The organism is Paenibacillus cellulositrophicus (assembly GCF_009363095.1).
Lineage (GTDB): Bacteria > Bacillota > Bacilli > Paenibacillales > Paenibacillaceae > Paenibacillus_AQ > Paenibacillus_AQ favisporus.
Genome location: NZ_CP045295.1, coordinates 749,729 through 807,399 on the forward strand (window position 1 = coordinate 749,729; position 57,671 = coordinate 807,399).

A 57,671-nucleotide genomic window follows, 5' to 3' on the forward strand; every position below is an offset into this window, starting at 1 on the left:
ATCGTTAATGTACCGCCGTCCGGCATCGCTTCAACCGCATTTTTGCACAAATTAATGACAGCTTGCCGTAACTTGGATTTGTCTCCATAAATGGTACCGGAGGAATGAAATTCGGTGACCATCTTCACATTTTGTAAATTAGCATAGGAGCTCAGCACATGGGAGGTTTCCAAAAACTCTTCGTTCAGTGAAATCGATTCCAGTTTCTGGGTTTGAGGTTTGGCTAATGACAAGTAATCGGAAATGATCGATCCCGCCCGATCCAATTCCACTAGGGTAATGAGGGAAAATTCCTTACGCTTCTGATCCGTCAAGGACGGCTCACCCAATAGTTGAACAAATCCCCGCACAGTGGTGAGCGGATTTCGCACTTCGTGAGCAACCGATGCGGCGATTTCGCTGACGACCTTCAGCTTCTCGGCTTCGATCATCCCTTCTTGAATCTTGACGTCACGACGGACCGTTTCTAATATGTACACCAAAATGAGAGACATCACACACTGCATCAGAACGATTGGTAAGGAAGGCACAAATGAATCCAGGAAGTACGATGGGCTGCCATTAAGCAAATAATAAATATTTAAGACGGTAATGCGTAAAAACAAGCAAAGACCAAACACGATCAGCATCCGCTTCAATAAGCTCGCACGGTTAAATACTGGAATCGCCAGGCAAACCAGCACCAGTGTCGGCGCTAGAGACAGCGCATAATAAACAATATGAATATCACCCAACACTTGCCGATATATAATTGCACTGGCGAATAACAGTAATGCACTATACAACCCGCCGTATAAAGATCCCGCCACAAGCGGTATTCCCCGCAAATCCAAAACCGTGTTAAACACTTTGACAGGGAACGACATCGTGATGATCAAAGGTACAAGAAACAGCAGGAAATAGAGCACGGTTTTTTTCGATTTACACACAAAACGATAGAACATGATAGGCAGTAATATGATGAAAACATTGAGTATTAGGTTGGATTCGATATGCATCCCCTGTAGCCCCTTCGTTTGTAGTAAATAAGCATTCTCGGGGCCCAGGATAAATTCCTTCTCATTAAATTGTAAATTTTTCCGCATCCGCGTTCATCATTATGCATGATCTATAAAAAACAGCACGTGACCATAGTGCTTCATGAACCTTTTATAATCCGCCGATTCCTTTAAGACAATGATCGTGGAATAAGCATTTACTTTGCGCCGTTTTAGTCTGGAGAACAGTCCTTTCTGTTCGATACAGTTAAATTTGCCCCTTTCATATTCAATAAGAAGAGGCGGAAGATCCGCAGCGTGATCATCCGCTTCAGCCAAATTATCTGCCTCTAGCTTTATTCCATCCATCTGGATCAGCCGTAATGGAAACTTGACGACGCCAAAATAATGATTCTTCTCTCCTGAATAATCATGCTGAGCCGAAGCCACCTGCTTCGTCAGCATCAGGTAGCACTGAATCCATTCTTCCAGCAGCCCGTTATTCGCATATTGTACAGCCGAGCGTACCGTCGGAGCATAAGTGATATGCCTGTCATGTTTCTTCGAATAAATGATTTTCTTTATGGAATCCAGGGATAAGAAGTACTCGTCCGCAAGCTCCGAAACCGTCATCCCATTGGCATATTTGTTGCGGATCATCACATTTCGCCTCTGCAGGCGATCCCGGTAGCCGGACGTTTCTCCCCATCCTTTTTTCTCCTTACCCTTCGGAATATACAGCAGTTTCCCGGCGGCGTATTTCTGGATTTCTTTCAGCAGCTCCTCAGGTAGGACCTCGCCGGCATTTTCATATTTCATACGATCATCCTTTATAAAGCGTAAATTCGATCCTTCAGTTCGCTGATGGATTTCATGATGGACATGCACGATTCCTCGTCATCGATCGACGCATGCCACCGCAAAACATCGATTCCCTTATAATACGCCATACATAAAAATCTTTCTTTAAAATCCGGGATGACGATGTTTCGTTTTCCGCAATATTCGAATAACAATTCAGGAATGTTCAAATAGGGCTTATTTAAGTCCATAATGGCAAAATCCAGAAGGAAGTCGCATATGCCGGACCGGCTCCAGTCAGGAAAACCAACCTGCGTTTTTCCATCGGTGATCATAATTTCAAAAAACGTATTGTTGTTCACTAAATAACGTCTGCCTTCACAATACTCGATTCTGGCTTCCATCTCCACCAAGTATTTCTCGACAAATTCACGATCCAGAAGCGTTGTATCATAGAGCTCCTTCCAATGATACCAATATCCTTCTTTATCATCCGCGAATGTGTCTACGAGAAACTCCCTGCAGGTGCTGTACTCCGTTTTACAATTCTCATTGAACTCACCGTAGCCTTCGACGCCCGTTATATCTGATGCGCTGATTTTTAAGATGCTGTCAAAAAACAATTCGTAAACTTTGGCAAATTTCTGCGGATTTAACGCATCGGCGAGAAATCCGTTTGGTGTCATGCTCACCTGTTCGGAAAGCATGGACTTAATGATATGATCTTTACTCATGTGCAGATCCCCTTTACATACACAAATGATTGATGGTCAGTATCAGCTGCGCGCCCCTGAACTGTCGTCATCATACCACTTGATCATGTAACGGATATAGGCAATGAATAGGTTAAGTCAACTTTACCCTCGAATGAGGCTAGTACAGCAGCGTCGCTTGTCTTTTATAGTGATCTTCGATTACCATACAGGCCATTGCTTCAATCACGGGTACAACCCGCGGACAGATGCACGGATCATGCCTTCCGATCGTTGTGATTTCCCTTTCGTTTCCTTCCGTATCCACCGTTCGTTGAGGTTTGGAGATTGACGAAGTCGGTTTGACGACAACCCGGAAAATGATGTCGGCCCCGGTGCTGATTCCACCGATAACGCCTCCGGCATGGTTCGTAATAAACCCGTTCTCGTCCATTTGATCGTTGTGTTCGCTTCCCAGCATGGATGCCGCCCGGAAACCGGTCCCGAACTCGATTCCTTTGATCGCGCCGATCGAAAGCATGGCCTTGGCCAGCTCAGCATCCAGCTTATCAAACACGGGCTCCCCAAGCCCTGCCGCAGCGCCGCTGATCCGGCATTCAACGATGCCGCCGCAGCTGTCGCCCTCTGCCGCGAGTTGTTCGATCCGCTCAATCATCTTAGCTGCCGCTTCAGGATCACAGGCGCGAACAGGATTTTGCTCGATGGCATCGGGATGGAAGGTTTCGCAGCGGATACCGGCGACCTCGGTCGTATAGGCCATGACGGAGACACCCCGCCGTTCCAGCAGTTTCCGCGCAACCGCTCCGGCCGCGACCCGTGCCGCAGTTTCCCTTCCGGAAGCCCTCCCGCTGCCCCGATAGTCCCGAATGCCATATTTCTGATCGTAAGAAAAGTCCGCGTGCCCCGGGCGATACATATGTTTGATGTCATCGTATGCGGACGGACGCATGTCCGTATTATTCAGCATCACGCTGAGCGGAGTCCCTGTTGTTCGGCCTTCAAATACACCGGATAAAATCCGGACCTTATCATATTCTTTACGCGGCGTTGTAACTGAAGACTGTCCCGGCTTTCTGCGATCCATCTGAACCTGAATATCGTCCTCGTTTAGTTCAACGCCTGGAGTGACGCCTTCGATAATGACGCCTATAGCTTCTCCATGTGATTCACCAAACGTCGTCATTTTAAACCGTTCACCAAAAGTACTTCCCGGCATAAAAATTCCCCCTCAATATAGATTGATCTATAGTTTTGCATCGAACTTCCAACCATCTCTTTAGTTCATTCTATCTAACATCTTGTATTGTCCTTATGTACTAGTTTAGAGGTATACTTGTAATAAATGAAATTGCAATATTCGACTCTTGCCATAGAATGGATTGATGCCAAATGATGATTAACACGGAATGGTACCGGATTTTTCTTCATGCTTCGGAAACCTTGAATATGACGAAAGCCGCCCAGCGATTAAATATGACACAGCCCTCCGTCAGTTATGCGATCAAGCAGCTGGAAGACGCGCTTGGAGTTAAGCTGTTCGACCGCTTATCCAAAGGAATCGTTTTAACAGAAGAAGGGCATGCCTTGTACGATCAAGTCAGACAAGTATTCGATAAACTGGATTACGCCGAACGATACATGAAGCAGTTGGGACAGCTGAACGAAGGGCGGTTGCGGATCGGTGCCAACGGAGCGATCATCCGCGACTATATCGTTCCTCTACTCGATATTTTCCGTTCCCAATACCCCAACATCCGGGTCCAAGTCTCACAGCAAAAGACCGGTCAGATTTTGGAACAGTTACAGCAGGGTTTACTTGATCTGGGCTACGTTTATCTTCCGGTGAAGGATGCGGAGATTCAAGTCGTGGATACTTTTGTCTCGCCGTATGGTGTGGTGGCGGGGAAACCCTTTGCCGCTCTGGCAGAAGCCCCCTTGTCCGCAGCACAATTGGCCGAGCTCCCCCTGTTAATGCTGTCCCAGGGAAGTGCGACCCGCTCCTATATCGAAGCCTGGTTTCAATCCCAAGGCGTGGAAGCGGCGGCCGATTTCGAGCTGAACAGCTTGGATATGCTGGCGGAGTTTGCTGAGCGGGGGTATGGCGCAGCTATTTTGCCGAGAGCGTTTGTAGCTTCTAAAATCGATGAGGGTGCTTTATTGGAGCTTTCTATGGAAGTTCCGCTGCCGGACCGACACGTAGGCGTAGCTGTCAGAAAGCATTCGTCTCTGTCGCTCGCCGCAGAGTCCTTTTTGAACATACAAAGCAGCCGGTCTCTTTGACCGGCTGTCCTCACCGCGTTCCGATTATGAACGCGCATCCATTTTACATTTTCTGTAAGCAAGTGGTGTCATATTCATTGCCTTTCTGAATTTTTCTATAAAGTAGCTGGTGCTGTTAAATCCAACTTGGTAGGCCACCTCGGTAATGCTGGAATCGGCTTGCTGCAGAAGGACTGCGCTTTTCTGAAGTCTGTAATCAGTCACATAATTCAGCGGAGTCGTATGGAGCATTCGCTTAAAATAGCGGCAGCATTCCGAGCGGCTCAATTGACCAGCTCTGGCAATATCATTTAACGCGATTTTTTCGGCGTAATGGATATCGATCCAGCTTAACATCTGCTTCATCCGCTCGTTTTTTACCGCTTCCACCTGGTCATATTGCAGTTGAAAACCGTTCAGGATCAGGTTTTTCCAAATGAAAGCCAGCTGCATCGTCATATCCAGTTCAAAGTATGGCGGTTGATGCGGAATCCATTGATGAATGTTCACCAAGGCATCTAAAATATTGGCGCCCCAAGCCTGATTAGGGTCGATGTATAAATAAGGCAGATTCGTCGCTTGAATATACGGAGCCACATAGGCTGCATATAGCTCCCGTGATACGACAAAGTCAGGGGAGACATTCAGGCAAATATACACGCAGCCCGATGCGTTCCGATCTACCGCCATGTGCAGACAGCCGCTGTTGATGAAGACCCCTTCCCCTTGCCGAACAACGAGCTTCTCTTCGTTAATTTGGAACTCGGCTTCCCCTTGGACAACCCGAACGAATTGCAATTCATCATGCCAATGAAGCGGTATATGTCCGTGTATGTTTTGGTTAATCGTCGTTTCGTAGCAGGCAACCGGAAGCACGACCGTCCGGTGCTCGGTTAATTCCTTCAAATTGCCGCCAATCCTGAAATCTTTAATTTGCAAATAACCCCCACCTCAATATTGTTATATTTTTATATCCAATTTCGGTATTCCGAACGAGATTTTTTATTTATTATAGCACTATTATTATATTTAAAACGGAGAATCGATCTATGAATCCAACAGCTAGAAGAAAAGGGTTATTTCTGGTCATTACAGGAGCGATATTCTGGGGAATGAGCGGCACCGTCACTAAAAAGCTCTTTGAGCAAACCGCAATCGATGTTAACGGACTGGTCACGGTACGCCTGCTCATCGCCGGTATTTTACTGTTAACCATTCAATTTTGGGTTAAAGACCGCTCGCAAATCGTTGGGGTTTGGAGAAACAGTCGGATCGCTTTGCGGCTCCTTGTTTTCGGATTGGTCGGCATGCTATCGGTTCAATATACGTATATGGCATCGATTCAGCATGGAAATGCCGCTGTGGCAACACTGCTGCAGTATTTGGCACCTGTCATGATCATCCTCTATTTAATGCTGCGGAAGCAAATGGTTTTCACGCGAAAAGACTTGCTCACCGTGATCCTGGCTTTAGCGGGCTGCTTCTTCTTATTAACCAACGGCTCGATTTCGGAGCTTTCCGTGCCATTTCCAGCCGTAGTTTGGGGTATTTTATCAGGCGCGGCCTTGGCATTCTACACCTTGTATGCCGTCCCGCTGCTGAAGCAATACGATTCCCTCGTCATTGTCGGCTGGGCGATGATCATCGGCGGTTTGGGCTTAAGTGTGATCCATCCACCATGGCACACCGACTTTACAGGCTTGACGATCGACGCTTATCTGTACTTAGCTTTCGTGGTCCTTTTCGGCACGATGATCGCATTTTGGTTTTACATCGAAAGCTTACAAAGCCTTACGCCTAAAGAAACAAGCTTTCTAGGCAGTTTGGAACCGCTGGCCGCTGTGATCACAACCGTATTTTGGCTAAAAGAGCCTTTTGGTTTTTTTCAGTGGCTGGGTACAGCGTGTATCATCGGACTGATTTTGCTTCTGGCTTGGAATAAGAAGTCGTCGTCCAGCTAATATGAATTTTACATATATCGAATTTCTCATATGCTGATCAAAAGAAAAACCGGCAAATTTGCCGGTACTCGCGGGTCGTATGCAGCTATTTCCGAAACGAATCTACCCTTTCACCGCACCGGCCGTCATGCCGTCGATGAAGTACTTTTGGAAGGCCACAAACAGGATAAAGATCGGCAGAATCGAAAAGAACGAGCCGACGATGAGCAGGTCATAGTTGTTGCCGTACGGCGTCAGCAGCGTCTTCAAACCGATCGGCAGCGTATACTTGTGCGAATCGCTCAGCACCATAAACGGCCACAAAAAGTTGTTCCAGCTGTTCATGCCGTTCAGAATGGCCATCGCGGCGAAGGAAGGCTTCATGACAGGAAGGATCAGCCTGGCGTAAATGCCGTACTCGCTCGCACCGTCCACCCGGCCGGAGGCGATAATCTCTTTCGGAATGCCGGACAGGTACTGTCTGAAGAAAAAGATCGTCGCCGCATTGGCAATGCCCGGCAAAATAATCGCCGAGTACGAGTTCATCATACCAAGGTTAAAAGTAAGCGTGTATAAAGGAAGCAGCAGTATTTCAAAGGGAACCATCATGATCAGCAGCACGCAGATAAAAAGGATATTTTTGCCTTTAAAATCATAAGCGGCAAAGCCGTAAGCTACCGTTGCGCTGACCAGCAGCGTCAGAACGACCTGCACCACGGTCAGCAGCAGCGAGTTGAAGAACCAGGTGAAATATGCGTGATCCCCCGTGAACAAAAAGACAAAGTTGTCCAGACTCATGACCGAGAAGTCAAGCTTCAGGTTCAATCCGTACCGGATCAGCTCTTCGCCGGGCTTGAAGGAAGCGAGCGTTATAGCGTAGAACGGCAGCAGGATCAGGAAGCAGATGACGGCGAAAATGACGACGAGGACGATGTTGAGCGCGGTGTTCTTTTTCATCCCTAATCCTCCTTCTTAAACATGCCGGAGAACGCCAGCTGCGTCAGATTAATGATCATCGTCACAGCGAGCAGCACAATGCCGACCGCGGCGGCGTAGCCGAGGTTGTTCTTCTCGATCCCTTGGCGGTACAAGTAGCCGACGATCGTAAGGCCGATGTTTTTCGGCGAGTTGTTGCCGTTCCACAGCATGAGGCTTTCGATAAACATGGCCAGTCCCGCATAAATGCTGATCGTAAGCACATAAATCGTGGTCGGTTTCAGCAGCGGCATGGTGATTCTGGTGAATTTTTGGAATGCGGAGGCGCCGTCGATCGAGGCGGCTTCGTAGTATTCCTCCGGAATATTTTTGAGACCCGAAAGGAAGTAAAGGATGTTAACTCCCGTCCACCGCCAGGTCGCCAGGGCGAGCAGCGCGACAAAACCGGTCAGATGCCCTTTCAGAAATTTCACCGGCTCGATGCCGAAAACACCAAGGACGCTGTTGATCAGCGACCCTTCCATCTCCCCGAACATCAGGCGGAAGATCGTCCCCGCCACCACCACGGATGTCAGTGCTGGAAAGAAGAAAGCCGATTTAAAAAATTCGCGGCCCCACATCCATTTGTTGTTGATCAGCACCGCCAGCAGCATCGGAAACGGAATCAGAATGACCAGCGTCAGCACCATATACAGCGCGCTGTTGCCGATCGACTTCAGGAACACGCCGTCCCCCATCAGCTTCTGATAGTTGTCCATCCCTGTCCACTCGGCCTCCTGCCCCAGGGTGACATGCTGGAAACTCATGCCGAACGAGCTGAGCAGCGGGTAAACCCAGAACACCAGAAAAATGGCGACAAACGGGAACACGAACACGTACGGGGCGACCTTTTGCGAATATATAAAACGCTTGATCATGTCTTTACTCCTTTCTGTTTGAAAAAGAGCCGCTCCCCGAAAAGACAAGAGCAGCTCTGATTCCGGGCATGCCGGCGGGCTATTTCAGTTCCTGCTCGATCTGTGCCTGCGCATCGTCCAGCGCTTCCTTAATGTCACGTCCGTCCTCGAAAATTTCGTTGAGCGTCGTCGTGTACAGCACGTTGTTGATCGTCGGCGAAGCCGGCGTCGATTTGATCAGACGGATTTCATCCTTGATATCGTTCAGCACGTCAAACGGGTTGTTGACGAAATATTTCACGAATTGGTTTTCGGGATTATGCGTCACGTCTTTCATATTCCATACGTCCATATTGATCGGGTCAAAACCAAGTGTGTTCCAGATTTCGATGTTCGCGTCGAGGGACAGCTTGGCGTAAGCAATGAAGTCTTTGGCCAACTGAACGTCTTTGGCTGTTTTCGTGACGACGGTACCGGTCCCGCCTCCGCCGTAAGAGCGCGGCATTCCTTTTTCCATGACCGGAATCGGCGCAAGTGCGATTTTACCGGACAGGTCAGGCATATAGTTCGTGTAGCGCGACATCATCCACAGCGGCATGAAAGCCGTCGCATACTTTCCTTCGTTAAACTCGCCGTACGCTTCCTCCGTGTCCGGCTGCCCGCCGGCAATTGTGGCGATGACGTTGTTATCCTGCAGGTCTTTCAGCACCTTCAGTCCTTTGACCATGGCGTCCGAATTGACGATCGGCTTGCCCGCATCATCGGTAAAATCGCTTTTCTGCTGCGCCAGCATCATCGATGCCTCCCAACCGGCGCTCGTATCCGCCGTGCCCATGTATTTGCCGGTCTTCTCGTACACCTGCATGCCTGCCTTCTTGAAATCGTCCCAAGTGACGATCGATTTGTAGTCCACGCCGGCTTCCTTTAGAATTTCGGTGTTATAGAACGCAACCGACGCACCGACGTGGGTCGAGAGTCCGTAAACCTTTCCTTCCTTGCTGTACATATCGATCTGGGACTGGACGATGGTATCTTTGTAAGGCTCGACCACGTCGTTCAGAGGCTCCAACTGAGGGGTACCTTTCAGAAAATCGGGAAACTTGCCGATCTCAATGTCTGCAATATCCGGTGCCCCAACGCCTGTCTGTACCGCGATCGAGAGCTTGTTATGCATGTCGTCATACGGCATGACCGTGACGTTCAGCTTGATCTGGCGGTCCGGGTTTGCCGCGTTCCACTTCTCCAGCATCTTCTTGAAATGCTGCCCGTGCAGCTCCACAAATGTCCAATAGGACAGCTCGGTTGCCGTGTCGCCGGCCCCTCCGTCCAGGACGGACGTTTTGCCTTCCGCACTATTGGAAGACTTGCCGCATCCCCACAACATCGTCGTCATCGTGACGACCAGCAGCAGCATCAGCCATTTTTTCTTCATATCCAGGATCCTCCCCTAAGCTTCAATGATTTTTCTTGCCGCCAAGCACTTGCAGGACAAAACAAATCTGACTGACCAAGAACGGGTGACCTAAAAACATGAATAAAGCGCTTTCATTTGTGTCTGATTTCAACTCCCCTGCCGGGCTCCGGCGGCTCCTCATCTCAGGAACCATTCTTCCGGGCGCCGCTTCCGCAAGCTGAACCGGGGCAGCTTCGATAGGTTGCCGCGAAGATGACCTCCTCGGTTTTAAAGTTTTCTAAAATAATTCAAAACATATTGAATGAATCCGTTTGCAAGTATAAAATAACATACAGGAAATACGGTTGTAAATATAAAATCTAAAACATTTTATATTTTTTTAAAACATAACGGAATGAGGCTTTTAACCTTCGATCTGACCTTTTCTTCATTCAGCTGCCCATACCAAGTTCTTTCCCCTATTTAGTTAGCCGGTCGTTATTCTCATGGTCTGCCATCTACTCCCGCCAATCGACTTTTTTCTGCATGATTCTTCTAATATCCCGATTACTTTATGCTTTTTTAAAATAAAAAACGGAGCCCAAGCTCCCGCTTTATTCCCGAGCCTATGTAAGTAATTTTGTCAAATCCACGGCATCGACAGAATGTTATGAACAAAAAGTGAACGCTCACAAAAACAGATTGTAAACTAATATTACATCCATTTATAATAAGAGGTATACATCAACCGATAATGTCATTTTATATAACATTTCTTTTTTTGGAGGGATGTTTGATGACCCGCAGACGGAAACCGGTATTAAGAAGAACCCTAATGACGACGATTGCCGCTACTGCCCTGCTGACCAGCTTGCTTCCGGCAGCGTCCGATGCAGCGCAGGAAAAAGGCTTATCTGCAATCGCATCAGCCCTGACTCCCATCCTCCAGCAGGCGGAGAAGGACGGGATTCGCATGTCGGTCGGCATCCGCGACCTCAGCGGCTATTACGGGCATGAAACGCTGCTGCTTGGGTCGCATGAGCCGTACATGCCGGCCAGTACGATCAAGCTTGCCGTCGTATCCGCATTGATGCAGCAGGTTGACCGTGGCGAGCTGTCCCTGGCCGATCAGGTCAGGGTAACGCCCGAAGACGTCGTAGGCGGCAGCGGATCGCTGCAGACCGAAAGCTTCCCGCAGAACCTTACGCTGGAACGCCTTGCCCGTCTGATGATCACCCAATCGGACAACACGGCGACCAACGTGCTCATCGACAAGGTCGGCATGGACAGGGTCCAGCAGCTGATGGACCAATTGGACCTTCGGACGATGCACCTTGGACGCAAAATGTTTGCGGCTGCCCCCTCCCCCGCCCAGGACAATTACATCGACGCCGCGGATTTGACGGAGCTGCTCGGCCAAATCTATCAGGGTTCCTTCCTCAGCGTCTCCTCCAGAAACCAGATCATCGCCTGGATGGCCCGGCAGGAGGTCAGCACCAAGTTTGGAGCTGCGCTGCCCGATGCGCCAATCGCCCATAAAACTGGGGAAAACGCCAACGTCACCCACGATGCCGGATATTTCCTTGTACCGGGGCACGAGCTCGCCGTCTCCGTGCTGCTGCAGGTAACGACAACCCAGGATTTCGACGAAGCGCAGCGGATCGGCAATCCCATCGTGCAAAAGGCCGCCAGAGCCATCTACAGCGAGCAGGTCAAGGATCAGGAAGCATCTGCCGACAGTCCGCTCACCCGCGCCGAGTTCACTTCCCTGGTCGCCCGGGAACTTGGCCTGGCATCCGCTGCGGATCAATCCAGCCAGTTTTACGATATCAGTGACGACAGTCCGTTTGCAGGCGAAATCGCCGCAGCCCGTCAAGCTGGCCTTGTGCGCGGAACCGGCGAGGGCCGGTTTGACGGAACAGCTGTAATCACGCGCGCCGAAATGGCTGCGATTGCGGTTCGCGCCTATGTGTTCATTCACCGCGAAGCCTCGGCGTCAGGGGAAGCTCCCAAAGCCAACGAAGGCACCATTCCCTCCTGGGCCGCAGGTTATGTCAGCCAAGCTCTCCAATTAGGAATGATGGAGCCTGCTGCAGCGCGTAGGACGGACCTACCTGCAAACCGGCAGGACGGGTCACGATTCATCACCGGCATGTGGAACTTTACTCGCTGATCCGGTCCGGCTTCATCTAAGCTGCCGCTTTATTCAACACATAAAGGGATGCCCTGCCGTCAATCGGCGTAAGGCATCCCTTTTGTTTTTATTCCTTGCTTTTTCGTCGGGTTCAGCACGCGAGGACGATACCGGCTCAGCGGATGTTCCCTGATCCATTTTGCCAGCGTTCCCCTCATTCCTTCACGGAGCCCAGCGTAATCCCCGTAATAAAGAACCGCTGCAGAAACGGATAGATGACCAGCACCGGAATCATCGCAATGAAGATTTTAGCCGCATTCAGCGTCCGGTTCGACAGTTCGCTCATCCGCTGGATCTGTTCGGCCGTCATCGTGTTGGCATCGATCACCACCACCATCTGCTGGATATACGTCTGAAGCGGATAATGGTCCGCCGCTGACATCAGCACCAGTCCGTAAAAAATTCGTTCCAATGGTACACGATGCTGAACAGCGTAACTGTAGCAATGACCGGCCCCGCGAGCGGGACAAAGATCTGGATCATCATCCGCCAGGGGCCCGCACCGTCGACAAGCGCTGCCTCCTCCAGCTCTTTAGGCAGATTGCGGAAAAAGTTAATGACAAGGATGACGCTGAATACGGGCACGCTGTTGCCGAGAACGAGCGCCCAAATGTTGTTGATGAGTCCCAGCGACTTTACCGTCATGTACCAAGGAATCAATCCGCCGTTAAACAGCATCGTAAACACGAGGATCCACATGAGCACATTGCGATACGGCAGCTCCTTGGCATTTTTGGATAACGGATACGCCATCAGCAGAATGACCACAAAGTTCAGCCCCGCCCCGAGGATGACCCGCTGCACGGATATCCAGAACGAGTTAAAAAATTTGCGGTCTCCCATCAGCTCCTGGTAAGAACCGAGGTTGAAACCGACGGGCCACAGCCCGACCCGGCCCGAGCTTGCCGCTGCATTGTTGCTGAGGGATACGGCAAGGGTGTACCAGATGGGCAGGATGCATAAGATTGCGATGCCTACCAGGATCACGATCAGCGCAATATCAAACAGCCGGGAGCCTGCCGTGTTGTCTTTTACCATTGAACATGCACTCCTTTTGTCATCAAAAGATACGGTAGTTGGCAAACCGGTAAGCGAGATAATAGGAGATCGTGATCATGAGGAAGCTGACCACCGATTTGAGCAGGCCCATGGCGGTCGCCAGGCTGAATTGCAGATTGACCAGCCCTGTCCGGTAGACCCAGGTGTCGATAATGTCGCCGCTGGAATAGACCAGCGGGTTGTACAGATTGAAGATCTGCTCAAAGCCCGCGTTCAGCACATTACCAAGGCTGAGCACCGAGAGCAGCACGATCGCCGAGACGATGCCGGGAAGCGTCACGTGCAGCATCCGCTTGAACCGGGTCGCCCCGTCGATCGCAGCCGCCTCGTACAGAGCCGGGTTGATGCCGGTCAGCGCGGCCAAATAAATGATCGTGTTAAACCCGAATTCCTTCCACACGTCGCTTCCCACGATGAGGGCCGGAAACAGGTCCGCCCGCCCGAAGAACAGGATCGGCTTGATATGAAACACCGACAAGATTTGGTTCACCGGACCGGTGTAGCCGAAGATATCGAGCAGAATCCCCGAAAGGATAACCCAGGACAAAAAATGCGGCAGGTATACGATCGTCTGAATCCAGCGCTTCAAATACCGCAGCCGCAGCTCATTCAGCAGCAGGGCAAAGACGAGCGGGATGACCAGATTACCTACAATTTTGAACACGGCGATCACCAGGGTGTTGACCAGAATCGTGACGCTGTCGTTCAAGGAAAACATGTATTTGAAGTTTTCGAGACCGACCCATTCCGAATGCAGAATTCCGAGGCCCGGGTTGTAATCCTGAAAAGCCATGACGATGCCGAACATCGGAACGATGCTGAACAGGGTCAGCCAGATCATTCCGGGGAGAAGCATCAAGTAATAGTGCTTGGCGAATCCCTTGTTAATCATCTTGCAGCTCCTTCCTTTTCCGGGTCATATGCTTAAATAGGGGAGGCGCCGGAACGGTTCCCGGCACCTGCCTTTCGTTGGAGCGGTAAAAGCCTACTGCTGCGCGATTTCCGCGACTTCTTTGAGAATGTCGTCTCCGCCCTGCTTCCGCCAGTCCTTTACGAACTGATCAAAGGTATCCAGCGGGGCTGCTCCCATAATGATTTTCAGAAACGTTTCCTTCTCCATCTTGTCGAGCGTCGCCCACTTGCTCTCCATCGTTTTCGTTTGGGAATAGGTCAGGCTGTACGTCTTTTTGTAAGGCTCCATCAGCGGTGCAATGCCGACCAAGGTGGAGTAGAGCCGCTTCCAGGCGCCCAAATCCGCATTCGGGTCCCAATACTGGATGTCCATTTTATCGTACGGTTCGAGCTTCACCTTCTTAATGTTCTCGGCATCGGCCTTCAGCAGCTTATAGCCCGGCAGATCGAGCTCCTCCGGCTTTTTGGTGCCGGCCAGCACTTCTTTCATCGCGTTGTAGGTCACGTACATTTCGTCCATTGGCGCAAACACAATGCGCAGCGGGTAATTCCCAATGCCGACGCTGACGTCGAATTTGGATTCGTCCCGGAGCAAAAGGTTTTCCATTTTAATTGCCGCTTCCGGATGCTTGTAGCCTTTGCGGACGACGAGATATTGGTTGGACGGCGTTCCCATATGAGGTGTGAACTCCCCGTTCTTGTCGAGCAGGGTGTAGGCCTGCCAGTTCGCCTTCGGATTGTTTTTGATGGCGTCCGCCAGCGGGCCGTACCCGCCTGCCCACCACAGGCCGAAGTAGATCCCGGATGTGCCGTTTTTGATCAGCTCCTGCGCATCCTTGCGGATGCTCATTTCCGGATCGATCAGCCCTTTGGCATACAGGTCCCGGAGCTTGGCGAGCGCCTCCTTCGTTTCGGGTTCGATGGATCCGTAGGTCGGCTTCCCGTCTGTGCCCTTCAGCCAAAAGCCCGGATATGCGTGATAGGCGCCGAAGATCGGATCAAATCCGTAGTTGTTGTTGTTCGGATTGATGAAATCCGCATTGAGCAGTCCGCCGGATTGCGGGCCGCTGATGCCGATGGTGTCGTTTTTCCCATTACCGTCCGGATCCTGTTCCACAAAGGCTTTGGCGACCTTCTCCAGCTCATCGACGTTACGCGGGACCTCGAGACCAAGCTTGTCGAGCCAGTCCTTGCGAATCCACATAATATGCTGCATGTCCGATTCCGCCGTCACGTTTGGCAGCGCATACATTTTTCCGTCGAAGGTGACGGATTTCATCGCAAGCCCATCCGTCGAATCGATGATCTTTTTCAGCACAGGGGAGGCATACTGCTCGTATACTTCCGACAGGTCGGCCAGCTGGTTACTCTTGACCATCTGCCGCAGCTGCGTGTCCGTCACGACGAGCGCATCCGGAAGGTCGTTGCTGGCGATGGCCAGATTTACCTTTTGCTGATAATCCTTGCCGACGCCGGCCTGCCAAATAATCTTCGTATCGATATTGAGGTTGTCCTTGAAGTACCGGGTATACACGTTGTTTTCCGGTGAGTCTCCTGGCGGAAGGCTCTTATCTGCCGAGTCCACCTCTTTGCCGATGTTGATCGTAACGGTTTCGCTGTACTTGCCGAACGGGTCCGCCGGATCTTTGGATACGTCGGCTTCCTTCTCCGATGCGCCGCCGCTGCCGCAGGCCGACAGAACCAGCATCAGGCCCGCTATCGCCAGGCTCATCATGGATTTTGCTCTCATCTTCTTCGCCCCTTCTTTTGCTCTTGGTTTGCTTGCACCTTTAAGGTAACACAGGAATCCGCTTTTCCCGGTTAGACGGAAGTTTTAGGTTGGGATAGACAATTGACTTCAATCGGGAGGATGTCAGCGGTTTCACTGAAGCGTTTTCGACGATTTTCCTACTTGCCGGAGGACATTTCTCTACCCTTCTCTATCCTGATCCGATTGATTCCGATATTCGCTCGGCAGCAGCCCGGTATACTCCCGGAAAGACCGGCTGAAATACTTTTCGTCCTCATAGCCGACGTGCTGCGCAATCCAGAGGACGGTTTTGGTCGTATTCCGCAAATAATGCTTGGCTTGATCCAGACGGATGCGGCGCAGGTAGGCGTTGAAGTTGGTCCCGACAATTTCCTTGAAGCACTGGCTGAAATAGCTGCGGCTCATGCTGACCCTGCGGGCGATGTCCGCCGCCGTCACCGGCTGGTCCAGCTCCTCGTGCAGCATGGAAACAGCTGTCATCACGCTCTGAACGACCTCGGGTGAATACGGCGCCTTGCCCCATTCTTCGCGAAGCTGCTTGCGGACGGCGTCAAACCACGCTTCGACCTCGAACCAGGAATTCAGCGGGGCGGGCAGGCGAATGCGAGTCTTTCCTGTTTTACCGGCCAGCTGGTCCAACCGGTCGGCCAGCACGTACAGCCGCCCCGAGAGCTCCGCCTGCGGCAGCCGGAGTTCTTTCAACTCCTGCAGATTTGCCTGAAACAAACCTTCCCGGTAGATCCAGCCCGGCGAGAGCCACTGGGCCATTACGGTGAGTGTAAGATCTTCATTTACGGGATTCACGCTCTGCACGAGCGCTGACAAGGATCGATCCATGACCTTTACGGCCGGGTCATATTCGTAAAAAAACTCCCCTTCGCAGTACCTCCGCACCTGGTCATACACTTCGGAAGGCATTCGGCCCTGGATACCCTTTAACAGGATCAGCGTCCACACGGCGTCCGCTGAAGCCAATCGTACCAGTTCATCCAGCCCCTCCTCCCCTCCCCCGAGGGTAAAGAACAAGACTTGGCGCCCCAATTCAGCAAATCGCTCCGCATGCCGGACCGCCCACTCCACCACAGCACCGGGTTCCGGATCGCGGACCACTGACAGCAGAGCATACCCCCGGTCCGTCACAAAAGATTCGTCAGGGCTGCTTGCCCCGGGCAGTATGCGCAGCTTCCGAAGCCGCCCTTCCTGCTCTGTGATGCGGCGATGAATCCGTCCCAGCACCTCCTCGAACCGCTCCTTCTCCAGCTGGACCTTGGCGATATAATCAATCGCTCCCAGCCGGATCGCTTCCTGAATGTATTCGAAATCCTGATGCAGGGTCAGCACCGCGATGTAAACCTCCGGATGCCGTTCACGCACCAAGCGCATCAGCTCCATGCCGGACATGACCGGCATTTCCAGATCCGTCAGCAGCAGATCGACTTCATGGTTGTCCAGAAATTCCAGCGCTTTTGCACCGTTGTTCGCCTCCCCGATCACCTCCATCTCGAAATCCTGCCACGGCATCACCGAAATGAGCCCCTTCCGGACCAGCTTATCGTCATCGACCACGAGCACTTTAATCATGGTCCGCACCTCCTTCATTAGGTAAGCTAAGCTTGATCGTCGTCCCTTCTCCGAGCCTGCTCGATACATCGAGCTTAGCCCTTTCGCCGTAATGCATTCCAATGATCCGGTTGACGTAGCTCATCCCGATGCCCATGCCGGCATTCCGGTTACCACCTTCCGCGGACAGCAGCGCCTCGATTTTGTCCTCGGGAATGCCCGCTCCGTTATCCCGGATGGAGATCTCGATTTGATCCGACTGCCGTACATCCACCTGGATATAGCCGTCGTCGTCCAATCCGTGATAGAGGGCGTTCTCGACGAGCGGCTGCAAAATAAACCGGGGAATGGGCACCTCCAGCACCTCCTGATCAACGTGGATATGGACGTCGAACTGGAAATCGTAGCGGATTTGCTGCAAAATCAGGTACTGCTTTACCGCATCGATCTCCTCCTGAATGGTGGACGTCTGGCCGAGCTTTCCCAGATTGTAATGCAGTAGTTTGTTCAAGGAAGTGACAAGCCTGTCGATTTCCTCCTGCCCGTTCATGACCGCGATCCAGCGGACGGTATCCAGGCTGTTCATGAGAAAATGCGGGTTGATCTGATACAGCAGCTTCTCCACCTCCAGATCCGCGCGCCGTTTTTCCTTGGCCTCGACTTCCCGGAACAATTCCCAAATTTGATGCTTCATTTGCTGAAACCGCCGCACCAGCAGGTCGAATTCCGGAATATGGGTGCGGGCGGCCGGACTGCCGATGCGGCTGTCGGCCATTTGTTCGATTTCCCGGTGAAAGCCGCGAAGCGGGCGGTACACCATTTTCCACAACAGCCAACCCAGCAGCAGGCTCATGCCGAGAAACAGCAGCGAAAACAGGCCGATCTGCACGAACCAGCGGTTCATTTCGCGGTTATAGTCCGCCTTGGACGTTAACGAGACGATGCTCCAGCCTTGATTGCTTGTTTCCTTAAACCAGTAATAGCCTTGTTCCGTGCCCGACGACTTGGCCTGGTCGAAATGCGGAAACTTCGTTCCGATCTGAAACGAATCCGGGGCGTCGCTGTAGGCGATTCGCCCGTCGTTATCCACAAACACATGGGAAGCCGCCCCGCCGACGGCATCATTGTTCAATATGTTCTGCGTCAGCTTAAAGCCGGTCTCCATGTAAATGTACACGCCGTCCAGGTTAGGCAGGTCCACCTTGCGCATGGCCGAAAGCACGTATTGGTTGTCAAAACGGCTGTTGCTCACATGCGGTCCGTAGTACGAAATTTGGCTGTACTGGGCCAGCAGGGGAAGCTTTTCGGGAGCGAAGCTGTCCTTGACACCCGTATTCTCCAGTTCATAGTGACGGTCGTTCATAAAATAATACATGGCCAGTCCGATACTGGGGTTGGTGAACGTAATCAGGCCGAGCTCCTCCTTCAAATCGCTGAGCGTTTTCGCCCGTTCGAACGGCTCCTCCGCCGACAGCATTTCACTCAGCTTGTTTCCGACGCTTCCACCTACGGCGAACTGCTGCGACACATGGTTGAGGTTGTTGATGGAGTTCTCCAGGGAGAGCTCGACCTGCTTAAGGTTGCTCTGGATGCCGTTTTGGATTTTGTTGGTGAGGATGGAGTAAATGGTGAAATACGAGATGAGCACGATACTGACAAACGGAATCAATGAGCTGAACAGAAAAATGATCATAATCCTTCGTTTCAAGGTCAAATAATGATAGATACGCGCCTTCCACTTTGTTTTCATGGCATTCATCATGGCAGTCCCTCTTTTCTCATGCTTGGCTTGGCCCCTCCTTCAGGTTTTGGAAAATGAGATGGGAGAAGATCAGATGTAGGTTAACACAGGCGAAGCCAGGCATGCATTAACGATTTATCGCGTTAGCCCAGGAAAATGATCTGCATGCGGAAGCTGCATAGACAACGGCAAAAAAAGCCCGGCAGAAACGGCGATCGTTCATTCGCTGTTCCGCTGGGCTTTTACAGGTGTCTTTTTTCAAGCTCAATCAGGCGGTGCTTAATAAATCTTCTTCATCAGTTCCATCACTTCATCCAGGGTAAGGCCGAAGGATTTGTAGTATGCAGTATCGTTAACCATCTGCTTCAAAATCATTTCGTCGCGTATACGCAGCTTGTCTTCGGGTGAGAAATCGGCGACAAAGCACCCTTTTCCCGTGACCGTGTTGATCAAACCGCATCGCTCGAGTTCTTCCCAGGCTTTCTTTACGGTGATGACGCTAACGCGCAGCTCCTGGGCCGCTTGTCGGATCGGCGGTAAACTATAGCCGCTTTCCAGTTCCCCTTTCAAAATTTGCGCGCTGATTTGTTCGAAAAGCTGCTGGTAGATCGGTTTTTCGGAGTTGTTCGAAATCGCAATGTTCATTGGATCTCCACTTTGTGGAAACGTTTAACCGCAATCCGGTAAGCCATCATGGTGAGTGCGATGAAAATAACGATTCCGGCGATCATCAAGGATGCTTGAAGTGCCACATTGTGGACGCCGCTGCCATTAAACATGTCGGACACATAGGAATTTTGGATTCCGATCCATTGCGCGAGTCCGGCAAAAACCATCGCTCCGGTAATGCCCGCCAACGCCGCCCCGCCAAATTTATACGCCGTCTTGTAATACATGGGGATAAAGAACACGTTGAAAACCGCATACATCACAAAGCACAGTCCCCAAAAACCCGGATACGGTCCGAAGAAATCGTTGGGTATTTCCCCATAGAGACGAATATTGATGATACCAAAAATGATGGCCATCAGCATATGGAGCATTTCCAGGATGACAATGACAAGCACCCTGGCCTTGACCATGTCTGTTTTGGTGACAGGCATCATCGAAGTAAACATCAAATCGTTTTGTGACCGGAACTGGCCAAATGTATTAGGGACCGTGATCCAGCAAAAATACAGCAGCACGATAAAATACAACCAGCCCGGTATGAGCATCAACGCGCCCAAAACGACAGGCACCAAAAAAAACAACGGATTGATTCCCAATTTTAAATCCTTCATTACCAAGTTATACATACATATCCTCCTTTTTCGCGAAATAAATCATAATCTCCTCAAGAGTGGGCCGGGCCGCTTTCACATCTAAGGAAGGATCGAAGTCTTTGGCATGGATCAATCCCGTAAAGCCGAACGAATTCGTTTTGTAGGAAATCAGCTGCGCCTTCACCGGGTCCAGTTGACTCACGCTACCGTTCAGTAAAAGGTAGGATTCAATAAACTCTTCTTTCACGGCACTGTTGATGATTCTTCCGTTATGGATATAGGTAATGTAATCCGCGCACTTTTCCAAATCCGATGTAATATGCGTTGAGAACAGGATGCTGATTTCACCCTCTGCGACGAGCGATTGAAAAAGATCGAGCAGGTCGTCCCGTGCAATCGGATCCAGCCCACTTGTCGGTTCATCGAGAATCAGAAGCTTTGCGCCATGGGATAAGGCAAGGGCCAAACTGTACTTTACTCTCATCCCTGTCGACAACTCGACGATTTTTTTGTTTTCATCCAATTTGAATCTTCTTAAATAATACGAATAAATTTCATCATCCCAGTTGGTATAGAACTTTTTTACCACTTCCGTCAAAGCTTTTATTTTGCTCCGGGTATAAAAATCGATGCCGCCAAACGCATATCCGATGTCCTGCTTCAATTCGATTTCGTGTTCGGCAATGTTCTTGCCGAAAATACGCACTTCGCCGCTGTCGGTATGAATCAGATTCAAAATCGATTTGATCGTCGTCGTCTTTCCCGCCCCATTGGCGCCGATAAAACCCATAATATAACCTTTTTCCAACTGAAACGTCACGTCTTTCAACTGGAAATTCGGATAGGTTTTGCTTAAGTTTCGAATGTCTAATGCCAGCATACCGTTCCTCCTCGATAAATTGTGTATATCGTGTATGCACAATATATCATCGCAGCAAGAGTAAAGTCAATGGATGGAAAGCGGAATGTTGAAAAGATTTTTATCCAAAAGGCATGAATTTAAAACCGCCCGGCGTTCTCCAAAGGTTGTATCGCATACAAAAAAAAGAAAAGCATCGCCGTGTCGGCGCTGCTTTTCTTTGGGTCTAAAGGGTCAATATTGGCCGCTCCTTGTTCTGGACTGGCAAGAGGAAGAATACGGCGGAATGGCCGGAGTTGCTTTATTTGGCCGGTAAAAATTCGGTGGTAAATACGTTGGCGATCGGCTCCGCTTTCTTCAAAACGCCGACTTCGATGAGCTGCTTCTGCACCTCTTCCCACCGCTCCTTCGTCATGGTACCGACGCCCTGCTCCGCCGCGTCACCGCCGAATACGAGATCCATCTCCTTTTCGGCGCTGTACTTCATCATATCCAGATCCATATCCGGGTTTTGCTCGTGGATGGCTGGATTGACTTCCTCGGCGTGGTTTTTGTAGTAATCCCACCCTTTTACCGTCGCTTCAACGAACGCTTTGACTTTGTCCGGATGCTCCTTGATCATCTTCTCGGTCGTAAAATAGACGTTGGCGTAAAGGTTATACCCGGAATCCGCGATCAGCATCGTGCCGACGTTCACTCCCTGCTTTTCCAAAGTATAAGGCTCGGATGTGATGTATCCCTGCGTCAAAGCGTTAGGGTCGTTCACAAAATTGACCAACGATCCCGTATACTTCAGCTCCTTGACCTGATCCAGCTTATATTTGCTTTTCATGTACAGCCAGAAACTCGCCGTCGGAGCGACGTAAACCGCATGTCCGTTCAGGTCGGAGAAGTCCTTGATTCCCGCTTCCTTGTGATAAATCAGCACCTGCGGGCTCTTCTGAAACGAGGCGGCGATAGCTACGATCGGAATGCCCTCCTGCCTTGCGACCAAAATATCGTCGCCGTTCGCGATGCCGAAGTCGGCTTTGCCGGAAGCTACGATCTGTGTGGAGGATACCTGCGGACCCCCGGGCGTCAGCGTCATGTCCAGCCCCGCGTCCTTATAGAAGCCTTGCTGGACGGCCGCGAAGTTGCCGCCATGTTCCGGTTCGGCGAACCAGTTGAGAACCAAGGTCGATTTCTCCAGCTTCGGCTCTGCGGAAGCCGTCCCCGTCTTTTCCCCGGAGGATGCTGTTTCCGGAGCTGCCGTTTTCCCCGAACAGGCGGCCAGCATTCCCGTCATCAATACGGCGCATAAGGACAATGCCATCATCTTCTTAACACTGCGTTTGTTCGCTGTCATTTTCGTTGCCATGTTACCCATCCCCCTTAGGACTTGACTTTCTATGCCTATCATAGGAGATACGTCAAATTAGCGTCAACAAATATGCCGTCGATTTGTAATCACGAACAAAAAATCAAATTAAATGTGTAACGAACGCCTATCCCCTAACATTACTACGTCTAATTTGTAATTTATACTTACATGAACCTGACTAAAATTGTATTTGTCTTTACCCGCCCGTGCCCCCTTAAATTCCATTGGCACAATCCAAAAAAGCCGTTTGCGCTTTTCGACACCCTTAGTCGAAAGGCAAACGGATGGATGGTTTCTGAACTTATCCCACTCGCGCTTCTTCATACGCGTCTAATGCCGCCTGCACCGCTTCACCCGCCGGCAGCTTGACGCCGGCCCGGAGCAGTACCGCCTCCAGCGCACCCAGCAGGTGCAGGATATTCGTCTGCCTGCAGCTGTATCCCATGGTGCCAATCCGCCAAATCTGACCCGCGAGCGGTCCAAAGGAGCTGGCAATTTCGATGCCGAATTGGTGAAGCAGCATCGCACGTACCGTCTCCCCGTCTACGCCCTCCGGAATATGCACGCAGGTCACCATCGGCAGCTTGGACAGCGGGTCGCCGTACATGGACAGTCCCATCGAGGTCAGCCCGGCCATCAACGCGGATTCGTGCAGACGGTGCCGCTTGAAACGCGCCTCCAGTCCCTCGGCCAGCACCAGGCGAAGTCCTTCATGAAGCGCATACAGCATGGAGGTCATCTCCGTATGATGGTTCAGCCGCTTGGGGCTCCAGTAATCCTGCAGCTGGGCCAAATCCAGATAATTGCTCTGGATGGGACTAGGCCCCGGCGAAGCCTCCTGTAACGGGAGGGAAGCGGCATTGCTGCGCAGTCCCCGCTCAATGCGTTTGCGGGCAACAATTTTCCGCTCTGCGCGTTCGTTATACGTTATCGGCGCCATGCCTGACGGAACGGACAGGCACTTTTGCGTGCCGCCGATGACCGCGTCGAGCTGCCAGGCGTCCGTATCGACCGCCGTGCCGCCAATGGTTGCTACGGCGTCGACGATCAGCAGTGCGCCGTGTCGACGGCAGGCTTCGCCGATCCCGGCCAGCGGCTGCATCCGGCCCGTGGAAGTCTCCCCGTGCACCATGGCGACGACATCCGGCTGCTCGCGGCCGATGGCTTCGATCAATTCGGCAGGGTCAAACACAGTACCCCACGACTTCTCCTGTGTAATGACCCTGCCGCCGCACCGCTCGGCGATTTCGTGCAGCAGGTGGCCGAAACGCCCGTAGATCGGGACGAGCACCCGGTCCCCCGGCTCGATCAGGCTTGCCATCACGGCCTCAACCCCGGACCTCGACGTCCCGTCGACGGGATACGCCCACCGGTTGTCCGTACGAAACAATTCGCGCAGCATTCCCATCGTTTCATTCATCAGCTCCGTAAATGCCGGATCGAATTGACCAAGAATCGGATAAGACATGGCCCGCAGCACGCGCGGGTCAGCTTCTACCGGTCCCGGTGTCATAATGATGCGCGAAATCGGCACAAATTCATTCCAGCTTCCCCCGGATACCCTATTCATCATCCAACCACTCCTGTCGTATAGGCAAGCTCATGCAGGCAGGCAGCTAAAACTGCCGCTCCTTCCGCAAGGTGAGCCGGCTCCGTGTATTCCTCCTTGGCATGGCTGATCCCGCCCCGGCTCGGAACGAACAGCATGGCCGCGCGGCTGATGGCAGCCATCATTTGCGCGTCGTGTCCCGCGCCGCTGACCATGCGCAGGTACGGCAGACCCGCCTCCATGCACAGCCGCTCGATCCGTCCCGCCAGCGTACCGTCCATCGGGACAGGCTCTGTCTTCAGCCAGCAGTCGGCCTTCACCTGCAGCTTTCTTGCGGCGGATATCCGTTGGAACGTCTCAAGAACGGACTCGCTGAACTCGTTCAGCATCCAACTCTCGGCATGGCGGATATCCAAGGAGAAGCGTACCTCGCCGGGAATGACGTTCGGAGTATTGGGCCAGGCTTCGATCCGCCCGACGGTCGCTACCACTCCATTACCGGCCCGCTTCGCCATTTCCTCCACCCGGACGATCATGTCGGCCGCTCCGGCCAGCGCATCGGCACGATATGACATCGGCGTCGTTCCCGCGTGGTTGCTGTTGCCCGTCACCGCGATCCCGTACCGGCGCTGTCCGACGATCGATTCGACCACGCCGATTCGCCGTCCGGCTGCCTCCAGCACGACACCCTGTTCGATGTGCAGCTCAACGTAATCGCCAATGTCCCTCCGGCGGCAGTCGGGTTGGCTCCCGTGTCCGAAGCCAGCTGCTTTCATGGCCTCATCCAGCGATACGCCATCCGCGTCGTAAATGCCGGTTCCATCGCCGATCCGGTAGCGGCCGCCAATACTGCCCGAGCCCCAATACGTTAAGGGAAACCGGCTGCCTTCTTCCTCGCAGAAGGAGACCACTTCGAGCGTACGGAAAGGCATCCCGAACCTCCGCTTCAAATAGGACAACGCGGCGATACCGGCGGCGATGCCGCCGGCTCCGTCGTAGTCTCCGCCGGCGCGGACGGTATCCACGTGGGAGCCAGTCAGAACCACGGGTAGATCGGGACGGGTACCCGGCAGCCGGCCGTAGAGGTTCCCGACCCGGTCATAACGCACCTCCAGCCCCGCATCTGCCATGCGGCCGGCCAGCAGCCGCTGCGCCTCCTGCCAGGACGGCGAATACAGCAGCCGGGTGACGCCGCCCCCGGGTTCGCCCCCGATCCGGCCCAGCTCTTCCAGCAGACGCATCATATCAGCAAAAGCACCAGATTCAGCGGCAATATTCATGGCGCCACAACCTCCCCGCTGCGGCCGGCAGTGTGCGGCTTCAGCGGTGTCAGCCGCCGGCCGGCACCCGGACTTACGATTCCTCCCTCCGGCGTATAGACCAGGCGGCCCCGGCAGTACGTCGCAGCTACGGAGCAGCTGAAAATCCTGCCGATATATGGGCTGTGCCGGTGGCGCTGCAGCAGATCCTCTCTGCGCAAGACGTGCGGAGACGATGGCTGAATCAGCACCAAATCGGCATCCATTCCCACCTGAATTTTGCCTTTGCGGCGGCCAAGGCCAAATCTTCCGGCCGGACGTTCCGACAACAGCTTCGAGAGCTGCGGAAGCGGAATTCCCCGCTTGATCCAGCCTTCCTCCAGCATCAGCAGCAGGGTGCTCTGGGCACCGGCGATGCCGCCCCATGCTCCAAAGAAGCCGCCGCCTTCGGTCACGGCCTTCATCGCTTCCGGGCAGGGTGAGTGGTCGGAAGCGATGAAATCAATCGCACCCGCCTTTAGACGTTCCCACATGCCTTCTATTAGAAAGGCCGAACGGAGCGGCGGCGCACATTTGGCCGCCGGTCCGATGCGGATCATATCCTCCTCGCTCAAAGTCAGATAATGCGGGCAGGTCTCCAGCGTTACGTCAAGGCCGCGCTGTTTGGCATCCTGAATCAGATCCACCGCTTCGGGGCTGCTGATGTGAACGAAATGCAGGGGGCATTCCGTCTCTTCCGCAAGGGCAAGTGCGGAGGCTACCGCCTCGAGTTCGGCTTCGACCGGGCGGGTCAACGCATAAGCTGCCGCATCGGTCCGCCCTGCGGCAAGGGCCTCGGCGGTCAGGCGTGACGTCATTTCGTCGCTTTCGGCATGCAGGGCAAGGAGGCCACCGAGACCGGCAATGCGCCGCATCCCTTCCCTCAGTTCGTCCGCCCCTACCTCACGGAATCGTCCCTCCCCTTCCCCGCCGGGATTTGACATGAACGCCTTGAATGCGATGACGCCGGCATCGGCCAGCGCTCGCAGCTGGTCCATTCGCCCTGGCACCAGTCCGCCCCACAAGGCATAATCCACCGCCGACCGGCCTTGCGCCAATCGTTCTTTGCGCCGCAGCGCATCCAGCGTAACCGTCGGCGGGTTTCCGTTCAGCGGCATATCCGCGTACGCCGTGCAGCCGCCGGCCGCGAGCGCGGCAGAGCCCGTCTCAAACCCCTCCCAATGTCCAAAGTTTGGCTCATTGAGATGGACATGCATATCCACCACGCCGGCCATGACGATCTGGCCGTCCGCTTCTACGATTTTCGAAGCGGACATCCCCGAGATGCGGTCTTTGATTTCGGCGATCTTTCCATCGCGGATGGCGATATCCATCTTTGCGACTTCGTCCTCAAGCACGACGTTTCCGCCGCGTATGATCCATTCTTCGTGCGCATCCATGCTTCGCCCACCCCTTTTTCTATCAGCTTCCGCGGTACGTGCTGTACCCTCCCGGCGCCAGCAGCAGCGGGATATGGTAATTTTCATTGCCGTTAGACACCCTGAACCGGATCGGAACAAGGTCCAGAAACGAAATCCCGTGGGCCGCCGCCTGTTGACGGAAATAATCGCCAACCCAAAACGTCAGCTCGTATTCGCCCCCGGGTACCAAATCGCCGTCCCACAGCGGCTGCGAAAGACGCCCATCAGCTCCCGTTATACCGGATGCCAGCAGCCGTCCCCCTTCCGCTTCCCGCCCCAGCAGCCGGAGTTCTACCTTAAGGCCGCATGCAGGCACCGCGCGGGACGTATCGAGCACATGTGTCGAAATCCGCCCGCTCATCCGGAACTGACGGTGCCTTCGGCCGGCTCCGGTGCGGCAATTAGATCTTCCCGGGTCATCGAAAAGCCCTGAAAGCCGAATGGCGGGCGCGGCTCGGTAAAGACCCCGGATGACAAGCCGTCCGCAGGTTCCACGACCGTCTCCCAAGTCCTGTTGCTCGTTTCAAACCGGACCTCGGCCAGCTGCGGAAACCGGATCAGAATCCGCTGCCCGATCAACCAGATCAAATGCTGGATCGACGGGGTCGCAAATTCATAAAAGACGTTCTGGGCAATGTCTCGTATCTGCTGGACGGGCACATGCTTGCCTACCTCCGGATGGATCGCATCCTGTGGGTCTTCATATCTCCAGCGGATATCGAGAAATATAAAGAGCGGCCGGTCATAGGCATCAGGCAGCGTCGTGTATTCATCGCATATAAAGCCATAGAACGAGCTGCCGCTGACTTTGATCAGCTGCAGGTCCGACAAGCCGCTCCACGCCTCGTCGAGATCATACCCCTCGGCGCCGCGCGCCAGCTTCATCTCCGCGGAGGCATGATCGTTGTAAGAACGCCTGTACACAAGACGGTTATCCAGAAACCCTCCCGGGCCCGGCACCGGCAGAGGAAGAAAGGGAATCCGGTTAGCCGACAGCCGCACGGTGTCGATATGGCCGTAAGTCTCCATAAACCGTACGGCCAAAAAATGCAGCAGCGCTTCCGTCGTCCCTCCTGCAAAAGTTGCAGCTTGGCGCAAAATAAAATTTTTCATGGAATCGGTGGCCACCAGCTGCGCGTTGTCCCCATCGGTGAACGAAGTCAGCAGAGCGTCACCGCTGACCGCAAAACGAATGTTATGGGCAAACAAAATATTATCCTCCCCCACAAAGGGAGATTCTGGTATTGGGGCCGCTTCCAACGGCTCTGCGTAAGTCCTGTAAACAAGGACATCTCCTTTTCCGTAATAAAGCGTGCGTCCGGAGTTTATTTTCAGCATGATTAAGTCATCCTTTCTGTTCGTGGCTGCGATCCGTGACGATCCGCCCCAGCCTGATTCGCGTAATTCGGGCAATCTCATGCAGCGCTTGCGTCCATTCGCGCTCCGGATCATGATCCATTCTTTGCCGCATCGCTTGCGCGATGTCGTCTTTGGTGCATCCGGTCACGGCCTTAATGAAAGGAAAACCGAATTTGCTTACATACTGCGCATTCATGGATGCAAAGGCTTCGTATTCCTCCCCGGTCAGCTGATCCAAACCCGCGCCCCGCTGCTCTTGTGCCGAAAATGCTGTGACTTGCATGCGCGTGGCAAGGTCGGGGTGCGCCTGAAGCAACGCCAGCACAAGGGACTCAGGCGCTGCGTACACCTGCTCCATCATCCGCTCGTGCAGCTCCGCAGCCGATGCGAACGGCCGCAGCTCCCATACCTGCTCCGCCACCCAAGGCGAATGCTCGAAAACGCCGCCCAGGTGCCGGACGAACGTTTCGGTCGTCCCTTCGTTCAGTTCGTTGATCGTGATCATATGCGCGCATCCTCCTTCCCTCCGGGACCACACCTTTCCCGGATGATCCGTTCCGATGCTCTCCGGACCGACCTTAGAATCGCCGCGTATCCCGTACAACGGCACAGATTGCCGGACAGCGCTTCTTCTACCTGTTCCGGCTCCGGATCGGGATGTTCATCAAGCAGCGCAATGACGGTCATGATCATTCCCGGCGTGCAGTAACCGCATTGAAAGCCCCCTTCCTCCAAAAAAGCCTGCTGCACGGGATGGACTCCATCCCGTCCGATGCCTTCGATCGTCGTAACGGACCGGCCCTCCGCCTGATACGCAGGGACCAGGCAGCTGTTGACCGGCACGCCGTCCATATGCACCATGCAGGCGCCGCACCGACCGATGTCGCATGACCGTTTCGTCCCGGTCATGCCCAAATCGTCACGGAGAATGTCGAGGAGCCGTCTGGACGGCGATATGTTCAACGACACCCTCCCGCCATTGATCTCGCAGGTCCACGGCTTCAGCCGGATACGATCCTTTTCGGATTTCATACCGTCTCCCCCTTTCTCCCAAGGAAGGATGCATCTTGCAGCAAAGCCGGATTCGCTGGGAGTTTCTCCAGCCAAATTCCCGTCGCCTGCCGGACAGCCGCTGCGATGGCCGGCGCAAGCCCGACAGAGCCGATCTCGCCAATTCCTCTCGGCCCGTGCTCGTCGCCTTCCGGCAGATCCTCGATCGGCAGCACTTCGACGGGACCAGCCAAGTCGGCTGCGGTCGGAATGAGATAGGTGTCGAGGTTGCCGGTTTTGTATATCCCCTCCTCCATGACGGCATCCTCGCTCAGCGTAAAGCCTAGCGCCATCCCGCTCCCTCCCTCGATTTGGCCAAGATAGCCCTGCGGGTTCATGACCGGGCCTGCGGCCACGGCATGGAACTGGTCCAGCAGTCGAATGCGCCCGGTCAACCGGTTCACCTCGATCCTGACACAAACCGCGGCATACGAATATAAATAGTGAGCTCCGATCCGCGCGGTAGGGGACACAGGGTATGCGAAGCTCGTTTCGGCACGGATGGGATCCTTCCCGGCGGCGGCCAGTTCCTGGTACGTCATCACCCGCTTCTGTGTGTAAATGTCGTAAATACCTCCGTTACCGATCCGGAGACATTCTACCGACACGCTCGCAGCTTCGGCAGCGGCGGCAAGCAACCGTTCTGTAAACGGCTTCTGCATGCGCTTCAGTGCCTGCCACATCATGCTGGTCGCTCGGGACGCAGTGCTGGAGCCGCTGTCCGGCACCGCATCGGTATCCCCGATAACGAGCCTGAGATCGGAAGCGTCCAGACCGTACATCTCGACCAGCATTTGCTCCAGCGTCGCGAGCAGCCCCTGTCCGCATTCTTCGAAACCGAACGCGACCTCTACTTTCCCGTCTTGCGCGAGCAGAAGCCGGCCACCCGACGGGTCGGGAATGCCATAACCAAGGCCTGCACCATGCATGACGAAAGCAGCTCCGACGCCGGTCTGAATCCAGGGCGGCCGGTTCCCGCTTTCCGTGAGATGTTCCCGTTCCCGCCACAACCGTGATTCCCCCAAGGCATTCCATACTTTGAGTGCCCCGCCAGTCGCCGAAATCGGCTGACCGAAGGGTCCGGTCCCGTCCGCCGGAAGCAGGTTGATGCGGCGGAATTCCCATGGGTCCATGCTGAGCGCCTCGGCGAGGCGGTCCATCTGGCCCTCCAACGCAAACAGCGCCTGATTGCCGCCAAATCCCCGGAACTCGCCGGACATGCCGTTGTTTGTGAACACCGAGATGCTTACGGCATCGACGGCGCCGAAGGCATAAGAACCAACGGCATGCTCCGTCGCAAAGTTCAGCACCTCCGCACCCAGCGTGGCGTAAGGGCCCGTATCGGCCAGAACCCTGACCTGATGGGCAAGGATACGCCCCGATGCGTCCGCGCCGGTTTTCATGTGAATGGTCATCGGATGGCGCTTCAGGCCGGCCCGTACCGATTCCATGCGGGATTGGTGAATCTTCACCGGTTTGCCCGTCACCCTGGCGAGAAGCGCCCCGTACGGCTGGACGTTTAATTCGTCCTTCCCGCCGAAGGAGCCCCCGATCGGGCTGGACACGACTCGGATCGACTCCGGAGGGACCGCCAAAATCCGCGACAGCTGCAGCCGGTCCATCAGGCCGTGCTGTGTAGGAGAGTAGACGGTAAGTCTCCCCTCTTCTCCCGGAACGAACAGCCCGCCTTCCGTTTCCATATAGGTGTGCATCTGGCGCGGCGTCCGGTAGGTCGCCTCCACGATATGAGCGCACATCCCGAACGCCTCGTCGGCATCGCCACGGCGGTACTCGCTTCGGTGAAGCAGGTTGCCGTCCTGATGAAGCTGCGGCGCACCTTCGGCCAAAGCTTCTTCGGGCTCGGTAAGAACCCGGAGCGGCTCGTAATCCACCTCGATCAGCTGAAGGGCGTATTCGGCGACTTCCGGCGTAGCCGCTGCGACGGCCGCCACGGCATCGCCCGTATACCGGACCCGGTCCTCGCAGAAGACCGGCTGATCGGCGCGGGCGATGCCGAAACGGTTCAGCCCGGGCACATCCTTCCAGGTCAGGACCGCCTCCACGCCGGGCAGCGCCAACGCCCGTTCCGTCCGTACGGACCGGATGGCCGCATGCGGATGAGCCGCACGCAGCACCCGGCCGTATAGCATATCCGGCGCGCTCATGTCCGTCAAATACTTGAGCTGCCCCGTCACTTTATCCGGGCCGTCCGGACGCACCCTCCAGCGCGTTCCGCTGCTGGATCGGCTCAGCATAGCGTCTCCCCTCCTTCGGATGCAGTCTGTTGAAGCAGCTGCCACAAATCTGCGGTGATCAGCGATGCCGCCGTCTTGCGGCGGTAGGATTCTCCGGCGAATATATCGCCAGCCGGTCTGTACTCTTCCATGACCCGTTCATAAACGTCCGGAAGCCGGCTCAGGTCTGCCTTGCTCCCTTCCAGCCATGCTTCAAGAGCGCCAAGGCGGGCAGGCTTTGCTTTCCCGCCGCCTGTCGCGATCTTCACCTGCCGGAAACAGCCGGCGGCATCGATTTCCGCAGACACTGCCGTCGTAACGAGCGACGGGGAGAAGGCTTCGCGTCTCCCTACTTTGTGGTAGACCGCGATCCGAAGCAGCGAAGGCAAGCCGTTATCGCTGCCCGATGCCTGTTGGATCCCGGTCGCATCCGCCCTTGCAGGAAGCTTGATCGTCAGCAGGATCCGGTTAGGGTCCAAGGCATCGGCGGCACGAAGTTCCAGCCATTCCGTCAAAGGCAGCGGCGCCATGGGGCCGTGTTCATCCTGCCATTCCAACTCTGCGTCATAGAGGAGCAGCGCCGGCAGCACGTCCCCCACACCGGAGCATACGTTACCTCCGAGCGTCGCCACGTTTCGTACAGATGACGCTGCCGTGCTGCGGATGGCTTCCCCCACCAAAGGGTAAAGGCTGGCTAGGCTCGGATGTCTCCGGCATGTTCCGAGGGTTACCTGGGAACCGATGCATAATCCCCCGGCCTGCATGAACACCTCCCGTAAGCCGGTCACACGCTGTAGGTCGATCCAATGCGGGGAAATGCTCCGTGTTCCGGCCTCCCATTCCGTACGGAGGAGTGTGCCGCCAGCGACATAGTCCGCTTGCTGACCAAAACGGCGTTTCAGCAAATAGGCTTCCCGGGCATCTGCCGGATGCCATACAGTCGGTGCACTCATCACCGGGTTGAAGGTAGCATCCATGGCCATCTCTCCTTTGCAGTGTCTTGAATGCATCTTGGTGTTTAAATGGAATAGATTGGTTGGTTTTTCACACTATACGCCGCCACCGTGTTTGTGTAAATAAACTTAACTTCGATTTGGGAGTCATGCACAATCACGTTCGTTCGCGTTGTGCCCGATGCCAAAATTGGGCATGACCCATCAGATTTATGTCATTATTTCTTACACACAGGGAGATGTCAGTTCGTCTGAAGCGTCCATATTCGTTTTGCCTCCGCCCACTCTTCCGGCGTGTCGATATCCAGAACAAGCAAAGGATCGGCAGGGGCCAAGCGGAGCCCTTGAAACCGCGAAGAATCCAGAAGGCGCTTCGCCCCCTGATCCCCTTTCAGTCCGGCTGCCGCCTCAAACATCGTTGCCGACAGAACCGCAGGCGGCATCGCCTCCCTTCCCGCCTCGCTCATCACATAATCCAGCCCGGGAGCTGATCGCCACGCGTCGATCAGCTGCATCAGCCAAGCCGGCGACACGTACGGCTGGTCGGCCAACGCCACAAGCACCGCATCGGCACCTGCATCGGAAGCAGCACGGATGCCGCACTGCAGCGAGAGCGCCATGCCTTGATCCGCTTCCAGGCAGACAGCGACGACAATGCTAGGGCCGTCCGCTTGGTCTGCAAGGAGGCCGGCGTTCAGCCATACCAGCGGGTCTTCGGGATGAACGACTACGATCAACCCGCTCAGGCCGCTGTCCCGAAGCGCCACCAAGCCGCTGCCGGCCAGATGCATACCTGGTGCAAGCTCCAAGGACTGCTTGCGGCAGCCCATTCTCCGGCTGCTTCCCGCCGCAAGGTATACGCCCATGATGCTCATGCATGCCGCCTTTCCCGAACAGCCGCTTCAGTGCCGCTCTTCCACTGCACCAGCCGGGCCGCGATGCTGACGGCGATTTCGGCGGCGCCTTCCGCTCCAATGGAAAGACCTGCAGGGGCATCCACGAAGTCCGGGAGCGGCAGCTCACCAAAGAGCAGCCCGATCCTCCGCGCGGAGCCGATGACGCCGACGTACTCCGGCTGCAGTGGAAGAAGGCGCTGCAGCATCTCCCGGTCGCGGCGCAAATGATGGCTGGCAAGGACGACGTAATCGCGCATGCCGATGCGCAGCTCCTCAACGATCCTGCCGGCATCGCCAACAACCGTTTGGGCCAGCGGGAACCGCTCCTTGCTGCACCAATCGTCGCGCCAATCCGCCACCGCTGTCGTAAATCCGATGGAGCGCGCCATCGCCTCCAGCGCCGCCGTTTCCTCCCCGGCGCCGAAAATGATAAGCCGGCGGCTCGGAGCCAGCCGGGTCGCATAGAAGAACACTCCCTGCCCTGCAACCGAATCCTGAATTGGGCCGTCTTCCTCCAGCCGGTAATCCATTTCTTGATCCGGGCGGAGTTCCCGAACGAGCCGGACAGCCGTCCCCTGTAGGACGATTTTGACCGCTTCCAGAAGCACCGCTAGAAGACGGCCTTCGATCGGCTCCAGCAAAATGACCAGCTCGCCTCCGCAGCCCATATCCTCTCCCCAGATCGGGTCGACGCCAGGCTCAGTATTATAACTCACCCATTCGAAACGGCCGCGCTCGAGAATCCGGGGAACCCTTGCAGCGAGATCCGCTTCCAGACAGCCGGGGCTGATGCTGCCGATGCGGTGTCCATCCGCGGCCATCAGCATCATGGCTCCGGACTTGCGGTAAGCATGGCCGCGCACCGATACCAGGCTCGCAAGCACGGCCGTCCCCTCTTCATTCTGCACGTACCGGAGAATGCTTTCCGTCTCCATCCGAACTCCTCCTTACATGCATTTTCCTAAAAATACAGCGATCCTGTTCCTTGAAGCAGGATTACAATCTACGGAGCAGCTTTTGCAAGGCCTGGTTCGCTCCGTCGAGTACCCGCGGCTTATCCAGGGTCAGCACCTGCCTTCCTTCCATCACAACATGACCGTCGATCATCACCATTTCGACATCCCCGCGGGTGGCGGCGTAGACGACCCGTGAGAACCAATCCGCGTCAAAGGAAGGATAGACATGATAATCTTCCAGGTCCAGCAAAATCAGATCTGCAAGTTTTCCCGTCTCAATACTTCCGATCTCCCGTTCCATGCCAAGCACTTCCGCTCCGCCAATCGTGGCCATTCGCAGCACGGTCCTCGCGTTCATGACCGTCGGACCGTGCGCCACCTTCTGCATGTATGCGGATAATCTCATTTCCTGAAACATGTCAAGGTTGTTGTTGCACGGGGCTCCGTCCGCGCCGAGGCCGACCGGGATACCGCTTCGCATCAATTCCGGCACTTCTGCAATCCCCGATGCCAGCTTCAGGTTGGAACCCGGACAGTGGGTGACTTTGACGCCGCGCTCGCGGATGATCCGCTTTTCCTCGTCATCGAGCCAAATGCTGTGCGCGAGCACGAGATTCGGTCGGGCAAGGCCGATATGGTCCAGATAAATTACGTTCCGCATCCCCCGTTCGGCCTCCACCATGGCGATCTCGCCCCGGTTTTCCGACGCGTGCGTGTGCACCAGAACACCGTAATGTTCTGCCAAATCCCGGACTTCGGTCAGCAGGCGCTCGGTGCAGGAGACGACAAAACGCGGGCAGAACGCATAACGGATCCGCCCCCCGGCAGCCCCGTCCCACACTTGCAGCAAATCGACGCTTTCCCGGAGGGAGCGATCCGTATCCTCCTGCAGCGCCAGGGGCACCTCATCGCCGTGATCCATCATCACTTTGCCGGAAAACGCCCGAATGCCGCTTTCCTCGATCGCCTGAAAAGCCATAGAGGTATGGTGCACGGTCTCCATATCGAGAATGGTCGTCGTCCCACTGCGGATCAGTTCGCCGAGGCCAAGCAGAGCCGAATAGTACACCGACTCCTCGTCATGTGCGGCTTCGAGCGGCCAAATTTTTTGTTTTAGCCAATCAATCAGCTCCAGGTCGTCGGCCCGTCCGCGAAAGAGCGTCTGGCATAAATGGATGTGCGTTTGCACAAAGCCGGGCAGCAATACTTTGCCCCCGGCTTCAATTACCCGGTCGGCTTCGCTCGGCGCGCCGGGTCCAATATGAGTAATGCGGTTGTCCTCAATCCGAACATCGCCATGGATAATTTCATCGGCCGGATTCATTGTCATGATGATGGCATTGCGTATGATCGTCGTTGTCAAAGGCGCTTCCCCCTTCTTGTACGGAAAGTCCGGGAGATGCCGCACGGATGCCGCTTCTCCCGGACACGATTCTTCCTCGTATCGCCGGGCTGCTCAGCCCATTTTCCCCGGATTCAGGAGACCGAGCGGATCGTTATGCCTCTTACGTTCCTGCATGCCGGGTATTGCCCCGCGTCCACCATTGTCCAGCAGCCAGGTATGGGGATCATAAATTTCCACGCCGATGGACCGGCAGGTGTCTATGATATGGTACAGCCGTTCTTCCGTGCTGTAGCGGACGACGGGCAGGCCGTTCGGCTGGAGTTTGCCCCTCGAGCGGATCCATTCAAAATGCAGCAGCATTTCGTCCCCGAACATCGATTTCAGCGTCCGGATCTGCTCCAAGTAGCAGTCCTGCTTGAAACCTGCTTGCAGGTAGGTATAGGCCGGATCACGCTTCAGCGCCCAGAGTGTCGTATGGTTCCAGGTAAAATCGGACAGCCCGATCGATTTGCGGTACTTCTCAGGGTCAATGACATAGCCGATTTCCCCGCCGAAAGCTGCGGCGAGTGCTGGCAGCGCTTCGGCGGCATGCCCGGCGATTTCGGTAAAAACCACCGATTTGCCGTGTGCGATCACTTTTTCCAGCGGCTTGAAGAAGGAGGGAATCGGCCACTCCATCGGCGTGATCAGCCGTTTGGGGATTGCCGCTTCCTCCGCCAGCGCTTCCCCGAATCGGACCGCATCTTCCAAGCGATCGAAGTTCACCACCACCTGTGCCCACTCGGTCCGGGGTGCCAAAGGAATGACCAGCTCGGTGACGATGCCCGTCGTCCCGTAGTTATGAATATAGTCCTTGAGATCCTCGCCGTGGACTTGGAAAACCTGCGGCTCCTCTTCCATCGTCAGGACGGTCGCCTCCAGCACGTTGCCGTCCCACAGGTCGCCCCAGGTAATCGACCCGACGCCCCCGGAGCCGCCGCACACGAACCCGCCGACCGTCGCCTTGGCGAAAGTGCTCGGGTAAATCCGCAGTTCCTGTCCCTGCTCCCGGGCCGTCTTTTCCAGGACGCCGAGCTTGACGCCGCACTGTACACGGGCATAGCCGCTGCCAATCTCCAATATTTCGTTCATGCCGCTGAGGTCCAGCACCAGGCCGCCTTCGAGCGGGATCGCCTGTCCGTAGTTCCCGGTTCCCGCTCCGCGGACAGTGACGGGAATCCGATGCCGGTAAGCAATGCGCAGCGCTTCACGGATTTCATCGACCGTAGCGGGTACGAGAACGGCATCCGCTTTTTTGTCCTTCAGTTTTCCGCTCAGCACGGGGGAATACCAATAAAAATCCTTCGACAGCTTTTCGACCGCCGTTTCGTCGGTAAGCAGCTTCAGTGCGCTGAACGCTTCAGGCAATTCAGGCTTCCATACCATTGACATGAGGAACCACCCGCTTTCTTTGGATTCACAGCTTACTCCATATAGAAGAACATTGCGTGAGGACAATTTTTCGATTTCATAAAACGGTGCTAATCCGTTCCTGAACGACCGGATTCCGCAGGGGAAGCAGGGAGCCGATCCGGCATTCGGCCGTATCCCCATCCTGGATGTCTACCGATCCCGGTGTCCCGGTCATGATGATATCGCCGGGATAAAGGGTCATCATCCGCGAGAAATACGAGAGAATCAACCATGGGGAATAGATCATGTCGGATACACAACTTCTGTACCGGACCGATCCGTTAAGCACGGTCTGTATATCCAGTCCATCCAGGTCCCCGATTTCGTCCATGCCGACCAGCTCCGGTCCGAAACTGAAGAAGGTGTCATAACTTTTCGAGCGGCCAAGAAACCGCGGGTTGCGGGCGTGGATGTCCTGGGCAGTCATATCCAGCGTCGGAACGATGCCGGCAAGTACGTGCGGCGCCTCTTCGGGACTGACGTGCTTGCAGGTCTTACCGATCACCAGGCCGATCTCCGCCTCGGCAGTAATGCGTCCGGCCCCGTCCGGAAGAACAATAGCCTCACCTGGGCCGATCATCGTGCTTGCCGGCTTCAAGAAGCAGATAGGCTCTTGCTCCGGCGGCACTACGGCTATATCCGCTGCTTTTTTCCGGAAATTCGCGCCAACGCCCCAGACATTGACCGCACCATGATACAAGGGGCCAAGATGTGCCTGCTCCAAGGGAACGGAGGGAATGGCGGTAAGCACCTCCTGCCCTCGTTCCCGCAGCCATCCGGACAGCGCCGCCGCCTCGCCGGTCCGCAGCAGTTCCAGAACGGTCGTCGGCCAAGCCGTTCCAAGCAATTCATTGATCCCGGTTAAGGGAAATACCCGATTGCCTGCGACGATGCCCGCGCTGCCTGGCCCGCTTCCCGCCAAAGTTACGAGCCTCATCGCTCGGCTCCTGCTTCCGCCTTGGCCCGGATATCGCTGAACTCGAATTCGCTCAGCTCACGAAACACCTCCGCTAGAATGTCGGTCACCCGCTCCTGAATGATGCTGCCTTTGGCTGCCGTTGCCTGGGTCGCATCGCCGCATATGCCGCTGTCGGAAATGTCCGCCATCCGCCAGGCGAAGCGTATTTTCCCCTCAAGGGTCAAAAATTTCTGCCCGGTCATGGACGGGGTTTCCGAGACGAGCCATTGATCCTGCACCCATCCTGGTTTGATGGCCTTCACGATCGACGTTTCGTAGTCCCCGCCATGAATGCCGTATTCCAGTTCATCGGCGGGCATGAGATCCTCCGCACCTCCCAGGGAGGAGGGCGATAAATAAAAGACGAGCATATCGTGGCGAATGCGGATTTCCCGGGACACCACGTTCAGCAAGTCAGTATTGCCGCCATGCGTATTAAACAGCAGCAGCTTATGGAAACCGCTCAGCCGCAGGCTTTCGGCGATATCCAGGATCACGCTCTGCAGGGTCGTTGCCGACAGCGAAATGGTTCCCGGCAGGCCGAGATGCTCATTGCTTTTGCCGTACGAAACCGGCGGCAGCAGCCACACCCGCGCATCGGGCTTCAGCTTTTCGAGCGCCAGGGTCACCGTAGCCTCCCCGATCAGCGTATCGGTCATAACCGGCAGATGCGGTCCATGCTGTTCGATCGCGCCGACCGGCAGAATGACCAGCGTGCTTTCCTTGGGAAGTTCTTTGACCTGCTTACTGGTCAGCCTTGGCAGGAATCTCTCCTCCCAGGCTGCTCCTTCGTATCGTGTAAACATCGGCATGTTCCTTTGCTATTGGATTTGGTTGATCACGGCCGCGGCCGCGGGCTGCATCGATGCCTCGAAATCCGCTGCCCATCGAAGCAGCTTCAGGTCCTGGCCTCTGCCGGCAATGAGCGATAGTCCGACCGGCAGACCGTCCGTCTTTGCCAGCGGCAGTGTAACCTGCGGCAGCCCGCCCAGCCCGGCGATGCAGGACAGCTGCAGGATCCGCGTGCGCGTCATTTCAATTTCCTCGCCGGGCAGCCCGATCACGGGGGCTCCGCAAGGCGCTGTCGGGATGACGAGCACGCCTTCGCTTCCGAGAAGCGCCTCAAGCCGGGCAGCAATCGCTTGCTGAAGCTGGCTCGCTTCCCGGTACGCCCCCTCGGAAATCGTGGCGGTCCAAGCAAATCTTTCGGCGATGCCGGGACCGAATCGGGGATGCTGCGCCGTGATCCATTCGCCATGGGCAGACCATATTTCGTACCCCTGAATCGTGCGGAAAATGCCGGCCCACGCCGCGAGTTCCCCGTCCGTCAAATGGATGGATTCGAACGCTCCAAGCGATCCGAATGATTCAAGCGCACCGCGGAGCGACTCGGCGCAGCCGGGCTCGGCAGCCGCCCACGCTTCAACCGGCAGCATCATTCGGGCGAATTCCCCGCCGTCATCGAGCGGTTCCTCGAGAAGCACGCGGCCGACCTGCAGCAAGGTGCTTGCCCGGCGTGCCATCCAGCCGACCGTGTCAAAGGCCGGAGCCAGCGGGATGACGCCGTCCATGGGCACGCCGCCGTGCGTCGGGCGAAATCCGCAAATACCGCAAAAAGAGGAGGGAATCCGCACCGAACCGGCCGTATCGGTGCCAAGGCCAAAGTCCACTTCCCCGGAGGCAACGGCGGACGCCGAGCCGCTTGAGGAACCGCCGGGAATATGTCCTGGAGCGATAGGGTTCGGCGGCGTGCCGTAATGCACATTTTCCCCGTTCAGGCTGAACATCAGCTCATCGGTGTGAGTCATTCCACGAAGCTCTGCTCCGCTGTCGAGCAGACGTTCCACGGCGGCCGAATGCTTCATGGCAGGCTTGTGCGTGTTAAGCCAATCGGGATTGCCGGCAGCATTGGTGTGTCCTGCTACGGCAAACACGTCTTTTACGGCAAAGTTGAGCCCTTGAAGGAGACCGCCTTCCGCGTGTCTCGCCTCTGTTCCCAACCGAATCCACGGCGTGCATTCTGGCTGCATACAAGTTCCTCCAATCGTTATGAGTTCGCGGGAGCAGCCGCTCCCGGGAGAGCCGCTCCGCGCAGCACCGCCAAATCCTCCTCGTCCAGGTTTGCCGCCGGACCTGACTTGATCAAATCGGAAAACTTCTCGTCGGGCACCATGGTCGTCAGAACGTAGAGCCTGCCCTCACCGGTATTTTTGACCTGATGGTTGTTGCCGGGCGGAACGACGAAGAACGATCCTGTACGAATCTCGGTTTCCATATCGCCTACGATGGCAATACCTTCTCCGGCCAGCACGTAAAAATACTCGTACGCTCCGCTGTGCTCATTCGGCGGCGTCTGTCCGCCGGCGTCGAAAATTTCCACAACGGACACGAACGGCACCTGCGTCCCGTCGCACAGCATGACAAACTTGTTGGAATCCTTACTTGAAATTTTGCGTACCTCGCATTGCTCGAAATGCCCCAGAACCAGAACATCGATCATATCACTTCATCCCTTTCTTGTAGTGTGCAGGCCTGCAGCAGATCCTCGGAACCGGCAACAAAGCCATAGCACTGTTTGATATTGTATAAGGCGGCCTCCGCGCAGTAAGCCGGAGAACTTGTCGCGCAGCAGTCTTCCAGCAGAATGGCGTCGTATCCGAGGCATACGGCGTCCTGAAGCGTATGCATCACGCACTGGTCAAGGTTGACGCCTGCAAACAGCAGCGTCTTCACGTCCAAATTGCGGAGAATGCTGTCCAGCGGCGTATCCCAAAAACCGCTGATACGGTATTTATCCACCCAGATATCCCCGGGCTCCGGTACCATCCGATCAATCAGCGCCGCGCCCCAACTCCCCTGTTCCAGCACCTTCGAGCCTGTATCCGGCAGGGGGCTGCCGATCCCATGGCTGACACCGTCCGGATTATATACGTGGAGCACCGAAGGGCTTAAGTTCATCCGGTCCTCCCGATTGCCCCAGTTGACCCACAGCACCGGAACCCCCTGTTCGCGAAGGGCCGGAAGCAGCCGCTGAAGCGGCTTGGCGGGATCCTGCAGCGGGGCGGTATTGACTCCGATAGAGTCCAACCACCCGCCCGGGCTGCAAAAATCGTTCTGCATATCAATGATGACGACGGCGGTTTTGGCGAGATCCAGCGTGATCCGCTGCGGCAGCGCCGGCAGGGTCACGGTGACGAGCGGTTTGGGATCGCTCCTGGACAAATCGGCCAGCTCCTCCGACACGTTCCAGTAATTTTTCGAATTCCCCAGTCTGTGCATGGGAACTCCCCTCCTTTGTTGCAAACTTGCCGCTTGGTTTGGCGGATGCAGTTAGCCGGCGATGGCCGAGTCATGCCAGGAACGCAGAAGCCGGTTCGACAGGGCATTGATCAGCAGGAAAAAGACGATGCCGACCACGGCGGCCGACAAGCCGCAGGCGAACAAATACGCCGTCTGCATCCGGGTCGCCGCGACCGTAATCGCGTAACCGAGCCCGCCGTTCAGCCCGCCGATGCCTGCGATATACTCGCCGACGATGGCCCCGACAACCGACAGGGAGCAGGAGATTTTAAAGCCGGCCAAAATGTAGGGCAGCGCTGCCGGAAGTCTGAGCCTCCAGATCGTCTGCATCTTCGTGGCGTTGTACAGATAGAACAGATTTTTCATGTTCTGCTCGGTGGAGTTTAGCCCGATCAGCGTATTGGACAAAATCGGAAAGAAACTGATCAGAAAGGCGATAATAACGATGGCATTCATGCCGGCCCCAAACCAGATGACGATAATGGGCGCAATGGCCACGATCGGGATCGTCTGTAAAATGATCGCGTAAGGGTACACGCTCCGTTCGACCGTTTTGGACAGCGCAAGCAAAATGGCAACGGCCACGCCGAGAATGGCGCTAAGGGCAAATCCCAAGACTGCCTCCATAATGGTCGTGCTCACCGACACCACCAGATTGTGCCCGTTCTGCGACACCGCTTGAACGATATCGGACGGCTTGGGCAGCAAGTACTCCGGGGTGCCGGTCAGCCGCAGTACCATTTCCCATACAAAGACGACGAAGACGAATACGCTCAGCGGCGGTACGACCCGAGACACCATTTTCCCCCAGACGTGGCTGCCGCTGCCGACACTCCTCCTGACCATAGGCGCGGCCGGCGAAGCCTGTTTCGCCGCATCGGTAACCGCGCTCACTGCTGCTTTTTCCATGACCTCAACGACTCCTTTCGTAAGTGGCATGTTTCCATGCACCTCTAAATTTCGCATTATCCAGGAAAGCAAGCACCGGCTTCTGCGAGCCTCAGTGATTCAGCACTTCGGTTATGCTGCGCACATATTTGCCGAACTCGGACGTGGTCCGGAATTCATCCGTACGCGGATACGGCGCCTCAATCGGCACGATATCGGAAATTTTCCCCGGCCGCGGCGTCATGACGACAACCCGGGTGGATAAAAACACCGCTTCGAACACGTTATGGGTAATGAAAAGTACGGACATCTTCTGATCCTGGCGCCAAATGCCCAGCAGTTCATCCTGCAGCGTCTGGCGGGTGATTTCGTCCAGCGCCCCGAACGGTTCGTCCATCAGCAGCAGCTTCGGCCGGGCTATGAGCGCACGGGCGATCGACGCCCGCATCTTCATGCCTCCCGAGAGCTGTCTCGGCAGTACTTTCCGGTAATCCTTGAGCCCAACCAATTCCAGCACGCGTTCACCTTCTTCGTTGCGAGCCTTTTTCGGAACGCCGCGGAGGGTGAGCGGCATCGTCACGTTGTCCAGAAGCTTCGCCCAAGGCAGCAGGGTGTGCTCCTGGAACACAAAAGCGATTTCGTTCTGCTTCCGTGCTTCGCGCGGTGTCGTGCCGAGGACCGAAAGCTGGCCGGTCGACGGCTCGGTCAAGCCGGCAATCATGTTAAACATGGTCGATTTTCCACATCCCGACGGTCCGACAAAACAGAGGAACTCACCCTCCCTCGCTTGCAGATTGACCTGCTGAACGGCAATCGTTCCATTCGGGTATACCTTGCCGATCTGGTCCATGCCGACCAAAAGCTCGGGAGCGCCGGGACTTCCGGGCGGCTGCGGATTTGCTGCGGTTTGCTGTGCTGTATACATTTCCAGCCCTCCTCTAATCCTTTATGTAATAATAAATAACATCTATGCCTATGCCGCTCAATAAATATCCGTTGTTTTTGTGGTCAATTACAATAATGCGTAATTCTTTTGGGTTTATTTACGAAAGGGATGATCATTTATGTCACGTTATCTCACACAAAAAAAGCCCGGAATTCATCCGGACTTTCATGAAATACCCCGGCGTTCAATGCCACCCTCTGCCTACCGGTTATTTTAAAAAACTTTGGGCCTTCAGGGCTTCCGCGCACAGCGCCACGCGCCGTCCGAGCCGGCCGGCCATCACCAGTTCGCGTTCATCCGGCTTGAGGCTGCTGTCAGGACCCGCCAATGTGGAAGCTCCGTAAGGAGAGCAGCCGATCGGATCGGCGGTCAAATATTCCGGATTTTCGGAATAGGGCAGCCCGACCATGATCATGCCGAAATGAAACAGCGGCACCATCGACGTCAGCACATTCGCTTCGTGCCCGGTATGGATCGATCCGGTGCTCGTCAGCAGACCCGCCGGTTTGCCTTCCAGGCTCCCGTCGGCGCACAGGTCCCCGGCAAATTCCAGAAACAGTTTGACCTGCGCGGGCATGGAGCCGTAATACGTTGGAAATCCCCAGACGATGCCGTCCGCCCATCTTAAATCTTCGTTCGTGGCCACAGGTATGTCCTGCTGCCGGCGCATTGTTTCTTCGTATTTGGCGAAGCGGTCAACCGTCTTAAAACGGGTCTTCAGCTGCGAAGTTTCGCCTGGCTCCCCGGTGGAGTGCTTATCCTGATAAGGGGTCCGGTTACGCTCTGATTCCAGCTCGGGAACACGGCAGATGCGGACCTCGGCTCCCACCCTGCGCGCTCCATCAGCGGCCGCCAGCGCCATGTCCAAAACATGGCCGTATGCGCTGTAATAAATCACCAATGTGCGGCTCATCCTCATACCTCCTCATTGCTGCATGGTAGAAACGGAGCATCCCTTCAAACGGATCGAATCATAGCGAGAGCGCACGTTTCTGGACAAAGTCGACTCGTTCACACGAGTCTTCCCAATAGCCCTGTAACAATGCGGAGCTCCATTTCTCCTTCGCCGGGACTGCTTTCAGGCAGGTGCCGCCGCGCCATACCCAGCGGCGTTCCGGCAGCATGGTCAGCAGTTCCTCCGGCGTCCTGGCATCAAGCGCCACAAAATGGGCCGGGTTCCCCGGCAGGATGCCGTAACCGTCAGCACCCGTTACCCTGGCCGGGTATTCGGTGATCATCCGCAGCACTTCGCGCATCTCGGCAGGACTGCCCATATGTGCGGCATAGGCGGTGACCAGGCCGATCAGCAGCAGGTCGCCCCTTCCGAACGGATGAAACGGGTCATGCATATTGTCTGAAGCCGCCGCCAGCGGAATGCCGGCCGCCAGCAGCTCCTTGACTCGGGTGACTCCCCTGCGCACCGGGAAGGCGTCATGCCGGCCCTGCAGGTACAGATTCGCGCCGGGAAGCGTAACGGCACCCATGCCTGCCTCGGCCATAAGTCCAATGATCATGGCGGCATCCTCGTCCTTCATGGCGGCTAAGGAGCATAAATGCCCTGCCGTGACCTTTCCCCTCCAGCCGTATTCCATCGCGCGCCGGGCGATATGGATTGCCGTCCGCTGGTTCGGATCGTCGCTCTCGTCCGTATGCAGATCAACCGGGCAGCCCAGCTTATCGGCCAAGGCGAACAGCCTGTCGATGTCGGGGGCCGGGTTGGGAGAAAGATGAGGGGCGCCGCCCAATCCCCTCACGCCCATCGCAACCGATTCCTCGGCCGTATCCAGCGCCGCTTCACTGAGCTCAAAATAAGGGAGCAGCGGGAACAGCTGCAGCTCCGCATACGGCTTCAGCTCCTCTTTGACTTCGAGCGCAGCTTCGATGGTACGCATCGCGACGTCTTTTCCATGCTTGATGTGAAAATCGAGATGGCTGCGCAGCACCACCGTTCCGTAAGAAATGGACTGCAGCGCCGAGCGCATGATGCGTGCTTTGATCTCCTCCTTGGAAAACCTCGGGGCGGCTGCGGCGTAATTGACGACCGCTTCGCCAAGTGTGCCGGAGACATTCCCGACCTGCGGGAGCGAAAAAGCTTTATCCAGATGCATATGGGCATCCACGAAACCCGGCAGAACGATTTTTCCCTTTGCGTCGAGCAGCAGCCGCGCATCCGCAGAGGATCCGTTCCATTTGTCCAGGCACACCGCTTCAGGAGCCTCCACTTCACCGGTTTGGGCCGTCACCGACGTCCACTTTCCGCCGCCGATGGCCAGCGTGTACAGCGTCTCTTCCGATTGCAGCGGCAGGGAGGCGTTGAAGATCACCACTTCTTGTTCCATATCAATCCCGCTCCTTTCATCCGTCGGTATTTATGTTTTCTACTTCTGCACTCTCGTGCGCCAGGCTGTGAGGACATAAAGGGCGTATGCGTTCGACCCGGCTGGGCAATAAGCGTCTGAATGCAGGCTCTCGCTCCGTTTGTCATGCAATGGTTCATTTCATAGTCCGCTTTATTCCGAGGTGTCACCAAGAATCGGCAGCTGAAGCCACGAGGCGCCTCCACTGGCATCCACCGCCACTGTGGCAATCTGCAGCGCATCCGGCCCTTGGCTTGCGGCTTCCTGCAGCGGAATACCGTTGGGGTGGCGAAGCAGCAGCGGGTATGCACTGCCGCTCAGCTCCAGACGGAGCATCGAACCGACCGGGAGCTCGGCGGCCAGCGGCCGCATCCGGATCGTCGCCGTCTCCCAGCCGCTGATGCCGCCGGATGCGCCGATCTCCGTGCGCCCCACGGATAGAAACCTCGCTTCGCCTGCTGGTGTGACCTGCGTGAGGATGGCCGTAAGGTCGGTAGGACCGTCCATCACCTGGCAGGAGACGGTTACCTCCGGGGCGCCGAGGATCTGCAGCGGCGCGCCGGCAGGCTCTCCGGTATACACCAGGATTTCGAAGCGGTCCTGCTGGGCGCTCCGGTCCTGCGGCAGCACCGAGCGAAGCGGCATCGGCAGGCGCGCGTCGTAGACGAACACGTCCGCCACCCGGCCAGGCTCCGCGCCTGCATCCGCAGCGAGCCGGCCGCCGCCGGAAGCCCCGTTCGCAGGCAGCTGCGTTCCGGTTAAATACCACCGGCTGTCGCCCTCCGCTCCGGCCGGATACGTTTTGGCTTCGACCCAAACGCCGCTGCCGGCTTCATAATAACGGACCGGCTGCCGTTCCTTCAGGGCTGATCCGCCTTCGCCCTTCAGCCAATAGTCGAACCAGGCCAGCTGTTCCAGGTGAATATTGCCGTCCGCCTTCGGTCCGTAGTCCGTTCCGCCTGCTTTGCGGCCCCACGGAATATGCGTCCAAGGCCCGACCACCAAACGGTGGAAGCAGTCCGGCCTGCTCCCCTGTGCTTGCAGTGCATTGTAAGACTGCAGCGTACCTTCCAGCAGAAAATCGTACCAGCCCGCGATATGCAGCGCCGGAACCGGCTGTTCCTTGAAGGCGTCCAGCCAGTTCAGCCGGGACCAATACTCATCATATTCGGGATGGCCCAACCAATCGAAATAAGCGGGGAGGTAAGCTTCGAGCAGCGGGTGGCCCTGCGCCAATGGCAGTTGGGCCAGCACATCGGAAGGATCGCTCATCACGCGGGAACACGCCGCCTCAGCTTCTGTGTCACCCTTCCTTCTCGCCGTATCCCTGGCCAGCTGATAGGCCCAGGGCAGGCAGCTCTGCAGATCGAAGCTACCGAATGTGTACATCCAGCCGTGGTACAGGTCGGCCGCAGTCATCGCAGGCGCGATGGCAGCCAAATGCGGCGGATGCTGCGAAGCGGCAGCCCACTGCGTCGCTCCCTGGTAGGAAAAGCCGTACATGCCGACCTTTCCGCTGGCCCCTTCCAACCCGGCGGCCCATTCGACCGTGTCATAGCCGTCTTCGGCTTCGCTCACGAATGGCGTGAACTCTCCCTCCGAATCCCCGCGCCCCCGTACGTCCTGAATGACGACGATATACCCCCGCGCAGCATACCAAACGGGATGGGCGTATGTAACCGTTGAAGCGATTTTCCGGCCGTACGGCTGCCGCATCAGCAGTACCGGGTATGTTCCTTCCTCCGCCGGACGGTAAACGTCGGCATACAGCGTGATGCCGTCCCGCATGACGCAGGCTGCTTTCCTCTCCACTTTCACATGTCCGAATTCCACGGCTCTCCCCCCAATGCGATCCTGTTTTTCGTTAGATGTTACATTTTATAACAGACAATACAGGAGTCTACAACGGTTCAGAAGGCATCTTTGTGACGAAGCACAATAAATAGGCCGATGTTTGGACATCGACCACAAGGAACCCGTTTAATTATGTCATATTTCATAACTTCTTTATGAAATGGTGAACTACCAGCCGATCGCCGCTCCGTCGGAGCGGGGGTCCGAGCCGCCGATCCGAAAACCGTGAGCGTCCAGAAGGATCGCCTGCGCATGCCCGGTTAAGGCATCCCAGTCGCCGATCTTTCGAACCTCATGCCCCATGGCGGCCAGCCCGCCAAGCACCTGCTCCCCCACCCTGGCTTCCATCTTCAGTTCCGTGGAGGCTTCGCCCCATGTCCTTCCCCACACCCAACGAGGTTCGTTAATCGCTTCCTGAGGGTCCATTCGGTAATCGACGATCCGGGTCAGAAGCGCCGTCTGCGTCTGCGGCTGTCCTTCTCCTCCCATCGAGCCGTAGAGCAAATAAGGCTTCTCGTCCTTGAGCGCGAGGGCAGGCATCAGGGTATGAAACGTCCGTTTCCGCGGTTCAAGCCGGTTGGCTGAAGACTCATCCAGGGAGAAAAATGAGCCGCGGTTCTGCAGCAGAATGCCCGTTTCCCCAGCCGTTACGCCCGATCCAAATTCAAAGTACAGGCTTTGGATAAAAGAAACGGCGTTGCCGTCCCCGTCCACTACGGCGGCATACGCCGTATCGCTGCCGAGCGATTCGGCGGTGAGCGGAGCTGCCGAATCGGGGCTTATGCGTCCCGCCAATTCCATGCAGTAGGCCTTATCCAGAAAGCGATCAACCGGAATATTTCGGAAATCCGGATCGGTGAGCTCGAGGTTGCGGTCGCGGAAAGCCAGCTTCACCGCCTCGACCAGTACGTGGTAAAATGCTACCGAACCGTGCGGAATACTGTTAAAATCAAAATGTTCGAGCATTTGGGCGATCACGATGCCCGTAAACCCTTGCGAATTCGGAGGAAGCTGATACAGCTCCAGATCGCGATAGGAACCGGTGAGCGGGGTAACCCAATTGCCCTCATGATCGGCGAAATCGTCCGCCAGCAGCAGCCCGCCGGACTTCCGGATGTATGACGTGATGTCCCGGGCTAATCCGCCCCGGTAAAATTCGTCCCGGCCATTCGACGCGATCCGGCGCAAACTTTGGGCCAAGCCGCTTTGGATCCAGCGAGTGCCTGCCGGCGGGACACCGCCGCCTCGCAAATACGCTGCAGCCGAATAGGGATTCGCTGCCAGCAGCCCGGCGCACAGCTTCGTATTGGCGTACTGGCTGCGGGATACCGGATAGCCCGCTCCGGCGTAAGTCATTGCCGGCTCAAGGACGTCCCCAAGCGGCAAGGTACCATACTCGCGCAGAATGGCGCTCCAGCTGTCCACCATGCCGGGAACGGTCAGTACGCTGCGGATCCCCCGCGTCGGGATGGCCTGCTCGCCGGCATATGCCTCCGGCGATGCCTTATACCCCGAGCGGCCGCTTCCGTTGTAACCCCGGACTGCACCCTCTCCGGGACTGTACAACAGCCAGAATGAGTCGCCGCCCAGCCCGGTCATATGCGGATACACGACCGCCAGGGTACTGCTGACGGCAACCGCAGCGTCGAAGGCATTCCCGCCCTTTTCCAGTATTCGGGCACCCGCGGCCGATGCCAGTGCATGGGGGCTGACCACCATCGTTTTCGTGCCGATTGAAGCCTGCCTCATCACTCATCCCTCCTGCATCCTTAAATTGTTAACTAAATTAACATGCAGCAGGATTTTTTGGCAATAACTACTTTTCATCCTGAAAGAAAACCGTTATAGTGTAAATTTAAATAACATGAATGTCGTACGGATGATCACCAGCTTCGGAAACGGTTCAGCTCCCTTTGCCATGATGCCAGAGCTGTGCCTATAGAATGCGAGCCTCGCATCCTACCCGAATCCGAGATGAAATGTCAGAATAGTTGATAGACAAGGAAGGAAGTGCACCATGCTGAAAACATACGCAGAATTATCCCTCGCCATGTTCCGGACCGGAATTCTCGGGTATGGCGGCGGTCCGTCGACCGTCCCCCTCATCCGGCACGAGGCCGTCTCCCGGTACAGGTGGATGGCTGATGAGGAATTCGGGGAGGTGCTGGCCATCGCCAACACGCTGCCCGGTCCGATTGCGACCAAGTTGGCCGCTTATCTCGGCTACCGCCTGAAAGGAACCCTCGGTGCGCTGGTCGGGCTGCTCGCCCATATTCTACCCACTGCGGTTGCGATGATCGCTCTAGTCTCTTTTATCGACGTATTCAGTTCGTCCCGCATCATCCATGGCATGATCGAAGCGGTCGTTCCGGTCGTGGCCGTCATGCTGGGTCAAATGTGTTACGAGTTCGGCGAAAAGGCAGTCAAAGGCCTTGGCAAATATATGGCGCTCGCCTGCGGGGTTATCGCGTTTGTCCTGCTGGAGTGGGTGCAGCTGCACCCGGCGATCCTGATTGCGATCGCGCTGGCCTATGGCTCGGTACACTTTAAAGTTATGGGCAAGCTGAAAGAAACCCGCAAGCGGAAGGAGGAACGCCGCCATGGAGACATGGATTGAACTCCTCATCGGCTTCTTTCTAGCCAACGTATTTGGCTACGGCGGCGGCCCCTCCTCCATTCCGCTTATGTACCGGGAGATCGTGCCGCATTACCACTGGTTGTCGGGCGCCGAATTTTCCAACATGCTCGCTCTCGGCAATTCGCTCCCCGGACCGATCGCGACGAAGATCGCCGCTTACGTGGGCTATGATGCTGCCGGATGGATGGGGGTGCTTGCCGCCGAAGCAGCCACCGTCGTGCCGTCCGCCGTCGCCCTGATCGTATTGATGCGAATTTTGCAGAAATACAAGCAGTCCCAGGCCGTCAAGGGTATGACGCTGCTCGTGCAGCCTGTCATCGCCGTCATGATGCTGCAGCTCACCATTCAAAGCTCCAAAGAGTCGATACTCTCCATCGGCTGGATCCAATTCGGCGCTATCGCCCTCATCTCGTACTGGCTGATGCAGCGCCGCAAAGTTCATCCCGCGCTCGTCATCGTGGGCGCTTTTGTTTACGGAGGCATCTTTCTGGGAAGATAGTCCTCCCCTCCGTAGCCCTGAGCGAACCCGGACGGCCGTCCGATTCTATCCCCTGTTGCAGTAACCGCCTTTCCCGATGATTGAATTCAATCCGGTACAGCCCTTCCCCAAGGGCTTACCTTGTACGTTTCGGGTTTCGACAGAGTTCAGTTGCGAAAGGATGATGACTGTATGTATTTGACCATCGAAGATGCACTCACCATTTACCCGCTTTCTGAAGGTAAGCTGACCGCAGGCCGCAGCGGTTTGAACCGTATCGTCAAATCGGTCAACGTGATGGATGCACCCGATATTTCGGACTGGGTCCGGGAAGGGGATATCTTGTTCACGACGGCTTATTTGATCAAGGACAATCCCGCGGATGGGGTCCGCCTGCTGCAGAAGCTTGTTGATAAAGGGGCGGCGGGAATCGGTATCAAGCTCGGACGGTTCTGGGCTTCGGTTCCCGACGAAATGCTGCAGGAAGCAGACCGCCTCGGTTTTCCCCTTATCGAGCTTCCCTTTCCGTTTACGTTCTCGGATCAAATGAAAGGCTTGTTCAATGCCGAACTGCAAAAGAACACGCTCCTCTTGCAAAACGTCCTGGACAAACAAAAGGAGCTCATCCGCTTCGCCCTATCCCCTGTTGATACGGGCCGCCTGTTTGACCGGATCCGCGAGATTCTCGGCGTGCCCCTGGCCGTCACAGGCATGCGCGGCCAAACGCTTTTCAGCACCCTGACCACAGACGAAATGCAGCTGCTCAAAAAACGCCAGCTCAAAGATACGCCGCAGTGGCTCCGCTGCGAGCAGGGAAGACTGCTGTGCGTGCCCCTAAAAAGCCCCGGCCAGGAGCATGATTTTAACAGCCGGGCGATTTTCCGGCTTCCTCCCGGCATTCCGATGAAGGAGGAGGAAGGGCTGTACCACCAGGCGGCCGAAATTATCGGCTACCATTTGAACGCGGTCGAACGCAACGATCTCACCCAATCGACCCAGAACGAATTTGCGGCAATGCTGAAAAACTACCTCAAGCAGCAAGTCTCCGCGGAAGCGCTCGTTGCCTGTGCTTCCAGCCACGGCATCCCTTTCGGCAGCGATTCTTTCCAATGCGTGCTTACCACATGTGATCCCGAATACACCGGCCGGGCCGACCATCTTCTCAAGAGTGTCAAGCAGGAATTCCATTATCATCCGATGCTCAAGGATTTATCTCCTTTGCATTTTCAACTCGAGAACACCATTCTCTCGATCTTTCCTTCTGAGCTCCCGCGAAGCTCCGGCAAGCTGCCTCAGCTGTTGACACGTGTCTTTTTCGAGCTTGCCGCCAAAGCCGGCAGGCATCTGCGCATGACGGTGAGCCATATCAAAACCCGGCCCGATCAGTTGGAAGCGGCTTACCGTGAGTGCCAGAACGCCCGCGACACGGCCGCACGGCTCAACCTGGACGCTTTTGTCGTCGAGTTTGCCAACGTGGAAATCTCTTATATTTTCCAATCCGTCCCGGTTCATAAAATGCGGCAGTTCGTCGAAATGGCATTGGCCCCGCTTCAGGACCGAGCCCCCGACTCCGCCCAAGAGCTGCTGCGAACGCTGGAGCTGTACATGGCGAACAATGGACAGATCCACGAAACCGCCAAGCAGCTGTTTATACACCGCAACACCGCCGCCTACCGGCTAGAGAAAATCAGTGAGCTGCTTCAGGTCGACTTCAAGGATTATCACCACCTGCTGCGGCTGAAACTGGTCCTGATGTTTCGGGATATGCTGCGGACGTAAACAGCAGCAGGACCGTCCCGCCGTCCCACAAGCAAGCACGTTATAAATTCGCAACAAAGCATCCCCTGAGACGGGCCGCCCTGGTCAGGAGGATGCTTTTGCGAAATGGCGGTAGATATCAGGCGCAAGCCGCCTTTTTTTCCGGTATAGATCCGTATAAATGATGGTTTAGGTGGGTATGGCCTAGATATGGTTTGCTCACGGTTTACTATTGTGAATTTTTCATATGTTGATTTTTTGATATATTTGATCCGGTTAGTCCCCAGTGATCGTTGCGTTCATGTGTTGGATCAAGCGGCTGAGCACGTTCACCGTTGTTTCGTATTCTTTCTTCGTGACCATTGTCAAAGCAAAAGCATCATGACCAATTTAGCAGTCAGCAAATAAACCGGAGTATATAAGCAGGCAGAGGCAAGCGTATGAAATACGCTCGCCCCTAAACCTGCATTTATTGTGAATTTTTCACATGTTGTTATATTAACACCTTAGTCGGCTTTGATCACTCGCAGCTGCTTGTTTCTGATCCTATTCCTGTTTCATCTCCTGACAGTTATCGACGTCAAGCCTCACCGCTCATACGCTTCCAATCGAAGCCGATTGCCTGCAGGAAGGCTCGTGCGATCAGCATGTGGCCGGTCAGGTTCGGATGCACCCGGTCCGATGCGATTGCAGTAGGATGAACGTAGCCCAACATCGGCTCAAACACCGCTTGCGTGCCCACGAATAGCGCTCCGACGCGCTCGGCAACCCTGTGGGCCGCCCGGCCGTACTCATCCATCCGCCGTCTCATCCCGTCTCCGGAGTTCGGTTCGATATAAAACGGAGTCATGATGACAAGCCCTTTCAGGCCGGGGAGCGCCTGCTCCGCCAATTCCACCAAAGTATGTTCATACTCTTCCAACAGCACATGCGATTCCGGAATCGCCGGCTGGTCGAACTGCCGCCACACGTCGTTGATGCCGATCATAATGGACAGCCAATCCGGTTTCAAATCCAGTACGTCCGTCTGCCACCTTTCTTTTAAATCCCTGACTGTGTTGCCGCCGATCCCCATGTTCGTGACCCGCAGGTTCAGCTCCGGATACGCCGTCTGAAGCAGGGTGTCCACGAGCGACACATACCCTTTGCCTACGCCTTGAAACAACCCTTCCCCGTAAGGGAATTTACGCTCGCAGTCCGTAATCGAATCGCCGATCATCACCAGGCGCTGTCCTTTGTCCATCTTCATCTTCGCGCTTCCTCCCATCTTTTGTTCCTTTTACACCTTTTTCTAAGCATCAAGCAGCACAAGCCGAATCGTTTTCACTTCAAAAGGGCGGAAATCCAGCTTGAACTTCCCTTCAGCAACCGGCAGATCGGCCGTCACTTCCTCCAGCATATTGGTTTCGTACGCTGTTTTGACAGGGAGGTCAAAGGTCAATCCGCATGATACGGTGGCACCCTTGCATTCATAGACCCGGAAGATCCAGTCTCCCGATCCGTCTTCGGCAAGCTTGACCGTCTCTGTAATTACGCTGGCTTGATCCGTTTGCAGGATAGACTTATGACCCACCTGGTTTCCGCTGTGCACGAGGCTTACCGGATAGTTCAGCTCATACGCTTCCTGAACGACGGGACTGTCCAGAAATGACCCGTTCCATACAAAGAATCCGTACGTAAACTTGTGCGTTCCCTGATCCGACGTTTCGTCCGGGTGCGTCGGCGAACGAAGCAGCGTCAAGCTCATCGTGTTGTCCTGCACGGCGATCCCGTATTTGCAATCGTTCAGCAGCGCAAAGCTGCGGTTCGTCTCCGCAAGCACCGCCCACTTATGCTGGCATACTTCGAACCGGTCGGCATCGTGGGGCCTGGAAGCATGATTTGGCCGTTTGACGTAACCGAACTGAATTTCCTGTAACGATTCGTTCGCATGGACACGTACAGGAAAATCAACCCGCAGCATTTTGTTCTTCTCGTGCCAATGTACCGTCGTATGAAACTCAACGCGGCGGCTGCCGGCCCGGATCCGGATATCCTGGATTAATTTGGATCGATGAAGCATGCGCTCAACGCGGATATTGGCAAACAGGGGCCCCTCTGCGGTGACATAGACTTCGGCCTTCTCATCCAACGCGACTGGTGCAGCCTGATAGCCGCGGTCGATTTCCCACGCATCGAACGCCGACGGCTGATCGCGGTACATCTTCATGGCGTTGCAATGTCCCGCCGTCCATTCCGTTCCGGTTTCCTTGTCCAGGATGCTGACGATCTCACCATATTCATTTATCCCAATGGCTAAGTACTCGTTCTCAAGATGCGACTTCGCAGCAACTAGGACAGCTTGTCCCGGCGCTTCCGGCGTTACGTCATCCGCAGTAACCGTGTATGCTGCCCATCCCGCAGACGGCGTTTCGACTTCCGCGTAACAATTGCCGTCATGCCGCTGCACAGGGAGCGTTTTTCCGTCCCGGTCCGCGATACCTTCTACGCCTTCGGGCAGGGCAACCAGCTCTTTCCTTGCCCAGGAGAGCGAGTTAAACACCGTAACACCGGAACGTCCGCTACCCGCAAGCACCTCTCTTGCGCCGGAAGCCATCGCATCGACGAGCCCGTTCAATTCCGTCAGCTCTGCCTGCGCCTCCTCATGGACGCGATGAATGGACGTGCCCGGCAAAATATCATGGAACTGATGCAGCAGCAGCTTCTTCCACAACCGGTCCATCTCCTCGTACGGATAGGCCCGGCGCTGAAGCAGGCTGGCGGCGGCACCCCATATTTCAGCCTCGTGAAGCCCGACCTCCGCCTTCCGGTTTAGCCGCTTGATCTGAGCCTGCGTCGTATAGGTTCCCCGGTGCGCCGGATAGTACAGCTCTCCGACATATTTGGCATCCGGAACACCTCTTTCGATCTGATCTTCAAAATAGTCGATCGGCGAGCCGTGCACCGTACGCGGCACGCCCTCCAAATTTTCAAGCCGGCGGAGGAATTCCAAGTCGTCCCGGTTTGCCCCGCCGCCGCCGTCGCCGTGGCCGAACTGTACGAGTCTTGTCGCAATGCCGTCCTTCTGCACCCGATCATTCCATTGCCGGATAAGAAACGACGGGTTGACCCGAATCGGAAAATCGCCATAATCCAGCAGATGGGTCAGCACCTGCGAGCCGTCGATCCCTTCCCAAAGAAAGGTATTGTACGGAAACGGGTCCGACACGTTCTCGTACGTCTGGAACATTTTCACGGAAGCAAAGTACCTGAGCCCGCAACCCTTCATTATTTGCGGCATGTTGCCGGAGTATCCGAACACGTCGGGAAGCCACAGCATTTCGTTTTCCTTGCCGAACTCCTCCTTGAAAAAGCGCTTGCCGTACAGTATTTGCCGGATCAGGCTCTCCCCGCCGGGCAGATTCGTATCGGATTCCACCCACATGCCGCCTTCCGGAATGATCCGTCCTTCCTTCACCGCTTGTTGGATGCGTGCATACAACTCGGGATACAGGTCCTTGGCAAGCTGGAACAAGTACGGCTGGCTCTGGACGTAGCGGTAATCAGGATATTCTTCCATGAGGGCAAGCTGATTGGACATCGTCCGGGCGATTTTCCGCTTTGTTTCCTCCATCGGCCACAACCAGGCGATATCGAGATGGGACTGCCCCATGAGGTACAGCAAGGGCGCCGTCGATCCATTTACGCATTCCAGGAGCGGCGCCATCCGCTGCCGGCACTTGCGAACGTTATCCGTCAGCGCATCCTTCGCAAGCCCCCAGTCGATCGTCCGGACGACCTCCGTCAAACCGCGGTCGATTTCCGCCGCGCGCAGCGAATCCGGATCGATATGATTTCTGACCTGAACCAAACATTCCAAATCGATATAAAATTGATAGATTTCCTCTTCAAAAAGGCAAAGCTGCGATTCGCCAAGCACCGGCTGGATGCCCGAATGGCCGGCATACGCCTCGGCAGCGACTTCAAACCCTTCGCCGGCCTTAGCGCTGCGTGTCAGCGTCACGTCATGGTGCTGAAGATCCAGCGCCCCCCGTACGATTCCGTTCACGTAGACCGTCGCCTCTGAGCCGAAATCGGCCCGGATGACCAAGCGTTTGCCCTCGGCTTCCATGGGAGCGGTAACCGATGAGCGAAGCCATGCATACGTCCAGTCTCCGCCCCACCGGTCGCCCGGCTCGATCGCCTCAAATCGTTTACTCTCTATTTCATCGCAGGATAGCCGCTCCTTCGTGACAAAGCAGGTAAAATCGACCGGCGAGACCACGGTATAAATGTAACGGTTTTTATCCTTCAACAGCTTCTCAACATGGTATAGAATCTCTTTTCTCTTATCCAAATGACGGATCACATCCCTATGAATTGATCTGGGTTGCAGCGGATGCCGCTGTACCGGAGCGTGGCGAGACCATGCTGCAGCGACAGGTTCACACGAAAGGACGGCTGGATCACATCCGCCAAGGATCCAAGGGGCATATGCCCCTTAATCCCGCCGTGGTATCCGTCTACAAAATACGATGTTACCGCCCGCTCCATCGGACTCATCTGTCTCCCGCACCGATTCCGGCAGCGGTGAATACGCGATCGAACCCGACTTTGGAGCGGCGAACCAGCTGTTCCGGTGTGTCTTCCGGCATGGCCCGCGTCAGCACTTCCTGCGATACAATACCGTCATATCCGATGCGCTGCAGCCCTCTTAAAAAGCCCTCCAGGTCGATGACGCCTTCCCCAGGGTACAGACGCCCGTTATCCAGCACGGCCTCAACCGGCAGATCCGCTGCGTCGTTGATATGCACATGAACGATCTGCTGCGGCTGCAGCCGCTCGATGTCGTCTACGGAGAGACCGTTCGTATACCAATGATACGCATCCAGCAGCAGGCCGACATTCGGCTCGCCGATCGCTTCGACCCAATCCAGCGTCTCTTCCATCGTCCAGATAAAAGGGTATTTCCACGCCGTCCGCAGATGATGCGGACCGACGAATTCCAGTCCGAGCCTGATGCCATAGGCGCCGAGGATTTGGGCGCAAATGCGCAGGCGCCGGGTGGCGACCGCCATGAAGTGCGCCGGTTTGGCGTCGGTCGATGGCAGAATGTACGTGCAGCAGCGCGTGCATCCCAGCGCCCGGGCCGCGGCGGCAGCTTCCGTCAGGCCAGGCAGCCCGGCGAGGAACTCATCCTCGCCCGCCCTCCATTCCACAGGCAGACCAATCGCGCCGATGACGACTCCGTGCCGCTCAAGCTTAGCCGCAGCCCCCTCTGTTCCCAGCCGCTCGATCAATCCCCGGGCATCGATGTCAACCGCTTGAAAACCGCCCTCACCCGCCAATTCGATGAACCTCTCTTC

50 protein-coding genes and 1 pseudogene (2 of these 51 running past the window's edge) are annotated in these 57,671 nt (G+C 55.6%); 6 read left to right on the forward strand and 45 right to left on the reverse strand.

From position 1 onward, the window contains the following. The 4 genes from GCU45_RS03320 to aroC all read right to left on the reverse strand — a co-directional run. On the reverse strand, positions 1–998 hold the 5' portion of the coding sequence (locus GCU45_RS03320) for an ATP-binding protein (protein WP_167527076.1). Its footprint begins 271 nt before the window's first position; 998 of the gene's 1,269 nt are visible here — the first part of the coding sequence; it begins with the start codon at positions 996–998; its stop codon lies beyond the left edge, outside the window. A 99-nt stretch (positions 999–1,097) separates the two neighbouring features. Continuing rightward, positions 1,098–1,796: a CD3324 family protein gene (locus GCU45_RS34470; RefSeq protein ID WP_341874537.1), complete on the reverse strand. Its 699-nt coding sequence runs from the start codon at positions 1,794–1,796 to the stop codon at positions 1,098–1,100. Between the two features lie 11 nt (positions 1,797–1,807). Beyond that, positions 1,808–2,512, reverse strand: coding sequence for a hypothetical protein (locus tag GCU45_RS03330; RefSeq protein ID WP_152398060.1), 705 nt, complete (start codon positions 2,510–2,512; stop codon positions 1,808–1,810). A 139-nt stretch (positions 2,513–2,651) separates the two neighbouring features. Further along, positions 2,652–3,707, reverse strand: coding sequence for a chorismate synthase (gene aroC, locus GCU45_RS03335; protein WP_152398061.1), 1,056 nt, complete (start codon positions 3,705–3,707; stop codon positions 2,652–2,654). 173 nt (positions 3,708–3,880) lie between these two features. On the opposite strand from aroC, the gene GCU45_RS03340 reads away from it, so the two are divergent. Continuing rightward, the gene (locus tag GCU45_RS03340) at positions 3,881–4,771 is read left to right on the forward strand and encodes a LysR family transcriptional regulator (protein ID WP_152398062.1); all 891 of its coding nucleotides are present in this window, start codon (positions 3,881–3,883) and stop codon (positions 4,769–4,771) included. 24 nt (positions 4,772–4,795) lie between these two features. Here the strand turns inward: GCU45_RS03340 and GCU45_RS03345 are convergent, their stop codons facing one another. Continuing rightward, the gene (locus tag GCU45_RS03345; protein WP_152398063.1) at positions 4,796–5,689 is read right to left on the reverse strand and encodes an AraC family transcriptional regulator; all 894 of its coding nucleotides are present in this window, start codon (positions 5,687–5,689) and stop codon (positions 4,796–4,798) included. Between the two features lie 110 nt (positions 5,690–5,799). Between GCU45_RS03345 and GCU45_RS03350 the strand changes: the two genes are divergently transcribed. Beyond that, on the forward strand, positions 5,800–6,711 hold the full coding sequence (locus tag GCU45_RS03350) for an EamA family transporter (RefSeq protein WP_152398064.1): 912 nt from the start codon (positions 5,800–5,802) through the stop codon (positions 6,709–6,711). Positions 6,712–6,813: 102 nt separating this feature from the next. On the opposite strand, the gene GCU45_RS03355 is transcribed toward GCU45_RS03350, so the two are convergent. The 3 genes from GCU45_RS03355 to GCU45_RS03365 all read right to left on the reverse strand — a co-directional run bounded on the left by GCU45_RS03355 (position 6,814) and on the right by GCU45_RS03365 (position 9,954). Beyond that, the gene (locus GCU45_RS03355) at positions 6,814–7,647 is read right to left on the reverse strand and encodes a carbohydrate ABC transporter permease (RefSeq protein WP_076171512.1); all 834 of its coding nucleotides are present in this window, start codon (positions 7,645–7,647) and stop codon (positions 6,814–6,816) included. A gap of 2 nt (positions 7,648–7,649) precedes the next feature. Continuing rightward, positions 7,650–8,543 (reverse strand): carbohydrate ABC transporter permease, encoded by an 894-nt coding sequence (locus GCU45_RS03360; RefSeq protein WP_089547816.1) that lies wholly within the window; start codon positions 8,541–8,543, stop codon positions 7,650–7,652. A gap of 79 nt (positions 8,544–8,622) precedes the next feature. After that, positions 8,623–9,954, reverse strand: coding sequence for an ABC transporter substrate-binding protein (locus GCU45_RS03365; protein ID WP_116229960.1), 1,332 nt, complete (start codon positions 9,952–9,954; stop codon positions 8,623–8,625). 757 nt (positions 9,955–10,711) lie between these two features. On the opposite strand from GCU45_RS03365, the gene GCU45_RS03370 reads away from it, so the two are divergent. Next, a complete protein-coding gene (locus GCU45_RS03370) occupies positions 10,712–12,088 on the forward strand; it encodes a serine hydrolase (RefSeq protein WP_167527077.1) in 1,377 nt (458 codons plus the stop codon). A 175-nt stretch (positions 12,089–12,263) separates the two neighbouring features. Here GCU45_RS03370 and GCU45_RS03375 read toward each other — a convergent pair. The 33 genes and pseudogenes from GCU45_RS03375 to ggt form a co-directional block, all read right to left on the reverse strand. Then, positions 12,264–13,147, reverse strand: a pseudogene (locus GCU45_RS03375) (carbohydrate ABC transporter permease). A 22-nt stretch (positions 13,148–13,169) separates the two neighbouring features. Beyond that, positions 13,170–14,060: an ABC transporter permease gene (locus tag GCU45_RS03380; RefSeq protein ID WP_152398066.1), complete on the reverse strand. Its 891-nt coding sequence runs from the start codon at positions 14,058–14,060 to the stop codon at positions 13,170–13,172. 93 nt (positions 14,061–14,153) lie between these two features. Further along, complete coding sequence (locus GCU45_RS03385) at positions 14,154–15,830, reverse strand: extracellular solute-binding protein (protein ID WP_152398067.1); 1,677 nt, start codon at positions 15,828–15,830, stop codon at positions 14,154–14,156. Between the two features lie 180 nt (positions 15,831–16,010). Continuing rightward, positions 16,011–17,432, reverse strand: a complete 1,422-nt coding sequence (locus tag GCU45_RS03390; protein ID WP_167527078.1) for a response regulator transcription factor — start codon at positions 17,430–17,432, stop codon at positions 16,011–16,013. After that, positions 17,425–19,170, reverse strand: coding sequence for a sensor histidine kinase (locus GCU45_RS03395; protein ID WP_425281285.1), 1,746 nt, complete (start codon positions 19,168–19,170; stop codon positions 17,425–17,427). The genes GCU45_RS03390 and GCU45_RS03395 overlap by 8 nt, the downstream gene beginning before the upstream one ends. A 261-nt stretch (positions 19,171–19,431) precedes the next feature. Continuing rightward, positions 19,432–19,797: a GntR family transcriptional regulator gene (locus tag GCU45_RS03400; protein ID WP_105442306.1), complete on the reverse strand. Its 366-nt coding sequence runs from the start codon at positions 19,795–19,797 to the stop codon at positions 19,432–19,434. Next, on the reverse strand, positions 19,794–20,450 hold the full coding sequence (locus GCU45_RS03405) for an ABC-2 transporter permease (protein ID WP_152398069.1): 657 nt from the start codon (positions 20,448–20,450) through the stop codon (positions 19,794–19,796). Before GCU45_RS03405 ends, GCU45_RS03400 begins: the two co-directional genes overlap by 4 nt. Continuing rightward, positions 20,443–21,297 carry an ABC transporter ATP-binding protein gene (locus GCU45_RS03410; protein ID WP_145024364.1) on the reverse strand — a complete coding sequence of 285 codons (855 nt, stop codon included), beginning with the start codon at positions 21,295–21,297 and terminating at the stop codon, positions 20,443–20,445. Before GCU45_RS03410 ends, GCU45_RS03405 begins: the two co-directional genes overlap by 8 nt. A 280-nt stretch (positions 21,298–21,577) precedes the next feature. Beyond that, the gene (locus GCU45_RS03415; protein WP_244364419.1) at positions 21,578–22,633 is read right to left on the reverse strand and encodes an ABC transporter substrate-binding protein; all 1,056 of its coding nucleotides are present in this window, start codon (positions 22,631–22,633) and stop codon (positions 21,578–21,580) included. 304 nt (positions 22,634–22,937) lie between these two features. Then, a complete protein-coding gene (locus GCU45_RS03420) occupies positions 22,938–24,209 on the reverse strand; it encodes a pyridoxal-phosphate-dependent aminotransferase family protein (protein ID WP_280117494.1) in 1,272 nt (423 codons plus the stop codon). Beyond that, a complete protein-coding gene (locus tag GCU45_RS03425) occupies positions 24,206–25,465 on the reverse strand; it encodes a Zn-dependent hydrolase (RefSeq protein ID WP_152398070.1) in 1,260 nt (419 codons plus the stop codon). The genes GCU45_RS03420 and GCU45_RS03425 overlap by 4 nt, the downstream gene beginning before the upstream one ends. After that, complete coding sequence (allB, locus tag GCU45_RS03430; protein ID WP_152398071.1) at positions 25,462–26,883, reverse strand: allantoinase AllB; 1,422 nt, start codon at positions 26,881–26,883, stop codon at positions 25,462–25,464. Before allB ends, GCU45_RS03425 begins: the two co-directional genes overlap by 4 nt. A gap of 22 nt (positions 26,884–26,905) precedes the next feature. Beyond that, entirely contained in the window at positions 26,906–27,265 is a 360-nt protein-coding gene (gene uraH / locus GCU45_RS03435; protein ID WP_152398072.1) for a hydroxyisourate hydrolase, read from the reverse strand. Continuing rightward, a complete protein-coding gene (pucL, locus tag GCU45_RS03440; RefSeq protein WP_152398073.1) occupies positions 27,262–28,242 on the reverse strand; it encodes a factor-independent urate hydroxylase in 981 nt (326 codons plus the stop codon). Before pucL ends, uraH begins: the two co-directional genes overlap by 4 nt. Positions 28,243–28,249: 7 nt before the next feature. Next, positions 28,250–28,768 (reverse strand): 2-oxo-4-hydroxy-4-carboxy-5-ureidoimidazoline decarboxylase, encoded by a 519-nt coding sequence (gene uraD, locus GCU45_RS03445; RefSeq protein WP_152398074.1) that lies wholly within the window; start codon positions 28,766–28,768, stop codon positions 28,250–28,252. After that, positions 28,765–29,295, reverse strand: a complete 531-nt coding sequence (locus tag GCU45_RS03450; RefSeq protein WP_152398075.1) for a (2Fe-2S)-binding protein — start codon at positions 29,293–29,295, stop codon at positions 28,765–28,767. The genes uraD and GCU45_RS03450 overlap by 4 nt, the downstream gene beginning before the upstream one ends. Beyond that, a complete protein-coding gene (gene pucD / locus GCU45_RS03455) occupies positions 29,292–31,568 on the reverse strand; it encodes a xanthine dehydrogenase subunit D (protein ID WP_152398076.1) in 2,277 nt (758 codons plus the stop codon). The genes GCU45_RS03450 and pucD overlap by 4 nt, the downstream gene beginning before the upstream one ends. Then, entirely contained in the window at positions 31,562–32,524 is a 963-nt protein-coding gene (locus GCU45_RS03460; protein WP_167527079.1) for an FAD binding domain-containing protein, read from the reverse strand. Before GCU45_RS03460 ends, pucD begins: the two co-directional genes overlap by 7 nt. A 218-nt stretch (positions 32,525–32,742) precedes the next feature. Then, the gene (locus tag GCU45_RS03465) at positions 32,743–33,375 is read right to left on the reverse strand and encodes a nucleotidyltransferase family protein (protein ID WP_152398078.1); all 633 of its coding nucleotides are present in this window, start codon (positions 33,373–33,375) and stop codon (positions 32,743–32,745) included. After that, entirely contained in the window at positions 33,372–34,331 is a 960-nt protein-coding gene (locus GCU45_RS03470) for an XdhC family protein (RefSeq protein ID WP_152398079.1), read from the reverse strand. The genes GCU45_RS03465 and GCU45_RS03470 overlap by 4 nt, the downstream gene beginning before the upstream one ends. A 61-nt stretch (positions 34,332–34,392) precedes the next feature. Then, a complete protein-coding gene (locus GCU45_RS03475) occupies positions 34,393–35,715 on the reverse strand; it encodes a 5'-deoxyadenosine deaminase (RefSeq protein WP_152398080.1) in 1,323 nt (440 codons plus the stop codon). A gap of 93 nt (positions 35,716–35,808) precedes the next feature. Further along, complete coding sequence (locus GCU45_RS03480; protein ID WP_152398081.1) at positions 35,809–37,128, reverse strand: FAD-binding oxidoreductase; 1,320 nt, start codon at positions 37,126–37,128, stop codon at positions 35,809–35,811. 76 nt (positions 37,129–37,204) lie between these two features. Continuing rightward, positions 37,205–38,086 carry a fumarylacetoacetate hydrolase family protein gene (locus GCU45_RS03485; RefSeq protein WP_152398082.1) on the reverse strand — a complete coding sequence of 294 codons (882 nt, stop codon included), beginning with the start codon at positions 38,084–38,086 and terminating at the stop codon, positions 37,205–37,207. After that, a complete protein-coding gene (locus GCU45_RS03490; protein ID WP_145947804.1) occupies positions 38,083–38,913 on the reverse strand; it encodes a creatininase family protein in 831 nt (276 codons plus the stop codon). The genes GCU45_RS03485 and GCU45_RS03490 overlap by 4 nt, the downstream gene beginning before the upstream one ends. Positions 38,914–38,928: 15 nt before the next feature. Then, on the reverse strand, positions 38,929–40,137 hold the full coding sequence (locus GCU45_RS03495; protein WP_152398083.1) for an amidase: 1,209 nt from the start codon (positions 40,135–40,137) through the stop codon (positions 38,929–38,931). A gap of 17 nt (positions 40,138–40,154) precedes the next feature. Further along, positions 40,155–40,607, reverse strand: coding sequence for a cupin domain-containing protein (locus tag GCU45_RS03500; RefSeq protein WP_152398084.1), 453 nt, complete (start codon positions 40,605–40,607; stop codon positions 40,155–40,157). Further along, positions 40,604–41,386, reverse strand: coding sequence for a cysteine hydrolase family protein (locus GCU45_RS03505; protein WP_152398085.1), 783 nt, complete (start codon positions 41,384–41,386; stop codon positions 40,604–40,606). The genes GCU45_RS03500 and GCU45_RS03505 overlap by 4 nt, the downstream gene beginning before the upstream one ends. Positions 41,387–41,437: 51 nt before the next feature. Further along, positions 41,438–42,316: an ABC transporter permease gene (locus GCU45_RS03510; protein ID WP_144025434.1), complete on the reverse strand. Its 879-nt coding sequence runs from the start codon at positions 42,314–42,316 to the stop codon at positions 41,438–41,440. A gap of 91 nt (positions 42,317–42,407) precedes the next feature. Next, positions 42,408–43,220: an ABC transporter ATP-binding protein gene (locus GCU45_RS03515; protein WP_152398086.1), complete on the reverse strand. Its 813-nt coding sequence runs from the start codon at positions 43,218–43,220 to the stop codon at positions 42,408–42,410. A gap of 229 nt (positions 43,221–43,449) precedes the next feature. Further along, complete coding sequence (gene wrbA / locus GCU45_RS03520) at positions 43,450–44,154, reverse strand: NAD(P)H:quinone oxidoreductase type IV (protein ID WP_152398087.1); 705 nt, start codon at positions 44,152–44,154, stop codon at positions 43,450–43,452. A 58-nt stretch (positions 44,155–44,212) separates the two neighbouring features. Further along, complete coding sequence (locus GCU45_RS03525) at positions 44,213–45,580, reverse strand: amidohydrolase family protein (RefSeq protein WP_152398088.1); 1,368 nt, start codon at positions 45,578–45,580, stop codon at positions 44,213–44,215. Between the two features lie 171 nt (positions 45,581–45,751). Further along, complete coding sequence (locus tag GCU45_RS03530) at positions 45,752–47,431, reverse strand: CocE/NonD family hydrolase (RefSeq protein WP_152398089.1); 1,680 nt, start codon at positions 47,429–47,431, stop codon at positions 45,752–45,754. A 189-nt stretch (positions 47,432–47,620) separates the two neighbouring features. Further along, positions 47,621–49,201, reverse strand: a complete 1,581-nt coding sequence (gene ggt, locus GCU45_RS03535) for a gamma-glutamyltransferase (RefSeq protein ID WP_152398090.1) — start codon at positions 49,199–49,201, stop codon at positions 47,621–47,623. A 268-nt stretch (positions 49,202–49,469) separates the two neighbouring features. On the opposite strand from ggt, the gene GCU45_RS03540 reads away from it, so the two are divergent. From GCU45_RS03540 to GCU45_RS03550, 3 genes are all read left to right on the forward strand, one after another. Next, a complete protein-coding gene (locus GCU45_RS03540; protein WP_076171448.1) occupies positions 49,470–50,069 on the forward strand; it encodes a chromate efflux transporter ChrB in 600 nt (199 codons plus the stop codon). Next, positions 50,053–50,589: a chromate efflux transporter ChrA gene (locus GCU45_RS03545; protein WP_076171446.1), complete on the forward strand. Its 537-nt coding sequence runs from the start codon at positions 50,053–50,055 to the stop codon at positions 50,587–50,589. Before GCU45_RS03540 ends, GCU45_RS03545 begins: the two co-directional genes overlap by 17 nt. A gap of 171 nt (positions 50,590–50,760) precedes the next feature. Then, positions 50,761–52,347, forward strand: coding sequence for a PucR family transcriptional regulator (locus GCU45_RS03550; protein WP_152398091.1), 1,587 nt, complete (start codon positions 50,761–50,763; stop codon positions 52,345–52,347). 559 nt (positions 52,348–52,906) lie between these two features. Here the strand turns inward: GCU45_RS03550 and GCU45_RS03555 are convergent. The 4 genes in view from GCU45_RS03555 to GCU45_RS03570 are tightly spaced (at most 42 nt apart) and all read right to left on the reverse strand, a layout consistent with a single transcriptional unit that may run on beyond the window. Beyond that, positions 52,907–53,575 carry an SGNH/GDSL hydrolase family protein gene (locus GCU45_RS03555; RefSeq protein WP_152398092.1) on the reverse strand — a complete coding sequence of 223 codons (669 nt, stop codon included), beginning with the start codon at positions 53,573–53,575 and terminating at the stop codon, positions 52,907–52,909. 42 nt (positions 53,576–53,617) lie between these two features. Continuing rightward, positions 53,618–56,662 (reverse strand): alpha-mannosidase, encoded by a 3,045-nt coding sequence (locus GCU45_RS03560; RefSeq protein ID WP_152398093.1) that lies wholly within the window; start codon positions 56,660–56,662, stop codon positions 53,618–53,620. A gap of 8 nt (positions 56,663–56,670) precedes the next feature. Then, on the reverse strand, positions 56,671–56,868 hold the full coding sequence (locus tag GCU45_RS03565) for a hypothetical protein (RefSeq protein WP_152398094.1): 198 nt from the start codon (positions 56,866–56,868) through the stop codon (positions 56,671–56,673). Then, positions 56,865–57,671, reverse strand: partial view of a sugar phosphate isomerase/epimerase family protein gene (locus GCU45_RS03570; protein WP_152398095.1) — the 3' portion only. It continues 45 nt past the right edge of the window; the window shows 807 of its 852 coding nt (coding positions 46–852); its start codon lies off the right edge, out of view; the stop codon is at positions 56,865–56,867. Before GCU45_RS03570 ends, GCU45_RS03565 begins: the two co-directional genes overlap by 4 nt.

Excerpts from the sequence above, each read along its gene's own strand:
- GCU45_RS03465 (WP_152398078.1), bottom strand. The coding sequence starts at position 33,375 with ATGAGCATCATGGGCGTATACCTTGCGGCGGGAAGCAGCCGGAGAATG.
- GCU45_RS03330 (WP_152398060.1), bottom strand. The coding sequence starts at position 2,512 with ATGAGTAAAGATCATATCATTAAGTCCATGCTTTCCGAACAGGTGAGC.
- GCU45_RS03355 (WP_076171512.1), bottom strand. The coding sequence starts at position 7,647 with ATGAAAAAGAACACCGCGCTCAACATCGTCCTCGTCGTCATTTTCGCC.
- GCU45_RS03505 (WP_152398085.1), bottom strand. The coding sequence starts at position 41,386 with ATGCACAGACTGGGGAATTCGAAAAATTACTGGAACGTGTCGGAGGAG.
- GCU45_RS03390 (WP_167527078.1), bottom strand. The coding sequence starts at position 17,432 with ATGATTAAAGTGCTCGTGGTCGATGACGATAAGCTGGTCCGGAAGGGG.
- pucL (WP_152398073.1), bottom strand. The coding sequence starts at position 28,242 with ATGCTGAAAATAAACTCCGGACGCACGCTTTATTACGGAAAAGGAGAT.
- GCU45_RS03370 (WP_167527077.1), top strand. The coding sequence starts at position 10,712 with ATGACCCGCAGACGGAAACCGGTATTAAGAAGAACCCTAATGACGACG.
- GCU45_RS03480 (WP_152398081.1), bottom strand. The coding sequence starts at position 37,128 with ATGTCAATGGTATGGAAGCCTGAATTGCCTGAAGCGTTCAGCGCACTG.
- GCU45_RS03545 (WP_076171446.1), top strand. The coding sequence starts at position 50,053 with ATGGAGACATGGATTGAACTCCTCATCGGCTTCTTTCTAGCCAACGTA.
- GCU45_RS03525 (WP_152398088.1), bottom strand. The coding sequence starts at position 45,580 with ATGGAACAAGAAGTGGTGATCTTCAACGCCTCCCTGCCGCTGCAATCG.
- aroC (WP_152398061.1), bottom strand. The coding sequence starts at position 3,707 with ATGCCGGGAAGTACTTTTGGTGAACGGTTTAAAATGACGACGTTTGGT.
- GCU45_RS03540 (WP_076171448.1), top strand. The coding sequence starts at position 49,470 with ATGCTGAAAACATACGCAGAATTATCCCTCGCCATGTTCCGGACCGGA.
- GCU45_RS03420 (WP_280117494.1), bottom strand. The coding sequence starts at position 24,209 with ATGATGAATAGGGTATCCGGGGGAAGCTGGAATGAATTTGTGCCGATT.
- GCU45_RS03365 (WP_116229960.1), bottom strand. The coding sequence starts at position 9,954 with ATGAAGAAAAAATGGCTGATGCTGCTGCTGGTCGTCACGATGACGACG.
- uraH (WP_152398072.1), bottom strand. The coding sequence starts at position 27,265 with ATGAGCGGGCGGATTTCGACACATGTGCTCGATACGTCCCGCGCGGTG.
- GCU45_RS03395 (WP_425281285.1), bottom strand. The coding sequence starts at position 19,170 with ATGAATGCCATGAAAACAAAGTGGAAGGCGCGTATCTATCATTATTTG.
- GCU45_RS03485 (WP_152398082.1), bottom strand. The coding sequence starts at position 38,086 with ATGAGGCTCGTAACTTTGGCGGGAAGCGGGCCAGGCAGCGCGGGCATC.
- allB (WP_152398071.1), bottom strand. The coding sequence starts at position 26,883 with ATGGATGCGCACGAAGAATGGATCATACGCGGCGGAAACGTCGTGCTT.
- GCU45_RS03410 (WP_145024364.1), bottom strand. The coding sequence starts at position 21,297 with ATGCTGGCATTAGACATTCGAAACTTAAGCAAAACCTATCCGAATTTC.
- GCU45_RS03350 (WP_152398064.1), top strand. The coding sequence starts at position 5,800 with ATGAATCCAACAGCTAGAAGAAAAGGGTTATTTCTGGTCATTACAGGA.
- GCU45_RS03385 (WP_152398067.1), bottom strand. The coding sequence starts at position 15,830 with ATGAGAGCAAAATCCATGATGAGCCTGGCGATAGCGGGCCTGATGCTG.
- GCU45_RS03555 (WP_152398092.1), bottom strand. The coding sequence starts at position 53,575 with ATGAAGATGGACAAAGGACAGCGCCTGGTGATGATCGGCGATTCGATT.
- wrbA (WP_152398087.1), bottom strand. The coding sequence starts at position 44,154 with ATGAGCCGCACATTGGTGATTTATTACAGCGCATACGGCCATGTTTTG.
- ggt (WP_152398090.1), bottom strand. The coding sequence starts at position 49,201 with ATGAGGCAGGCTTCAATCGGCACGAAAACGATGGTGGTCAGCCCCCAT.
- GCU45_RS03460 (WP_167527079.1), bottom strand. The coding sequence starts at position 32,524 with ATGGATGCTACCTTCAACCCGGTGATGAGTGCACCGACTGTATGGCAT.
- GCU45_RS03400 (WP_105442306.1), bottom strand. The coding sequence starts at position 19,797 with ATGAACATTGCGATTTCGAACAACTCCGAAAAACCGATCTACCAGCAG.
- GCU45_RS03450 (WP_152398075.1), bottom strand. The coding sequence starts at position 29,295 with ATGAAATCCGAAAAGGATCGTATCCGGCTGAAGCCGTGGACCTGCGAG.
- GCU45_RS03515 (WP_152398086.1), bottom strand. The coding sequence starts at position 43,220 with ATGTATACAGCACAGCAAACCGCAGCAAATCCGCAGCCGCCCGGAAGT.
- GCU45_RS03565 (WP_152398094.1), bottom strand. The coding sequence starts at position 56,868 with ATGAGTCCGATGGAGCGGGCGGTAACATCGTATTTTGTAGACGGATAC.
- GCU45_RS03360 (WP_089547816.1), bottom strand. The coding sequence starts at position 8,543 with ATGATCAAGCGTTTTATATATTCGCAAAAGGTCGCCCCGTACGTGTTC.
- GCU45_RS03500 (WP_152398084.1), bottom strand. The coding sequence starts at position 40,607 with ATGATCGATGTTCTGGTTCTGGGGCATTTCGAGCAATGCGAGGTACGC.
- GCU45_RS03340 (WP_152398062.1), top strand. The coding sequence starts at position 3,881 with ATGATGATTAACACGGAATGGTACCGGATTTTTCTTCATGCTTCGGAA.
- GCU45_RS03510 (WP_144025434.1), bottom strand. The coding sequence starts at position 42,316 with ATGGAAAAAGCAGCAGTGAGCGCGGTTACCGATGCGGCGAAACAGGCT.
- GCU45_RS03415 (WP_244364419.1), bottom strand. The coding sequence starts at position 22,633 with ATGGCAACGAAAATGACAGCGAACAAACGCAGTGTTAAGAAGATGATG.
- GCU45_RS03550 (WP_152398091.1), top strand. The coding sequence starts at position 50,761 with ATGTATTTGACCATCGAAGATGCACTCACCATTTACCCGCTTTCTGAA.
- GCU45_RS03470 (WP_152398079.1), bottom strand. The coding sequence starts at position 34,331 with ATGGAGACGGAAAGCATTCTCCGGTACGTGCAGAATGAAGAGGGGACG.
- GCU45_RS03380 (WP_152398066.1), bottom strand. The coding sequence starts at position 14,060 with ATGATTAACAAGGGATTCGCCAAGCACTATTACTTGATGCTTCTCCCC.
- GCU45_RS03495 (WP_152398083.1), bottom strand. The coding sequence starts at position 40,137 with ATGCAGCCAGAATGCACGCCGTGGATTCGGTTGGGAACAGAGGCGAGA.
- pucD (WP_152398076.1), bottom strand. The coding sequence starts at position 31,568 with ATGCTGAGCCGATCCAGCAGCGGAACGCGCTGGAGGGTGCGTCCGGAC.
- GCU45_RS34470 (WP_341874537.1), bottom strand. The coding sequence starts at position 1,796 with ATGAAATATGAAAATGCCGGCGAGGTCCTACCTGAGGAGCTGCTGAAA.
- GCU45_RS03490 (WP_145947804.1), bottom strand. The coding sequence starts at position 38,913 with ATGTTTACACGATACGAAGGAGCAGCCTGGGAGGAGAGATTCCTGCCA.
- uraD (WP_152398074.1), bottom strand. The coding sequence starts at position 28,768 with ATGATCACGATCAACGAACTGAACGAAGGGACGACCGAAACGTTCGTC.
- GCU45_RS03405 (WP_152398069.1), bottom strand. The coding sequence starts at position 20,450 with ATGTATAACTTGGTAATGAAGGATTTAAAATTGGGAATCAATCCGTTG.
- GCU45_RS03425 (WP_152398070.1), bottom strand. The coding sequence starts at position 25,465 with ATGAATATTGCCGCTGAATCTGGTGCTTTTGCTGATATGATGCGTCTG.